The sequence below is a fragment of the Streptomyces sp. NPDC030021 genome (assembly GCF_055574035.1).
Genome location: NZ_JBVIAH010000014.1, coordinates 164,292 through 219,353, shown reverse-complemented (window position 1 = coordinate 219,353; position 55,062 = coordinate 164,292). Strand labels below are relative to the sequence as shown.

General features: G+C 71.1%; 58 protein-coding genes (2 of these 58 running past the window's edge). 19 read left to right on the top strand and 39 right to left on the bottom strand.

Annotated elements, in window-relative coordinates; all coding sequences use genetic code 11:
- From ACZ4YL_RS26820 to ACZ4YL_RS26805, 4 genes are all read left to right on the top strand, one after another.
- Positions 1–45, top strand: partial view of a hypothetical protein gene (locus tag ACZ4YL_RS26820; RefSeq protein WP_468119964.1) — the end only. It extends 171 nt beyond the left edge of the window; only the last 45 of its 216 coding nucleotides appear in the window; its start codon lies off the left edge, out of view; it ends in the stop codon at positions 43–45.
- 172 nt (positions 46–217) lie between these two features.
- The gene (locus ACZ4YL_RS26815) at positions 218–856 is read left to right on the top strand and encodes a TetR/AcrR family transcriptional regulator (RefSeq protein WP_468119962.1); all 639 of its coding nucleotides are present in this window, start codon (positions 218–220) and stop codon (positions 854–856) included.
- Between the two features lie 144 nt (positions 857–1,000).
- A complete protein-coding gene (locus tag ACZ4YL_RS26810) occupies positions 1,001–1,228 on the top strand; it encodes a DUF3107 domain-containing protein (RefSeq protein ID WP_030011334.1) in 228 nt (75 codons plus the stop codon).
- Positions 1,229–1,337: 109 nt separating this feature from the next.
- Positions 1,338–1,640, top strand: a complete 303-nt coding sequence (locus ACZ4YL_RS26805; RefSeq protein WP_468119959.1) for a hypothetical protein — start codon at positions 1,338–1,340, stop codon at positions 1,638–1,640.
- Positions 1,641–1,744: 104 nt separating this feature from the next.
- Here the strand turns inward: ACZ4YL_RS26805 and ACZ4YL_RS26800 are convergent, their stop codons facing one another.
- Positions 1,745–2,503, bottom strand: coding sequence for a ferritin-like fold-containing protein (locus ACZ4YL_RS26800; RefSeq protein WP_301366632.1), 759 nt, complete (start codon positions 2,501–2,503; stop codon positions 1,745–1,747).
- A 471-nt stretch (positions 2,504–2,974) separates the two neighbouring features.
- Between ACZ4YL_RS26800 and ACZ4YL_RS26795 the strand changes: the two genes are divergently transcribed.
- The 3 genes from ACZ4YL_RS26795 (at position 2,975) to ACZ4YL_RS26785 (ending at position 6,127) form a co-directional block, all read left to right on the top strand.
- Positions 2,975–4,912 carry a DEAD/DEAH box helicase gene (locus ACZ4YL_RS26795; protein ID WP_468119957.1) on the top strand — a complete coding sequence of 646 codons (1,938 nt, stop codon included), beginning with the start codon at positions 2,975–2,977 and terminating at the stop codon, positions 4,910–4,912.
- Positions 4,913–5,019: 107 nt separating this feature from the next.
- On the top strand, positions 5,020–5,877 hold the full coding sequence (locus ACZ4YL_RS26790) for an alpha/beta fold hydrolase (protein ID WP_468119955.1): 858 nt from the start codon (positions 5,020–5,022) through the stop codon (positions 5,875–5,877).
- Between the two features lie 97 nt (positions 5,878–5,974).
- Positions 5,975–6,127, top strand: a complete 153-nt coding sequence (locus ACZ4YL_RS26785; RefSeq protein ID WP_167745535.1) for a hypothetical protein — start codon at positions 5,975–5,977, stop codon at positions 6,125–6,127.
- A 99-nt stretch (positions 6,128–6,226) separates the two neighbouring features.
- Here the strand turns inward: ACZ4YL_RS26785 and ACZ4YL_RS26780 are convergent, their stop codons facing one another.
- From ACZ4YL_RS26780 to ACZ4YL_RS26765, 4 genes are all read right to left on the bottom strand, one after another.
- Positions 6,227–6,832, bottom strand: a complete 606-nt coding sequence (locus ACZ4YL_RS26780) for a MarC family protein (protein ID WP_468119953.1) — start codon at positions 6,830–6,832, stop codon at positions 6,227–6,229.
- Between the two features lie 75 nt (positions 6,833–6,907).
- Positions 6,908–7,771, bottom strand: coding sequence for a PHP domain-containing protein (locus ACZ4YL_RS26775; RefSeq protein ID WP_468119951.1), 864 nt, complete (start codon positions 7,769–7,771; stop codon positions 6,908–6,910).
- A gap of 80 nt (positions 7,772–7,851) precedes the next feature.
- A complete protein-coding gene (locus ACZ4YL_RS26770) occupies positions 7,852–8,496 on the bottom strand; it encodes a DUF6758 family protein (RefSeq protein WP_468119949.1) in 645 nt (214 codons plus the stop codon).
- A 60-nt stretch (positions 8,497–8,556) separates the two neighbouring features.
- Positions 8,557–9,141: a suppressor of fused domain protein gene (locus tag ACZ4YL_RS26765; RefSeq protein WP_189732741.1), complete on the bottom strand. Its 585-nt coding sequence runs from the start codon at positions 9,139–9,141 to the stop codon at positions 8,557–8,559.
- 394 nt (positions 9,142–9,535) lie between these two features.
- On the opposite strand from ACZ4YL_RS26765, the gene ACZ4YL_RS26760 reads away from it, so the two are divergent.
- Positions 9,536–10,651 carry a magnesium and cobalt transport protein CorA gene (locus ACZ4YL_RS26760; RefSeq protein WP_468119947.1) on the top strand — a complete coding sequence of 372 codons (1,116 nt, stop codon included), beginning with the start codon at positions 9,536–9,538 and terminating at the stop codon, positions 10,649–10,651.
- A 91-nt stretch (positions 10,652–10,742) separates the two neighbouring features.
- Positions 10,743–11,258 carry a hypothetical protein gene (locus tag ACZ4YL_RS26755; RefSeq protein ID WP_468119945.1) on the top strand — a complete coding sequence of 172 codons (516 nt, stop codon included), beginning with the start codon at positions 10,743–10,745 and terminating at the stop codon, positions 11,256–11,258.
- A 74-nt stretch (positions 11,259–11,332) separates the two neighbouring features.
- Here ACZ4YL_RS26755 and ACZ4YL_RS26750 read toward each other — a convergent pair whose 3' ends face one another.
- Positions 11,333–12,124 carry a hypothetical protein gene (locus ACZ4YL_RS26750; protein WP_468119943.1) on the bottom strand — a complete coding sequence of 264 codons (792 nt, stop codon included), beginning with the start codon at positions 12,122–12,124 and terminating at the stop codon, positions 11,333–11,335.
- 187 nt (positions 12,125–12,311) lie between these two features.
- Here ACZ4YL_RS26750 and ACZ4YL_RS26745 point away from each other — a divergent pair, with 187 nt between their 5' ends.
- The 3 genes from ACZ4YL_RS26745 to ACZ4YL_RS26735 all read left to right on the top strand — a co-directional run bounded on the left by ACZ4YL_RS26745 (position 12,312) and on the right by ACZ4YL_RS26735 (position 15,468).
- A complete protein-coding gene (locus tag ACZ4YL_RS26745) occupies positions 12,312–13,583 on the top strand; it encodes a magnesium transporter MgtE N-terminal domain-containing protein (protein ID WP_468119941.1) in 1,272 nt (423 codons plus the stop codon).
- Positions 13,584–13,755: 172 nt separating this feature from the next.
- Positions 13,756–14,262: a DUF1003 domain-containing protein gene (locus ACZ4YL_RS26740; protein ID WP_468119992.1), complete on the top strand. Its 507-nt coding sequence runs from the start codon at positions 13,756–13,758 to the stop codon at positions 14,260–14,262.
- 90 nt (positions 14,263–14,352) lie between these two features.
- Positions 14,353–15,468 carry an Mrp/NBP35 family ATP-binding protein gene (locus tag ACZ4YL_RS26735; protein ID WP_468119990.1) on the top strand — a complete coding sequence of 372 codons (1,116 nt, stop codon included), beginning with the start codon at positions 14,353–14,355 and terminating at the stop codon, positions 15,466–15,468.
- Between the two features lie 84 nt (positions 15,469–15,552).
- On the opposite strand, the gene ACZ4YL_RS26730 is transcribed toward ACZ4YL_RS26735, so the two are convergent.
- From ACZ4YL_RS26730 to sigE, 5 genes are all read right to left on the bottom strand, one after another.
- Positions 15,553–16,284, bottom strand: a complete 732-nt coding sequence (locus tag ACZ4YL_RS26730) for a hypothetical protein (RefSeq protein ID WP_468119939.1) — start codon at positions 16,282–16,284, stop codon at positions 15,553–15,555.
- A gap of 139 nt (positions 16,285–16,423) precedes the next feature.
- Complete coding sequence (locus tag ACZ4YL_RS26725) at positions 16,424–16,870, bottom strand: sec-independent translocase (protein WP_468119937.1); 447 nt, start codon at positions 16,868–16,870, stop codon at positions 16,424–16,426.
- Between the two features lie 118 nt (positions 16,871–16,988).
- Positions 16,989–18,410 carry a S1C family serine protease gene (locus ACZ4YL_RS26720; protein ID WP_468119935.1) on the bottom strand — a complete coding sequence of 474 codons (1,422 nt, stop codon included), beginning with the start codon at positions 18,408–18,410 and terminating at the stop codon, positions 16,989–16,991.
- Positions 18,411–18,464: 54 nt separating this feature from the next.
- Positions 18,465–19,139, bottom strand: coding sequence for a zf-HC2 domain-containing protein (locus tag ACZ4YL_RS26715; RefSeq protein WP_468119933.1), 675 nt, complete (start codon positions 19,137–19,139; stop codon positions 18,465–18,467).
- On the bottom strand, positions 19,136–19,915 hold the full coding sequence (gene sigE, locus ACZ4YL_RS26710; protein WP_199810289.1) for an RNA polymerase sigma factor SigE: 780 nt from the start codon (positions 19,913–19,915) through the stop codon (positions 19,136–19,138). Before sigE ends, ACZ4YL_RS26715 begins: the two co-directional genes overlap by 4 nt.
- Positions 19,916–20,093: 178 nt before the next feature.
- Between sigE and ACZ4YL_RS26705 the strand changes: the two genes are divergently transcribed.
- Positions 20,094–20,756, top strand: a complete 663-nt coding sequence (locus ACZ4YL_RS26705; protein WP_030385883.1) for an O-methyltransferase — start codon at positions 20,094–20,096, stop codon at positions 20,754–20,756.
- A gap of 28 nt (positions 20,757–20,784) precedes the next feature.
- Here the strand turns inward: ACZ4YL_RS26705 and ACZ4YL_RS26700 are convergent, their stop codons facing one another.
- Complete coding sequence (locus tag ACZ4YL_RS26700) at positions 20,785–21,402, bottom strand: hypothetical protein (protein WP_468119931.1); 618 nt, start codon at positions 21,400–21,402, stop codon at positions 20,785–20,787.
- Between the two features lie 131 nt (positions 21,403–21,533).
- Positions 21,534–21,701: a DUF3117 domain-containing protein gene (locus ACZ4YL_RS26695; protein WP_003966491.1), complete on the bottom strand. Its 168-nt coding sequence runs from the start codon at positions 21,699–21,701 to the stop codon at positions 21,534–21,536.
- A 333-nt stretch (positions 21,702–22,034) separates the two neighbouring features.
- On the opposite strand from ACZ4YL_RS26695, the gene chcB reads away from it, so the two are divergent.
- Positions 22,035–22,838, top strand: coding sequence for a 2-cyclohexenylcarbonyl CoA isomerase (gene chcB, locus ACZ4YL_RS26690; RefSeq protein WP_373040932.1), 804 nt, complete (start codon positions 22,035–22,037; stop codon positions 22,836–22,838).
- Positions 22,839–22,863: 25 nt separating this feature from the next.
- Here chcB and ACZ4YL_RS26685 read toward each other — a convergent pair whose 3' ends face one another.
- A complete protein-coding gene (locus ACZ4YL_RS26685) occupies positions 22,864–23,442 on the bottom strand; it encodes a DNA-3-methyladenine glycosylase I (protein ID WP_468119928.1) in 579 nt (192 codons plus the stop codon).
- The gene (locus tag ACZ4YL_RS26680; protein ID WP_109781240.1) at positions 23,439–23,792 is read right to left on the bottom strand and encodes a DivIVA domain-containing protein; all 354 of its coding nucleotides are present in this window, start codon (positions 23,790–23,792) and stop codon (positions 23,439–23,441) included. The genes ACZ4YL_RS26685 and ACZ4YL_RS26680 overlap by 4 nt, the downstream gene beginning before the upstream one ends.
- Before the next feature lie 76 nt (positions 23,793–23,868).
- On the opposite strand from ACZ4YL_RS26680, the gene folP reads away from it, so the two are divergent.
- Entirely contained in the window at positions 23,869–24,729 is an 861-nt protein-coding gene (gene folP / locus ACZ4YL_RS26675) for a dihydropteroate synthase (protein WP_468119926.1), read from the top strand.
- A 227-nt stretch (positions 24,730–24,956) separates the two neighbouring features.
- On the opposite strand, the gene ACZ4YL_RS26670 is transcribed toward folP, so the two are convergent.
- Both ACZ4YL_RS26670 and dapE read right to left on the bottom strand, forming a co-directional pair.
- Entirely contained in the window at positions 24,957–25,724 is a 768-nt protein-coding gene (locus tag ACZ4YL_RS26670; protein WP_389795568.1) for an LOG family protein, read from the bottom strand.
- A 64-nt stretch (positions 25,725–25,788) separates the two neighbouring features.
- Positions 25,789–26,868 carry a succinyl-diaminopimelate desuccinylase gene (gene dapE / locus ACZ4YL_RS26665; protein ID WP_389115740.1) on the bottom strand — a complete coding sequence of 360 codons (1,080 nt, stop codon included), beginning with the start codon at positions 26,866–26,868 and terminating at the stop codon, positions 25,789–25,791.
- 126 nt (positions 26,869–26,994) lie between these two features.
- Between dapE and ACZ4YL_RS26660 the strand changes: the two genes are divergently transcribed.
- Entirely contained in the window at positions 26,995–27,933 is a 939-nt protein-coding gene (locus ACZ4YL_RS26660; RefSeq protein WP_468119988.1) for a hypothetical protein, read from the top strand.
- A gap of 253 nt (positions 27,934–28,186) precedes the next feature.
- Positions 28,187–28,543, top strand: coding sequence for an ATP-binding protein (locus ACZ4YL_RS26655; RefSeq protein ID WP_468119924.1), 357 nt, complete (start codon positions 28,187–28,189; stop codon positions 28,541–28,543).
- Positions 28,544–28,620: 77 nt separating this feature from the next.
- Here the strand turns inward: ACZ4YL_RS26655 and dapC are convergent, their stop codons facing one another.
- Both dapC and fdxA read right to left on the bottom strand, forming a co-directional pair.
- Positions 28,621–29,715, bottom strand: a complete 1,095-nt coding sequence (gene dapC, locus ACZ4YL_RS26650; RefSeq protein ID WP_468119922.1) for a succinyldiaminopimelate transaminase — start codon at positions 29,713–29,715, stop codon at positions 28,621–28,623.
- A gap of 107 nt (positions 29,716–29,822) precedes the next feature.
- Complete coding sequence (gene fdxA / locus ACZ4YL_RS26645; RefSeq protein ID WP_030011906.1) at positions 29,823–30,152, bottom strand: ferredoxin; 330 nt, start codon at positions 30,150–30,152, stop codon at positions 29,823–29,825.
- Positions 30,153–30,269: 117 nt separating this feature from the next.
- On the opposite strand from fdxA, the gene ACZ4YL_RS26640 reads away from it, so the two are divergent.
- Both ACZ4YL_RS26640 and ACZ4YL_RS26635 read left to right on the top strand, forming a co-directional pair.
- The gene (locus ACZ4YL_RS26640) at positions 30,270–31,256 is read left to right on the top strand and encodes a GNAT family N-acetyltransferase (protein ID WP_468119919.1); all 987 of its coding nucleotides are present in this window, start codon (positions 30,270–30,272) and stop codon (positions 31,254–31,256) included.
- Entirely contained in the window at positions 31,253–32,047 is a 795-nt protein-coding gene (locus ACZ4YL_RS26635) for a transglutaminase family protein (protein WP_468119917.1), read from the top strand. Before ACZ4YL_RS26640 ends, ACZ4YL_RS26635 begins: the two co-directional genes overlap by 4 nt.
- Positions 32,048–32,359: 312 nt before the next feature.
- Here the strand turns inward: ACZ4YL_RS26635 and ACZ4YL_RS26630 are convergent, their stop codons facing one another.
- From ACZ4YL_RS26630 to typA, 20 genes are all read right to left on the bottom strand, one after another.
- Positions 32,360–32,977 carry a response regulator transcription factor gene (locus ACZ4YL_RS26630; RefSeq protein WP_468119915.1) on the bottom strand — a complete coding sequence of 206 codons (618 nt, stop codon included), beginning with the start codon at positions 32,975–32,977 and terminating at the stop codon, positions 32,360–32,362.
- Complete coding sequence (locus tag ACZ4YL_RS26625) at positions 32,974–34,068, bottom strand: sensor histidine kinase (protein WP_468119986.1); 1,095 nt, start codon at positions 34,066–34,068, stop codon at positions 32,974–32,976. The genes ACZ4YL_RS26630 and ACZ4YL_RS26625 overlap by 4 nt, the downstream gene beginning before the upstream one ends.
- A gap of 79 nt (positions 34,069–34,147) precedes the next feature.
- Positions 34,148–34,888: an ABC transporter permease gene (locus ACZ4YL_RS26620; protein ID WP_382547355.1), complete on the bottom strand. Its 741-nt coding sequence runs from the start codon at positions 34,886–34,888 to the stop codon at positions 34,148–34,150.
- Positions 34,885–35,829: an ABC transporter ATP-binding protein gene (locus ACZ4YL_RS26615; protein ID WP_468119913.1), complete on the bottom strand. Its 945-nt coding sequence runs from the start codon at positions 35,827–35,829 to the stop codon at positions 34,885–34,887. Before ACZ4YL_RS26615 ends, ACZ4YL_RS26620 begins: the two co-directional genes overlap by 4 nt.
- A 160-nt stretch (positions 35,830–35,989) precedes the next feature.
- Positions 35,990–38,002: a peptidoglycan binding domain-containing protein gene (locus ACZ4YL_RS26610; protein ID WP_468119911.1), complete on the bottom strand. Its 2,013-nt coding sequence runs from the start codon at positions 38,000–38,002 to the stop codon at positions 35,990–35,992.
- 205 nt (positions 38,003–38,207) lie between these two features.
- Positions 38,208–38,591: a DUF6113 family protein gene (locus tag ACZ4YL_RS26605; RefSeq protein WP_468119909.1), complete on the bottom strand. Its 384-nt coding sequence runs from the start codon at positions 38,589–38,591 to the stop codon at positions 38,208–38,210.
- Positions 38,588–39,484: an N-acetyl-1-D-myo-inositol-2-amino-2-deoxy-alpha-D-glucopyranoside deacetylase gene (gene mshB, locus ACZ4YL_RS26600; RefSeq protein WP_468119907.1), complete on the bottom strand. Its 897-nt coding sequence runs from the start codon at positions 39,482–39,484 to the stop codon at positions 38,588–38,590. Before mshB ends, ACZ4YL_RS26605 begins: the two co-directional genes overlap by 4 nt.
- A gap of 221 nt (positions 39,485–39,705) precedes the next feature.
- A complete protein-coding gene (locus ACZ4YL_RS26595) occupies positions 39,706–39,900 on the bottom strand; it encodes a hypothetical protein (protein ID WP_030012369.1) in 195 nt (64 codons plus the stop codon).
- A 351-nt stretch (positions 39,901–40,251) separates the two neighbouring features.
- Positions 40,252–41,334, bottom strand: coding sequence for an ABC transporter ATP-binding protein (locus ACZ4YL_RS26590; protein ID WP_468119905.1), 1,083 nt, complete (start codon positions 41,332–41,334; stop codon positions 40,252–40,254).
- Complete coding sequence (locus tag ACZ4YL_RS26585; RefSeq protein ID WP_351155632.1) at positions 41,327–42,310, bottom strand: ABC transporter ATP-binding protein; 984 nt, start codon at positions 42,308–42,310, stop codon at positions 41,327–41,329. The genes ACZ4YL_RS26590 and ACZ4YL_RS26585 overlap by 8 nt, the downstream gene beginning before the upstream one ends.
- A 12-nt stretch (positions 42,311–42,322) precedes the next feature.
- Positions 42,323–43,363: an ABC transporter permease gene (locus ACZ4YL_RS26580; RefSeq protein WP_468119903.1), complete on the bottom strand. Its 1,041-nt coding sequence runs from the start codon at positions 43,361–43,363 to the stop codon at positions 42,323–42,325.
- The gene (locus ACZ4YL_RS26575; protein WP_468119901.1) at positions 43,356–44,279 is read right to left on the bottom strand and encodes an ABC transporter permease; all 924 of its coding nucleotides are present in this window, start codon (positions 44,277–44,279) and stop codon (positions 43,356–43,358) included. The genes ACZ4YL_RS26580 and ACZ4YL_RS26575 overlap by 8 nt, the downstream gene beginning before the upstream one ends.
- Before the next feature lie 31 nt (positions 44,280–44,310).
- Positions 44,311–45,939 (bottom strand): peptide ABC transporter substrate-binding protein, encoded by a 1,629-nt coding sequence (locus ACZ4YL_RS26570; protein WP_468119899.1) that lies wholly within the window; start codon positions 45,937–45,939, stop codon positions 44,311–44,313.
- Between the two features lie 107 nt (positions 45,940–46,046).
- Positions 46,047–46,973, bottom strand: coding sequence for a GNAT family N-acetyltransferase (locus ACZ4YL_RS26565; RefSeq protein WP_468119897.1), 927 nt, complete (start codon positions 46,971–46,973; stop codon positions 46,047–46,049).
- 151 nt (positions 46,974–47,124) lie between these two features.
- The gene (locus tag ACZ4YL_RS26560; RefSeq protein WP_468119895.1) at positions 47,125–48,177 is read right to left on the bottom strand and encodes an ABC transporter ATP-binding protein; all 1,053 of its coding nucleotides are present in this window, start codon (positions 48,175–48,177) and stop codon (positions 47,125–47,127) included.
- Complete coding sequence (locus ACZ4YL_RS26555; protein ID WP_468119893.1) at positions 48,170–49,261, bottom strand: ABC transporter ATP-binding protein; 1,092 nt, start codon at positions 49,259–49,261, stop codon at positions 48,170–48,172. Before ACZ4YL_RS26555 ends, ACZ4YL_RS26560 begins: the two co-directional genes overlap by 8 nt.
- A 9-nt stretch (positions 49,262–49,270) precedes the next feature.
- On the bottom strand, positions 49,271–50,194 hold the full coding sequence (locus ACZ4YL_RS26550; protein ID WP_468119891.1) for an ABC transporter permease: 924 nt from the start codon (positions 50,192–50,194) through the stop codon (positions 49,271–49,273).
- A 23-nt stretch (positions 50,195–50,217) separates the two neighbouring features.
- Positions 50,218–51,111, bottom strand: coding sequence for an ABC transporter permease (locus tag ACZ4YL_RS26545; protein WP_468119889.1), 894 nt, complete (start codon positions 51,109–51,111; stop codon positions 50,218–50,220).
- Between the two features lie 230 nt (positions 51,112–51,341).
- The gene (locus ACZ4YL_RS26540; RefSeq protein WP_468119887.1) at positions 51,342–52,994 is read right to left on the bottom strand and encodes a peptide ABC transporter substrate-binding protein; all 1,653 of its coding nucleotides are present in this window, start codon (positions 52,992–52,994) and stop codon (positions 51,342–51,344) included.
- Between the two features lie 471 nt (positions 52,995–53,465).
- Positions 53,466–55,062: the 3' portion of a translational GTPase TypA gene (gene typA / locus ACZ4YL_RS26535; RefSeq protein ID WP_266380445.1), read on the bottom strand. Its footprint extends 308 nt past the window's final position; 1,597 of the gene's 1,905 nt are visible here — the last part of the coding sequence; the start codon falls outside the window, past its right edge — the gene reads right to left on this strand; the stop codon is at positions 53,466–53,468.

The following is a 55,062-nucleotide window of genomic DNA, read 5'->3' as shown; positions in this document are numbered from 1 at the left end:
GAGCAGGCGCGGGTGGTGCCGCTGGACGAGGACGACTACCGCTGACCCGCAGCCGACCGAGCACCGACCAAACCGCTGATCAAACCGCTGACCAGCGCCTCCGGGCCGTCCGTACCGCGAGAAAACTCGGCTTGAACCCTCCAGATTCGGTTACCGAAAAGTACGATGGCGGCGCGGCGCAGAGCGCACTGTGTTCTTAGAGAAAGTGGGAGGCGGCGTGACAGCCATCGAGCAGACCGAGGCAGCGCGTCCGCGGGGCACGCGACTGCCGCGCCGAGCCCGGCGCAACCAGCTGCTGGGCGCGGCCCAGGAGGTTTTCGTCGCGCAGGGGTATCACGCGGCGGCCATGGACGACATCGCCGAGCGGGCCGGCGTGAGCAAGCCGGTGCTGTACCAGCACTTCCCCGGCAAGCTCGACCTCTACCTGGCGCTGCTGGACCAGCACTGCGAGGCGCTGCTGCTGGCCGTGCGCACCGCCCTCGCGTCCACGACGGACAACAAGCTGCGCGTCGAGGCCACGATGGACGCCTACTTCGCGTACGTGGAGGAGGAGGGCGGCGCCTTCCGGCTGGTCTTCGAGTCCGACCTGACGAACGAGCCGGCGGTGCGCGAGCGCGTCGACCGCGTCTCGCTGCAGTGCGCCGAGGCCATCTCCGACGTCATCGCCGAGGACACCGGCCTGTCCAAGGACGAGTCGATGCTGCTGGCCGTGGGCCTGGGCGGGGTCTCGCAGGTCGTGGCCCGCTACTGGCTCTCCAGCGAGAGCCCGGTCGCCCGCGAGACGGCGGTCGGCCTGCTCACCTCGCTCGCCTGGCGCGGTATCGCCGGCTTCCCGCTGCACGGCACGGAGTCCTGAGGGACCGGCTTCCGCGGGCTCCCGTCGGCCGCTGTTCGCTGCGAGCGTGTCCGCTCTGCGCGGTCCGTGTCCCCTCACCGGGCTAATGTGGACCGCGTACGGCGCGGCTGATCGCGCGAACCGGATCGTCGGAGGGACAAAGCCGTGGAGGTCAAGATCGGCGTGCAGCACGCACCCCGGGAGATCGTGCTGGAGAGCGACCTGAGCGCCGAGGAGCTGGAGAGCATCGTCACCGCCGCTCTGTCCGGCACCGCGCCGCTGCTGAGCCTCACCGACAACAAGGGCCGCAAGGTCCTGGTGCCGTCCGACCGCCTGTCGTATGTCGACCTGGGCGAGCCGAGCGTGCGCAAGGTCGGTTTCGGCGCGCTCTGAGAACTGTTGGAAACGGCCCGGTGGTTGATCCCACCGGGCCGTTTCTGTTTCTTCCGCTTCGGGTAGGACCGCAGTGACCCGGTTTGCCCTGACGTATGGGAGAGACCTCATGCTGCTGATGGAAGTGCTCGGCTCCGCACTCCTGGGCCTCGCCCTGTCCGCGACAGCCGCCCGGGTGCTCACGCGCCGGTTGCCTTCCCGCACAGTGGTACTGGTCAGCGGGGTGCTGGGAGCGCTGTTCGGGGCGTATCTCACCCACTTCGCGCTGGGGCCCGGGCACAACACCCTGACCGCGACGCTCATCGGATCGGTGCTGGTGTCGGCCGTGGTCCTGTCCCTGCTGCTCCGTCCGGCCGCAGGGCCCCGCAGGCCGTCCCACAGGACTCCGTTTTCACTCCCGTCGCGGGGCTGACCCCGACCCCTGACCGCTGAACCACGTACGTCGGCCCCGGCGCGCGGTGTGCGCGCCGGGGCCGACGTGTGGAGCGGGTACGGAGCCTCGCGGCCGCCGTGCGGTCAGGCGGCGAGGCCGAGGGCCGCCATCCGCTTGGTGTGCGCCTTGGTGATGCGGGTGAACATCTCGCCGACGGCCGCCAGGTCGAAGCCGGCCGCCATTCCGTCGACGCCGCCGACGAGCATGGTCGAGAGAGCGTCGCGCTCGGCGACCACGCGCTGGGCCTGCGAGAGGGCCTCGCCCATCAGCCGGCGGGCCCACAGCGCGAGCCGGCCGCCGCAGCGCGGGTCCGCCTCGATCGCCGCGCGGACCTTCTCGACGGCGAAGTTGCCGTGGCCGGTGTCGTCGAGCACGCCGAGCACGAGGGCGCGGGTGTCGGTGTCCAGGTGGGAGGCGACCTCACGGTAGAAGTCACTGGCGATGGAGTCTCCGACGTAGGCCTTGACGAGGCCCTCCAGCCAGTCCGACGGCGCGGTCTGGCGGTGGAAGTCGTCGACGCCCTTCGCGAAGGGCTCCATGGCGGCGGTGGGCTCGACCTCGATCGCCGCGAGGCGGTCCCGCAGCCGCTCGAAGTGGTGGAACTCGGCGGAGGCCATCGCGGCGAGCTCGGCCTTGTCGTCCAGGGTGGGCGCGAGCTTCGCGTCCTCCGCCAGGCGCTCGAAGGCCGCGAGCTCTCCGTAGGCGAGCGCGCCGAGCAGGTCCACGACGGCGGCCCGGTACTGCGGCGAGGCAGAGGCGGCGGCCCAGTCCTGGGAGGCGATACCCACGGCTTCGGTGGGGGCGCTGTCGTCGGCGGGCGAGGCGTTTTCTACGGTCGACATGCTCCGCACAATAGCCCGCCGAATGGCCCTCCAAGTCACCACGGCGGTTCCTTGCCTGTCCAGCTAAACGCGCCTACCCGGTGAATTCACCCGACACACCTGCGCGATTCCGGGGTACAGTGGTAATGCGCCTGCCGAATACTCGGCGGGCCATCCGAATGAGGATGCCCGGTCGGTGGCCCGATCGGCTCCAACCGACCGCCCTCGGTGCGGTGCGTACGTTCATGCGTACCGCCTCCCACGAGGGGCCCCCTCAGCGGCAGATGCGCTTGAGCGAAGGCTAGTGGTCCCGCGCAGCTTCGTACGTAGCAGTACTGCAAGCACGGCACGGTACGACCCCCCTCGCCGCCTCGCGCCGCGTCTCACAGAAGAGGCAGCACCCTGACTACGTTCCGAGACCTCGGGGTCTTTCCCGAGACGGCCGAAGCCCTTGAGGCCGTCGGCATTGTGTCCCCCTTCCCGATCCAGGAGATGACCCTCCCCGTCGCCCTTTCCGGCACGGACGTCATCGGCCAGGCCAAGACCGGTACCGGCAAGACGCTCGGTTTCGGCCTTCCCCTGCTGGAGCGGGTCGTCGTCCCCGCGGACGTCGAGGCCGGCCGCGCTACCCCCGCGCAGCTGACCGACGCCCCGCAGGCCCTCGTGGTGGTTCCGACCCGCGAGCTGTGCACCCAGGTCACCAACGACCTCCTGACCGCGGGCAAGGTCCGCAACGTCCGCGTCCTCGCCATATACGGCGGCCGCGCGTACGAGCCCCAGGTCGAGGCGCTCAAGAAGGGCGTCGACATCATCGTCGGCACCCCGGGCCGCCTGCTCGACCTGGCCGGGCAGAAGAAGCTCGACCTCTCCCACGTCAAGGCCCTCGTCCTGGACGAGGCCGACGAAATGCTCGACCTGGGCTTCCTGCCCGACGTCGAGAAGATCATGGCGTACCTGCCCGCGAAGCGTCAGACGATGCTGTTCTCGGCGACCATGCCGGGTGCGGTCATCGGCCTGGCCCGCCGGTACATGACGCAGCCGACCCACATCCGCGCCGTCTCCGAGGACGGCGAGGGCGCGACCGTCGCCAACACCACGCAGCACGTCTTCCGTGCGCACAACATGGACAAGCCGGAGCTCGTCTCCCGCATCCTGCAGGCCGAGGGCCGTGGCCTGGCCATGATCTTCTGCCGTACCAAGCGCACGGCGGCCGACATCGCCGAGCAGCTGGAGAAGCGCGGCTTCGCCTCCGGCGCCGTCCACGGCGACCTGGGCCAGGGTGCGCGCGAGCAGGCGCTGCGCGCGTTCCGCAACGGCAAGGTCGACGTGCTGGTGTGCACCGACGTCGCCGCGCGCGGCATCGATGTCGAGGGTGTGACCCACGTCATCAACTACCAGACGCCGGAGGACGAGAAGACCTTCCTGCACCGTGTGGGCCGCACCGGCCGCGCGGGCAACAAGGGCATCGCCGTCACCCTGGTCGACTGGGACGACATCCCGCGCTGGCAGCTGATCAACAAGGCGCTGGAGCTGGACTTCCACGAGCCGGTCGAGACGTACTCCACGTCCCCGCACCTGTTCGAGGAGCTGAACATCCCGGCCGGCACCAAGGGCATCCTGCCGCGCGCCGAGCGCACGCGGGCCGGCCTGAAGGCCGAGAACCTGGAGGACCTGGGCGAGACCGGCGGCCGCGGTGGCCGTGGCGGCCGCTCCGGTCCGGCGGCCGCCGCCGTGGTGACCGAGGAGCGTCCGGCCCGTACCCGTACGCCGCGCCAGCGCCGCCGTACCCGGGGCGGGTCGGAGCTCGCCGAGGGCGTCGAGGCCACCGCCGCGGTGACCCCGGCCCAGGCGCCCGAGGCCCCCGCGGCCCCGGCCGCCGACGAGCCGCGCCGTCCGCGCCGCCGCCGCACCCGTGTGGCCGCCGTGCCGGTCCAGGCCCCCGTGGCCGCGCCGGTCGTCGAGGCCGCGCCGGTCGCCCCGGCTCCGGTCGTCGAGGCCGCCCCGGTGACCCCGGTGACCCCGGTCGCCGAGGAGGCTCCGGCCAGGCCGAAGCGCGTCCGTACCCGCAAGGTCGTCGCGGCCGAGCCGGAGCCGGACTTCCAGATGCCGCCGCTGGTCGAGCCCGTCCGGGCCCGGCGCACCCGCAAGGCTGCCCCGGCCGCCGCGGTGACCCCGGTCGCCGAGGTTCCCGCCGAGGAGGCCCCGGTCAAGCCGAAGCGGACCCGCACCCGCAAGGTCGCGGAGGCCGCTCCGGTCGCCGCCGAGGCCGTCGCGGTGGCGGAGGAGGCCCCGGTCAAGCCGAAGCGCACCCGCACCCGCAAGGTCGCGGAGGCCGCTCCGGTCGCCGAGACCGCCGCCGTGGCCGAGGAGGCCCCGGTCAAGCCGAAGCGCACCCGCACCCGCAAGGCTGTGGCCGCGCCGGAGGCGTAAGCCTTACGCAGCACCCCGCCGATGGCCCCGATCCCCTTCCGAGGGGGCCGGGGCCATCGGCCTGCCCGGGCCGTGCCGGGCACCGTACGGGCCGGTAACCTCGGGCCATGAGCAAGCCTCCGCGTCTCACGCCGCCCTCCGCCGCCCGCGCGTACCTCCTCACCACCGAGCGCGGCTCCTTCGCCGTGCACGAGGCCGGTGAGCCCGTACGCGGCACCGCCCTGCTGGTCCCCGGCTTCACGGGCAGCAAGGAGGACTTCATCGGCCTCCTGGAGCCGCTGGCGGCCGCCGGGTACCGGGTCGTCGCCGTGGACGGCCGCGGCCAGCACGAGACCCCGGGCCCGCGCGAGGAGGCTCCGTACGCCCTGGAGGAGCTGGCGCGGGACGTCCTCGCGCAGGTCCGCGCGCTGGGCGAGGACCGCGTGCACCTGGTCGGCCACTCGCTCGGCGGGCTGATCTCCCGCGCCGCCGTGCTGCGCGACCCCTCGCCCTTCGCCTCCCTCACCCTGATGAGCAGCGGGCCGGCCGCGATCTCCGAGGACCAGCAGGCCCGGACGAAGCTGCTGGTCGCCGCGCTGGAGGCGATGGGCGACGACATGCCCGGGATCTGGGCGGCGATGCGTGCCCACGATCCCGAGGACGCGGCCGCGGACTCCCCCGAGCTCGCGCACTTCCTGCGCGAGCGGTGGCTGGCCACCGTCCCCGAGCAGCTGATCGTCACCGGCCGGACGCTGATCTGCGAGCCGGACCGGGTGGCGGAGCTGAGCCGCGTCGACCTGCCGAAGCTGGTCCTGTCCGGGGCCGTGGACCAGGCCTGGCCGGTGCCGCTGCTGGACGAGACGGCCCGGCGCCTGGGTGCGCGGCGGGTGATCGTGCCGGGGACGGATCACTCCCCGAACGCCGAGGACCCGGCCACGACGGCGCGCGAGCTGGTCTCGTTCTGGGACTCCTGCACCGGCGTGTAGTTAGCCAGTGAAAAAATTTCCTTAGCGTAGGGAATGATTGCGGCCTACACTTCGTTGGACCAGTGCAAGGAGAAACACTGACGAAGGGAGAAGCCCCATGCGCTTCGAGATTCTGCGCCTGGACGACGTCGACGGATCCGCCGTGGACAGCACCGTCGTCGACGCGGCCTCCGTCAACCGGATCGTGCAGCAGGCCGCAGCCGTCGGCCAGCGCATCCTGATCCGACCGGCCGAGAGTGCGTCCTGCTGACGCATCGCACGAAAAACGTTCACGCCCCCGCACCGATCCCGGTGCGGGGGCGTTCGCATGAGCGGCCGCGGGCGGCGGCTGCGAGGCGGGGCCTCGGCCTCAGACTCCGTCGATCACCTGGAGCACGCCGTTGATGATCTGCTGGACGGCGATCGCCGAGAGCATCATGCCGGCGAGCCGGGTGACGAGGACGACGCCGCCGTCCTTGATCACCCGGATGATCACCAGCGAGTAGCGCATGGTGATCCACAGCACGACGTGCATGGCCACGATCGCGGCCCAGACCGACACCTCTGCCGCGGCGCCGTCGGCCTTCTGGACGGCCAGGATCACGGACACGATCGCGCCGGGCCCCGCCAGCAGTGGCATGCCCAGCGGGACCAGGGCCACGTTCACGTCCTTGGTCTGCTTCGGCTCGTCGTTCTTGCCGGTGAGCAGGTCCAGCGCGATGAGCAGGAGCAGCAGACCACCGGCGATCATCAGCGCCGGGACGGAGACGTGCAGGTAGTCCAGGATCTGCTGGCCGCAGATACCGAAGACCGCGATGACACCGAAGGCCACGCAGACCGCCTGCCAGGCCATGCGGCGCTGCACCTTGACGGGGCGGCCGGAGGTCAGGGCGAGGAAGATCGGCGTGATCCCCGGGGGGTCCATAATCACAAAAAGGGTGAGAAAAAGGGATCCGAAGACGGCGAAATCAAACACAGTGATGCCTTGCAGAAGAGAGGGGTGTCGCGAAGAAGAAGTGTGGGACGGGTGGAGCGGGCCGGATCCGGCCGGTCAGCGCCCGCGTCCGCCGGCGCCCGGCACAGGGAAGGCCCCCGTCGCGCGGCGCGTGATCTCGCCGTAGATCTCGGGGTCGGTCGTGAACTCCCCGAGGCGGCAGGTCTTGCGGCTGCCGTGGTAGTCGCTGGACCCGGTGGTCAGCAGGCCGAGGTCGGCCGCCAGGCCGCGCATCCGCGTGCGGGTGTCGGCGTCGTGGTCCATGTGGTCCACCTCGATGCCGTCCAGGCCCGCGGTCGCCAGTTCGGCTATCGCGGACTCGGAGACGCACCGGCCGCGCTTGACGGCGGCGGGGTGCGCGAGGACGGTGACCCCGCCGGCCGCCTTGACCAGGCGCACGGCCTCGAACGGGTCGAGCTCGTGCTTCTCGGCGTACGCGCGGCCGCCGTCGGCGAGCCAGTCGGGCGTGAAGGCGTCCGAGACGGTGGGTACGACGCCCAGCTCGACGAGGGCGGTGGCGATGTGCGGCCGCCCGACCGAGCCGTCACCGGCGATCCGGGCCACCTGCTCCCAGGTGACGTCGACGCCGAGGTCCTGGAGCTTGCCGATCATGGTCCGGGCGCGCGGGGTGCGGTCGTCACGGACGAGCTCCCGCTCCCGGGCCAGCTCGGGCTCCTCGGGGTCGAAGAGGTACGCGAGCATGTGCACGCCGACCCCGTCGAGCCGGCAGGACAGTTCGGCCCCGGTCACCAGCGTGAGTCCTGCGGGCAGGGCCGCGAGGGCCTCGCCGTATCCGCGCACGGTGTCGTGGTCGGTCAGCGCGACCACGTCCAGCCCGGCGCCGGCGGCGGCCAGCATCAGCTCGGCGGGGGTGTCCGTACCGTCGGAGGCCGTGGAGTGGGCGTGCAGGTCGATGCGCACAGCCTGGCTCCATGGGTCGTACGTACGGGGGACACTCCAGGATAACCGGGCCGCGGACCCCCTCAGGCCCCACCGGGCCGTCAGGCAGGGCCCAGGATGCGGGGGCTCAGGGCCCCGCACGGAAGGAGCTCGACCTCGGCTCCCGCGTCGCGCAGGTCGGTGAGGACGAGCTCGTCGTACATCAGCAGGCCGGACTGCTCCGGCCAGACGATCGCCCAGAGCCACAGGCCGCGCGCCTCGCCGGCGAAGACGGCCCGGTCGTCGGGGCCGCCGGCCACGTGCCACAGCGGTGTCGGGCGGCCCGCCGCGACCACCTTGGCGTGGGGCGGCGCCGATACGTTGATGGACGAGCCGGGATCGACGCCGTCGATGCCCGCGTACCGCGCGCCGAGGCCCACGCCCAGCTCCTCCGCGATCAGCAGCAGCTCGCCGATCCCGCCCAGCGGGCCGGGGCCGGAACAGGCCACCGCCGTCGCCCGGCCACCGCTGCGGTCGTCACCGGCGGACGCGACCCCCGTGAACAGCCACCCCACCGGCAGGGGCCACGGCATCCACACCGGCACCCGCGCCCGGTGCGCCACGACGCTCAGACCTTCGACGCTCGGCGGGATGACGGGTTGCAGGGGGTGGACAGCGCCGTGCACCGCACACTGCCAGGAGTCGGAGAAGAGTCCGGGAGCCCTGACCCGGCCGCCGCACTTCGGGCAACTTGGTTCACCCCTCATAAGAAGCCACGCTCCTCCCCGCCCGGCCCCCAGTCAAGGCACGCTCACCCGTCCGGGCCCTCAGTCCAGTGCGACAGCGCTGCGCACAGGGTCCCGCAGGTCCGTTCCGCGCGCGAGCCAGCGTTCCTGGAGGGCGGCCGCTCCGTGCACGCGCTTCCAGGCTGCCTCGTTCGCCGTCATCGGCAGCAGGGGCAGGAAGTGCACCGGGTCCATGGGCTCGTCGAGCTCCAGGTCCTCGACCAGACCGCCCGGTTCCGCCACGAGGACGGAGCTGAAGGGGGCCCCGTCCCAGAGCGGTTCACCCACGTCCAGCGAGGCCCCCGGGGCCACGATCAGCCCCTCGACCTGGGGGGACGCGGCCAGCACCGCGAGCGGCCGCAGGAGTTTGTCGGTGGCCGCCAGTCCTGCCCGTACGGTCAGCACGAGCTCGGCGCGCGGGCCCCGTACGGGGTCGGCGACCACAGCGGTCGGATCGGTCATCGGGTGCGCGGACATCCCGAGGGTCGCGTACCGCACGAGGTCGCCCTCGGCGAAACGGAGTACCTCGATGCGGTCGGTGCCCAGGAAGGTGACGGCGGCGCGTGCGTCGGGTTCACCGAACGCCGTGCGCAGCCGGGCCTCCACGAGGGCCAGAATTTCTGCCATGAAGCGAGCATAGAACTCGTATCAGGCGGGTAAAGGGCGGGTCTTGACCATCCGTCGGCTGATAGTGTTGACAGCTGTTCGGGGCCGCACGCAGAAGCGGTGTTTCAGTGCCCCGGCAACAGGACGTCCCTCACGGGGGACCGGCCGGAGGAGGTGGGGCTGCGGTGGACCGAAGTCGATCGTGCAGTACCAATCGCTCTTCCACTTCTGTGACGGGCGCATCCCGCCCCCTTTGATCTGCTCGATCCGTCTGATCCGCTGATCAGTAGAAGAGCGACGGCAGAACGTTGTCCTCCCGTCCTGTTCCCTCCCCCTGCCCGGGCCTGCCCGCCCGCATGCGGTGGAGGGTCTCCCACCCGTACGGTCCGCAGCCGTGCGCGAGAAGGAGCCTGCCATGTCGATGCTGCCCTACCTGCGTGCCGCCGTTCGCCCGGCCCTGCGCAGGGCCACCCCCGTACAGCCCGGCTACGACACCACCCGCGACCCGTCGGCGAGCAGCGCGGTGGTCGACTGCGCCGTGTACCGCGACGGGCGGCGGATGCTGGGTCCGGTGTGTCTGACGCCCCGTGAGGCGATCCGCCGGGTCCGCGAGGACGGCGGTTTCGCCTGGATCGGCCTGCACGAGCCGACGGAGGCCGAGTTCGCGGGGATCGCCGCGACCTTCGGGCTGCACCCTCTGGCCGTGGAGGACGCGGTGCACGCGCACCAGCGGCCGAAGCTGGAGCGCTACGACGACACCCTCTTCACCGTCTTCAAGACGATCCACTACGTCGACCACGCCGAACTGACCGCCACCAGCGAGGTGGTGGAGACCGGCGAGGTGATGTGCTTCACCGGCCCCGACTTCGTCATCACCGTCCGGCACGGCGGACAGGGGTCCCTCAAGGGGCTGCGCCACCGCCTCCAGGACGACCCGGACCTGCTCGCCAAGGGTCCCTCGTCGGTCCTGCACTCCATCGCCGACCACGTGGTCGACGGCTACATCGCGGTCGCGGCGGCGGTGCAGGACGACATCGACGAGGTGGAGAGCGAGGTCTTCGCCGCCCCTGCCAAGGGCAGTGCGCGCGGCGCCGACGCGGGTCGCATCTACCAGCTCAAGCGCGAGGTGCTGGAGTTCAAGCGGGCGGTCTCGCCGCTGCTGCGTCCGATGGAGCTGCTGAGCGAACGGCCGATGCGGCTGGTGGACCCGGACATCCAGAAGTACTTCCGCGATGTCGCCGACCACCTGGCGCGGGTGCACGAGCAGGTGGTGGGCTTCGACGAGCTGCTGAACTCGATCCTCCAGGCCAACCTCGCGCAGGCGACGGTCGCCCAGAACGAGGACATGCGCAAGATCACCTCCTGGGCGGCGATCGTCGCCGTGCCGACGATGATCTGCGGCGTGTACGGCATGAACTTCGACCACATGCCGGAGCTCCACTGGCGCTACGGCTATCCGATGGTGATGGCCGCCATCGCCGCCTCCTGCTTCACCATCCACCGCGCGCTGCGCCGCAACGGCTGGCTCTGAGGCGGGCCCGCCCGCGCCGGGTCTTGCGGGCCGGGTCTTGCGGGCCGGGACGCCCGCTCGCGCGCGGGGAGCGACCCCCTACCCTGTCGGCATGACTCTCAGCACGCTCGACCTGGCCCTCGTCGAGGAGGCCACCAAGAAGTCCGGCCTGATCTGGGTGCGCGGCGACGGGGCCGACCGCGCCCTGTGGCACGCCTGGGTGGACGGCGCGGCCCACGTGCTGGGCGACGGGCCCGGCGAGCAGCCGTTCCCGGGGCTGGCGGACGGTGCGAGCGCCGAGGTGACCGTGCGGAGCAAGGACAAGGGCGGCCGGCTGGTGGCCTGGACGGCGACGGTACGGGAACTCCCGCCCCGCGGCGAGGAATGGGCGGCGGCGGTGGCCGAGCTCAAGGGCAAGCGGCTGAACGCGCCCGACTCGGAGGACATGACCGAGCGGTGGGCGCGGGAGTGCCGACTGCTGCGGCTGGAGCCGGAATCGGTGCGGTCCGAACTGCCGGACGGCTCGCTGGCCGCGGCCCCGCTGGGCTCCCCGGCGACGACCCGCAGGCCGGTCCCCGCGGCCCTGCCGAAGCTCCTGCTGAAGCGCAAGAAGGCCGCCCGGGGCTGACGCCCGGCACGCGCACGGCCCCGGCACGACCAGATCCGCCTGCGGCGCCGCCGACCCGCCCGACCCGCGGAGCGTTACGGCTTGGTGGGGTTCGCGCCCTGGCCGGAGCCCTTGGAGGGGGCCGGGGCGGGCCCGCCGCTCTGGTCCTTCGTCGTCGGCAGCTGGGTGCCGTAGTCGACCGTCTGGTCCTGCGCGGGCGGGTCCAGCTGGAACGATTTGCCCCACTCCGCGAGTTCCACCCGGCCGGCGCCGCCGGCGCGCTCCATGAGCAGCGGGTAGGGGGTCCCCTCCAACGACACCGAGAGCTTGCCGCCCTTGCCCGCGTCCGCCGTGACCTGGACCGCGCGGGTGTGCCCGACCTTGGTGTACGAGCCCTTGGCGAGCTTGCCCTCCAGCCCGAGCAGCCCGTCCAGCAGCACGTCCATGTCGGTGAAGCCGCGGAACTGCTTGTACGAGGGGTCGCCCTCGGGCACCTTCACGAACTTGTCGCCGAGCTTGCCGGCCGAGTCGGACTGGCCCCAGAACGCCGCGCTCGCCTTCAGGTACAGCTGCTCCCCCACGCGCAGCAGTTGGAAGGTGTCCTCGTTGGACTTCACCTCGCCGGAGCCGCCGTCCGCCTTGAGCCGCATGTCGAGGGTGAAGGACTTGCCGCCGCTCACCAGCGTGCCGGACAGGTGGACCGAGTCGGCCTCCGTCGCGGCCGCCTTCGCCTTCGCCTCGATCTTGTCGGCGGACAGCTTGCCGACCCCGTTCGTGCCCTCGTCGGGGTCCTCCCCGCAGCCCGTACCGGTGACGGCGAGGCCTGCGCACAGCACGCCGATGAAGGCGGCCCGGCGCAGCCGCGCGGCAGGGAAGTAGGCGGTCACGGGCGGGTGCCTCTCGTCGGTCGTCTGCGAGCAGCAGGCAGCGTACCCGCCCGTACCTCGCGCCCCGCGACCGCGCCCCGGTGTTCGCCCGCCCCCGGGCGGACCGCCCCACCAGGACGCTTTCGGGCGGCACGGGCTAGCCTGAGGGGCGGCACGACTCTTGATCGACGCACTAGGAGGCGCTCGGATGGTTGCAGGCGCCCCGCGGATCTTCGTCTCGCATCTGTCGGGTGTGCCCGTCTTCGATCCCAACGGCGACCAGGTCGGCCGGGTCCGCGACCTCGTCGCGATGCTCCGGGTCGGCGGCCGCCCGCCGCGGCTGCTGGGCCTGGTGGTCGAGGTCGTCAGCCGGCGCCGGATCTTCCTGCCGATGACCCGGGTCACCGGTGTGGAGTCCGGGCAGGTCATCACCACCGGTGTGATCAACATGCGGCGGTTCGAGCAGCGCCCGACCGAGCGCCTGGTCCTGGGCGAGCTGCTGGACCGGCGGGTGACGCTGGTCGCGAGCGGCGAGGAGGTCACCGTCCTGGACGTGGCCATCCAGCAGCTGCCGGCCCGCCGGGACTGGGAGATCGACCGGATCTTCGTACGGAAGGGCAAGTCGGGGGCGCTGCGCCGGCGCGGCGAGGCCCTGACGGTGGAGTGGTCGGCGGTGACGGGCTTCTCGCTGGAGGAGCACGGGCAGGGCGCCGAGAACCTGGTCGCCACCTTCGAGCAGATGCGCCCGGCCGACGTGGCGAACGTGCTGCACCACCTGACGCCCAAGCGGCGCGCCGAGGTGGCCAACGCCCTCGACGACGACCGGCTCGCGGACGTGCTGGAGGAGATGCCCGAGGACGAGCAGGTGGAGATCCTCGGCAAGCTGAAGGAGGAGCGCGCCGCCGACGTCCTGGAGGCGATGGACCCGGACGACGCGGCCGACCTGCTCTCCGAGCTGCCGGAGGACGACAAGGAGCGGCTGCTGACGCTGATGCAGCCGGACGACGCGGCCGATGTGCGCCGCCTGCTGTCCTACGAGGAGAACACCGCGGGCGGTCTGATGACCACCGAGCCGATCGTGCTGCGGCCGGACGCGACGGTCGCGGACGCGCTGGCCCGCGTACGGCAGGCGGACCTGTCTCCGGCGCTGGCGGCGCAGGTGTACGTGTGCCGGCCGCCGGACGAGACGCCGACGGGCAAGTACCTGGGCACGGTGCACTTCCAGCGGCTGCTGCGGGACCCTCCGTTCACGCTGGTCAGCTCGATCGTGGACACGGACCTGCCGCCGCTGCGCCCGAACGCCTCGCTGCCCGCGGTGACCACGCACCTCGCCGCCTACAACATGGTGGCGGTGCCGGTGGTGGACGAGAGCGGCTCGCTGCTGGGCGCGGTGACCGTGGACGACGTGCTGGACCACCTGCTGCCGGACGACTGGCGGGAGACGGACTTCCATTCCGAGGAGGCAGTCGGTGGCCGCTGAGCGAGGACGCTTCGACCGGGGTCGGGGCGAGCAGGCGCGCGAGCGGCGCCGCGAGCAGATCCGGGAGCGGCGCGAGCAGGCGCGGGTGCAGGCGCGCGAGCACGGGCTGGCGGCGGAGGCGGCGGAACGTTCCGGCGAGCGCTCGGCGAAGTCGTCGAGCGGGTCGAGCGCGCTGACGCGCGGGCGGGTGCGCCTGGACCTGCCGCGCGCGCCGCGCCGATCGCTGCTGCCCGAGTACGACCCGGAGGCCTTCGGACGGCTGTCGGAGCGGGTGGCGCGGTTCCTGGGCACCGGCCGGTTCATCGTCTGGATGACCCTGGTCATCATCGTCTGGGTGCTGTGGAACATCTACGCGCCGGACGACCTGCGGTTCGACCCCTACCCGTTCATCTTCCTGACGCTGATGCTGTCGCTCCAGGCCTCCTACGCGGCTCCGCTGATCCTGCTCGCGCAGAACCGGCAGGACGACCGCGACCGGGTCACCCACGAGCAGGACCGCAAGCAGAACGAGCGGTCCATCGCCGACACCGAGTACCTGACCCGGGAAATCGCCGCCCTGCGGATGGGTCTGGGCGAGGTCGCCACCCGCGACTGGATCAGGTCCGAGTTCCAGGACCTGATCAAGGAGATGGACGAGCGGCGTCTATTCCCCGCCGAACGTGATGAAGGCGACCGCTGACGGGCTTTCCTGCGGCCTGCTACCGAGCCGTACCATCGGGGCATGGCTACCGACACAAGCTCCGCCGCCGCCGTGCCTGAGCAGGACGCGATCCTGGACGCGCTGGCGACGGTGAACGACCCCGAGATCCACCGGCCGATCACCGAGCTCGGCATGGTCAAATCGGTGGAGATCGGTGAGGGCGGCGAGGTCGCCGTCACGGTCTACCTCACGGTGTCCGGCTGTCCCATGCGCGAGACCATCACCAAGAACGTCACCGAGGCCGTCGAGAAGGTCGCGGGCGTCACCTCCGTCGCCGTCTCCCTCGACGTGATGAGCGACGAGCAGCGCAAGGACCTGGCGGCCACGCTGCGCGGCGGCACCGCCGAGCGCGAGGTGCCCTTCGCCAAGCCGGGCTCGCTGACCCGTGTGTACGCGGTCGCGTCCGGCAAGGGCGGTGTCGGCAAGTCCTCCGTCACGGTGAACCTGGCCGCGGCGATGGCGGCGGACGGCCTGAAGGTCGGCGTGGTCGACGCGGACATCTACGGCCACAGCGTGCCGCGCATGCTGGGTGTGGACGGCCGTCCGACCCAGGTCGAGAACATGATCATGCCGCCGTCGGCGCACGGCGTGAAGGTCATCTCCATCGGCATGTTCACCCCGGGCAACGCCCCGGTGGTGTGGCGCGGTCCCATGCTGCACCGCGCGCTCCAGCAGTTCCTGGCCGACGTGTACTGGGGCGACCTGGACGTGCTGCTGCTGGACCTGCCGCCGGGTACGGGTGACATCGCGATCTCCGTGGCCCAGCTGGTGCCGAACGCGGAGATCCTCGTCGTCACCACCCCGCAGCAGGCCGCGGCAGAGGTCGCGGAGCGGGCCGGCTCCATCGCCGTGCAGACCCACCAGAAGATCGTCGGCGTGGTCGAGAACATGTCGGGCCTGCCGTGCCCGCACTGCGACGAGATGGTCGACGTCTTCGGCTCGGGCGGCGGCCAGAAGGTCGCCGACGGCCTGACCAAGACGGTCGGCGCGACGGTGCCGGTGCTGGGCTCGATCCCGATCGACGTCCGGCTGCGCGAGGGCGGCGACGAGGGCAAGCCCGTCGTCCTGTCCGACCCGGACTCCCCGGCCGGCGCGGCCCTGCGCGCGATCGCGGGCAAGCTGGGCGGCCGGGCGCGCGGCCTGTCGGGCATGTCGCTGGGCATCACCCCGCGCAACAAGTTCTGACCGTCCGTACCACGGGGAAGGGCGCCGCTCGCCGAGCGGCGCCCTTCCCCGTACCGGTCCCCGTCACCCGATACCCGTGACCCGCTACTGGTACGAGCCGAGGTCCGCGATCGCGGAGAAGCCGAGGCCGTACGCGCTCATCCCGCGGCCGTACGCGCCCAGGTGGACCCCGCTCCCGGTGGAGCCGGCCAGCACCCACCCGAACTCCGACTCGCGGTAGTGGAACGGCGTCGGCTCCCCGTCCACCGGCAGCGACAGCGTGGACCAGTCCTCACCGGCCAGGTCGTCCGCCAGCTCCCACGCGGCCTCGGTCTGCTGGTCCAGCCAGTCGTCGCGCAGCGAGTGGTCCATCTGTCCGGGCCAGCTGTACGCCAGCAGTCCGGAGCCGGCCAGCCAGGCCGCCGAGGCGACCGAGGTGGCCTCCAGGACGCCGGTGCCGTCGCTGCTGCGGCGCAGCGGGTTGCTCGCCACGGTGATGACCACCGCGAAGCGCTCCTTCTCACCGGTGGCGATCTCGCCCCGGGCGGAGGGCTCGTCGCCGTGGCCGGTGGAGCCGTGCTCCACCGTGCCGTCGGCGGCGGTGCCGACCTGCATGAGCCAGCGGGGGCCGGTGAAGGCCCCGTCCAGCCCGTACCAGGGGAAGTCGGCCGCCAGGAACCCCTCGGCCGTCCGGCGGGCCGCCGGTACGGGCGCAGGGGCCTCCTGTGGCTGCGTATCGCTCTGTGGGCCGGTATCCGGCTCCTGGGCGGGTGCGTCTGCGGGGGCGGGGGCCTCCGCGGTCTGCGCCCCTACCCGGCTGCTGCTCGTCGTCTCCATCTGGGCGGCCTCTCGTTCCGTGGGGTCCGGAACGGCCCTCCCCCTCGCTGTGCTGGGGGGACCCCCTCCCTCGGGCGTCCTGCGATCCGGACAGATGGAGGATAGCCATCCGACCGCGGATCGCCGGGCAGGCCGCGCGTCAGGTGGCGTCGGCGTCGAAGCGCGAGCGCTCGTCCGGGGCGGGGGCGGCGGGCTTCTTCAGCAGGTCCGGGCCGGTCACGGCGGGCGTGGCGGCCGCGGCCGGGGAGGCCGGGGCGGCGCCGTCCTCCGAGCTCTTGACGGCATCGGAGACGTCGCTGAGCTCCTTGCGGAGATCGAAGCTGGTGCGGATCTCCTTGAGGTCCTCGTTCTCGGTCAGCTGCTTGCGGATGAAGGTCTTCGGGTTCAGGTCCTCGAACTCGAAGTCCTTGAATTCCGGGCCGAGTTCGGAGCGGATGTCGTTCTTCGCGCTGTCCGAGAACGCCCGGACCTTCCGGATGAAGCCCGTGACGTCCTGAATGACCTTGGGCAGCTTGTCCGGTCCGAAGACGAGGATGCCGAGCACCACGATCGTGACAAGTTCGAGTGCGCCTATGTCGTTGAACACCTTGCCGCTCCTCGGCTCTCTCTCACTTCGGGCCCCGACACACGGTACCCGGCGTTGTCCACGGGCCCATACCTGTGTACCGCCTCCGCGGCGGTTTCACCCGGCTGTCATCCCGCGCTCATGAGCCGTTCGCCGATCCGAGGACCAATTTCAGTGTGCTTTCGCGGCCGTCGCGGAGCACGGTGAGGGTCAGCGGGTCGCCCGGGCGGTGGGCGCGGATCTTGATGATCAGCTCGTCGCCGCCGCGGACCCGCTGGCCGTCCACCTTGGTGATCACGTCCCCGGCCCGGATCCCGGCGCGCGCGCCCGGTCCGTCGGCGACGACGGACGGCTTGCCGTCCTCGCCCTTGTCCCCGACCCGGGCCCCGTCGCCCGAGTAGTCCATGTCGAGGGTGACCCCGATGACCGGGTGCGTGGCGCGGCCGGTGCGGATGATCTCCTCGGCGACGCGCTTGCCCTGGTTGACGGGGATGGCGAAGCCGAGCCCGATGGAGCCGCCCTGCCGGGTGGGATCTTCCTTGTCGGCTCCGCGGATCGCGCTGTTGATGCCGACCACGTGGGCCTTCGCGTCGAGGAGCGGGCCGCCGGAGTTCCCCGGGTTGATGGGGGCGTCGGTCTGCAGCGCGTCGACGTAGCTGATGTCGCTGCCGTCGCCCTTGTCGCCGCCCGCGGTGACGGGCCGGCCGGTGGCGCTGATGATGCCGGCGGTGACGGTGTTCGACAGGTCGAAGGGCGCGCCGATGGCCACCACCGGGTCGCCGACCTCCACGTTGTCGGAGTTCCCCAGGCTCAGCGGCCGGAGCCCGCGCACCCCGCCGACCTTGACCACGGCCAGGTCGTAGCCGGAGTCGCGGCCGACCAGTTCGGCGGTGACGCTCTCGCCGGTGCTGAAGGTGACCGTTATCTCCTGGGAGTCGGCCACCACGTGGTTGTTGGTCAGGATGTGTCCCTGCTGGTCGAGCACGAAGCCGGTACCCGTACCGCTGCCCTTCGTGCCCCGCACGTGCAGGGTCACCACGCCGGGCAGTGCGGTGGCCGCGATCCCGGCCACGCTCTCGGGGGCGCGGCCCCGGTCGGCGGCACCGGCCGCCTGGGGGAGCTCCAGCCGGGTGCCGCTCTGCCGCTCGGCGAGCACGCCGAGGTAGCCGCCGGTCCCGCCGGCGAGCAGCGCAGTTCCGAGGCTGACGGCCACCACCTGCCACAGCCGGATCCCGCGCGGCGTCCGGCCCCGGTCCACGACCTGCAACGGCTCGGCGGCCCAGGGGTCGTACCGCACCGCGGGGACCGCGGCCGGCTCGTCCGGGGTCGGGACCGGCTCGTCCGGGGTCGGGACCGGCTCGTCCGGGGCAGACCCTTCCGAGGCCGGCGCGTCCGGGGCGGACACGTCGGGGGCCGGGGCCGGGGCCGCGTCCTGTACGTGGTCCTCGCCCCCGGTTCCGGGCCGCGGCGCGGGAACCGCTTCGCGGCGGCCCTCCTCGGTCGTCCCCTCGGGCCGGCTCCACCACTGCGGAGCCGGGTCGGTCTGCTGCCTGTCGGCCATGGGCGCTCCCCGCGTACCTATGCGCATGTGCCGCAGATTCAACCAGGTCCCGCGTCAGCGCAGCAGGGAGACCGGGCGTGCCGGGTGCTGCGGGGAGGGCTGGAGCGGCGGCAGCGGGGTCGCCACGGCCGACAGGAGGGTCGGGACGGCCTCGGGGCTGGGAAGCCGGTCACGGGCCCCTTGATCGGCCACGGGGAGGGCAGGGCCGGGCCTGGAGGCCGGGGCCGGGGAATCACCTCGCAGGTTCGGGTCCACCTCCAACGGCAGGGCGCCGCCGAGCGCGAGAGCGGCCAGCGAGACGGCCCCGGCGGCGACGAAGGCGAACCTCCGGCGCGGACGGCCCACCTCGTGGATGCGGAAGCCCTCCTGCGGCCGCGGCCGGGCGGCGACCGGCAGTCCGTAGGCGAACGCGTCGAACGGGTCGGCCCCCGCACCGCGTGCCGGGTCGGTGGGACGGCCGGGGCCGGCGGGACCCGACGGATCGTCGAGGCCGCCGCCCGGCAGCCCCTGCAACCGCGCCAGCAGCCCCGCGGACAGCGGCGGCGGCGCGCTCTCCACGAACATGGTCTTCAGACGCCGCTGGGCATCGGCCTCGGCCTTGCACCTGGCGCAGGTCGCCAGGTGGGCCAGGACCCGATCCCGGACGTCGTGTTTCAGCTCGCCGTCCACCAGGGCGGCAAGCCGGTCGCCCAGGTGCTGTTCGGCGGGTGACGGACTGACGTCGCTCACTCGGCTCCGCCCTCTCCCCCGGCGCCGGGGGCGCCCATCGCCACTCCCGCCAGCGCGCGCTGCTCGGCACGGGCCTGCGGGGACCGGTGCTTGAGCGCCTTGCGCAGGTGCGAACGGCCCCTGTGGATACGGCTGCGCACGGTACCGAGCTTCACGCCGAGCGTCGCGGCGATCTCCTCGTACGACAGGCCCTCGATGTCGCACAGCACCACGGCCGCGCGGAACTCGGGGGCGAGGGTGTCCAGCGCCTGCTGCACATCCGCGTCGAAGTGGGTGTCGTGCAGGACCTGCTGCGGGGACGGCTCACGGCTCGGCAGCCGGTCGGCGGCGTCGTCGCCGAGCGCGTCGAAGCGGATCCGCTGCTTGCGGCGCACCATGTCCAGGAACAGGTTCGTCGTGATGCGGTGCAGCCAGCCCTCGAAGGTGCCGGGGGTGTACGTGGACAGCGAGCGGAAGACGCGGACGAAGACTTCCTGCGTCAGGTCCTCGGCGTCGTGCTGGTTACCCGTCAGACGGTAGGCAAGGCGGTAGACCCGCGCGCTGTGCGTGCTGACGATCTCCTCCCATGAAGGAGGGGTCCACGCCTGGGAGCCCGCATCGGCGGCAAAGGTCGCGGTGGTTGCGGCGTCGGCGGTGTGGAAGCGGTCAGCAATGTAGGTCACGGATTTCGGCTCACCCGCCGACCAGAAGAGGCGTCTCAGTACGCCCCCACGATCCACAGGCGCAGCCGCACCTCCCCTGTCGGCTCTGGTGGTGTCCAGTGGAGTCCCTACCATAGCCACCCCCTCTGTCAGCTCCGGATAAGTGTTTTTGCAGTATCTTTACGCGGGACTTAAGCCCTGGAGCGGTCCCGGCCGTCGATCTGCCCGGCACCGTCCCTTCTTATCCCGCCTCCACCCTTCACAACGCCCGGTCCCATCTGCGGGTTCCCGACGTCAACGGATACAGTCACCGTTGCGCCAACTATGGGGACAGGAGAGGGTCATTACCGGCAACCGGCAGACGAGCTGGGCGTTCGCCGACGCGTTTGTCGCCGAGGACGACGCTCTGCGATGGGCCCGCGACCGGTCCAGGGAAGCGGGCCTGAGGTCCGTCTCCCCCGGCACCGGGGCCGCGCTGCGCCTGCTGGCCGCCACCGCGGACGCCAAGGCGGTCGCCGAGATCGGCACCGGAACCGGCGTCTCCGGCATCCACCTGCTGCACGGAATGCGCCCCGACGGGGTGCTGACCACGGTGGATCCCGAAGCCGACCGGCAGGCTTTCGCCCGCCAGGCCTTCCGCGCCGCGGGCTTCGCGGGCAACCGCGCCCGCTTCATCCCCGGCCGCGCCCTCGACGTCCTCCCGCGACTCGCGGACGGCGGATACGACCTCGTCTTCTGCGACGGGGACCCCTCCGAGTCCCTCGACTACCTCGCCGAATCGTTGCGGCTGCTGCGTCCCGGCGGACTGGTGTGCTTCGAGGGGGTCTTCTCCGACGGCCGCACGGTCGACTCCGCGGCCCAGCCGGTGGAGGTGCTGCGCGTCCGCGAGCTGCTGCGCAGCGTCCGCGAGAGCCCCGCGCTGGAGGCCGCGCTGCTCCCGGTGGGCGACGGGCTGCTGTGCGCCGTGCGCCGCTGAGCCCCCCGGGGTCGCCGGCGGGCCGGGATCAGTTCAGGAGCGCGAAGGTGAGGGCCGCCGTACCGCCCAGCGCGGTGCCGGCGAGGAGCTGGGCCGGGGTGTGCGCCTTCAGCACCAGCCGGGACCAGCCCGCGGCGGCGGCGATCAGCACCGCGGGGAGCACCGGGAGCCCGAGGACGAGCAGCAGGATCATCACGGTGCCGCCGGCCACCGACATGTGGATCGATATCTGCCAGACCACCGTGACCAGCAGCGAGGACACCAGGCCCACCAGCATCGCGACGACGAGCGCGAACACCTCCCGGGGGGCGCCCAGGACGTGCAGGAGCGTGACCCCGGCGACGACGGAGACCAGGCTCAGGGCCATCGGGACGACCCGCTGACGCCGTACCCGGATGTGCTGGTCGGTCAGCGCGCCCCGGCGGACGCCGAGGGCGATGATCCCGATCGGGACCAACCCGCAGAACAGGGCGGCGAACAGGCCCCAGCCGAGCCCGGCCCACGACATGGTGCTCCGCCATCCGACGAGCAGCAGCAGTGCGACCACCAGAGGGGCCGGTGCCAGCACGTCGGAGAGGATCCGGGCGGCCTTCTGCCGGGCCGTGCAGTCGGCGAAGGCGGGCGGCGCGGGCGGGGTGAAGGACACGGCACGGCTCCGGAAGGCTCGGGTCCGGGGATGACGACACAACGCTGCCCCGGCCGCGGGTTCGCGGTCGGGGCAGCGCAGAGAATGCGGAAAAGCAGAAGGTGGAAGTGCTGTCGGTGTCCCCCGTGGGGTCAGCCGACGACCTTCTTCAGGGCGTCACCCAGGGCGTCCGCCTCATCAGGGGTCAGCTCGACGACAAGCCGACCGCCGCCCTCGAGCGGTACGCGCATGACGATGCCCCGCCCCTCCTTGGTGACCTCGAGCGGGCCGTCGCCCGTCCGCGGCTTCATGGCCGCCATGCTCGTTCCCCTTCCTGAAACCAGCTCATCGTCAGCCGACGGCCCCATTCAGGCGCCTAATACCCGGCATCGAACACATTGCTTCCCAGCCATTATCCCGCATGTCAGGACCCGATGACCAACATCGCATGGGAACGCTTGGGCAACGCGCTCGACCAAAACCACTCATTTCGGGGATCCGCCTGCGATACTTCGCCGCCGCACCCGGGAAGCGGCACCGGGTTTCTTTGACGCACATCACATGTGCGCGCCACGTCCGGTCCGCCATGCTGACCTCTGTACCGGACAGTACCGACCGGTAGCCAAGCCCGCGACGAAGGGGGACCCCCTGCCATGGCCGACAGCGTGCTCTACGAAGTGACCGACGGACTCGCCACCATCACGATCAACCGCCCGGACGCGATGAACGCGATGAACACCGAGGCCAAGGTCGCCCTGCGCGACGCGGTCCAGGCGGCGGCCGCCGACACCGCCGTACGGGCCGTACTGCTCACCGCGGCCGGGAACCGGGCCTTCTGCGTGGGCCAGGACCTCAAGGAGCACATCGGGAACCTCGCCTCGGACCGCGAGACCGGCTCCTCGCTGACCATGACCACGGTGGCTGACCACTACAACCCCATCGTGCGGGCGCTCACCGAGATGCCGAAGCCCGTGGTGGCCGGCGTGAACGGCGTCGCGGCCGGGGCGGGCTTCGGCTTCGCGCTGGCGGCGGACTTCCGGGTCGTCGCCGACACCGCCTCCTTCAACACCTCGTTCGCCGGGGTGGCGCTGACCGCCGACTCCGGGGTCTCCTGGACCCTCCCCCGCCTGATCGGCGCCTCCCGCGCCTCGGACCTGCTGCTGTTCCCCCGCTCGATCAAGGCCCAGGAGGCGTACGAGCTCGGCATCGTCAACCGCCTCGTGCCCGCGGACTCCCTGCACGCCGAGGCGGAGGCCGTGGCCCGCACGCTGGCCGCCGGCCCGACCGTCGCCTACGCCGCGCTGAAGGAGTCCCTGGCCTACGGGGCCTCCCACACGCTCTCCGAGGCCCTGGCCCACGAGGACACCCTCCAGACCCGTGCGGGGGCCTCCGAGGACCACTCCATCGCCGTCCAGGCCTTCCTCGCGAAGCAGCCGCCGAAGTACCTCGGCCGCTGACGCGCATGCCGCGACCCGGCCGGGCTCAGGCCGGGTCGCGGGAGACGCAGTCGGCCAGGTGGTCGTTGACCAGCCCGCAGGCCTGCATCAGGGCGTAGGCCGTCGTGGGGCCGACGAAGCGGATGCCGGCCTTCTTCAGGGCCTTGGCGAGGGCGGTGGACCCGGGCGTGACCGCCGGGACCTCGGTGACCGTCAGCGGGGCCGGTCCCGGTTCCTCGGGGGCGTGGGACCAGATCAGGGTGTCCAGCTCGCCCGGCTCCCACCCGGCGAGGACCTTCGCGTTGGCCAGGGTCGCCTCGATCTTGGCCCGGTTGCGGATGATCCCCTCGTCGGCCAGCAGCCGCTCCGCGTCGCGGTCGTCGAACTCCGCGACCGCCGCGATCGAGAAGTCCGCGAAGGCCTTGCGGAACCCCTCGCGGCGCCGCAGGATCGTGATCCAGGACAGCCCCGACTGGAACGCCTCCAGGCACAGCCGCTCGTAGAGGGCGTCGTCCCCGTGCACCGGACGGCCCCACTCGGTGTCGTGGTAGACGACGTAGTCCGGCGTGGACAGCCCCCACGGACAGCGCAGCAGCCCGTCCGCACCCGCCACCGAACCGCTCACCGCTCACCGCCCTTGCTGAGGTCGACGTGCCCGGGCGCGTCCGACGGGGCGGCGGCGGGCGCCGCCGCGGCCGTCAGCTGCGCGATCCGCGCGTCCCGCTCGGCCAGTTCGGCCGCGAGCCGCTCCAGTACGTCGTCCACCTCGGCCATCCGGTACCCGCGCGGGGCGACCGGCAGCCGCAGCGCGTCGATGTCGGCCCGTACGACGGGCCGGGTCTCCGGCAGCCCGTCGGCGACCCGGTCCGGCTCCGCTTCCGGCAGGACGGCCTCCGAGCCGCCGCCGATCACCGCCAGGGTGACCGCTGCCACGACCACGACCAGCGCGATCATCAAGAAGAAGAACACGATCAACTCCCCTGAGAGACTCCGGCCACCAGGTTAAGGTCGCAGGCGAGGCGCAAGGGCCGCCGAAGGAGGAAAGAGCAGGATGCTGCGACTGGGCAGGCGCGAGTTCGACACCCACGAGCCGGTGATCATGGCCATCGTGAACCGGACGCCGGACTCCTTCTACGACCAGGGCGCGACGTTCCGCGACGAGCCGGCGCTGGACCGGGTCGAGCACGCGATCGCCGAGGGCGCCGCGATCATCGACATCGGCGGGGTCAAGGCGGGCCCGGGCGAGCACGTGGACGCGGCCGAGGAGGCACGGCGCACGGTCGGCTTCGTGGCCGAGGTCCGGCGCCGCCACCCGGACGTGGTGATCAGCGTGGACACCTGGCGGCACGAGGTCGGCGAGGCCGTGTGCGAGGCCGGGGCCGACGTCCTCAACGACGCCTGGGGCGGGGTGGACCCCAAGCTCGCGGAGGTCGCCGCGCGGTACGGCGTGGGCCTGGTCTGCACTCACGCGGGAGGGGTGGAACCGCGCACCCGGCCGCACCGGATCGCGTACGAGGACGTCATGGACGACGTGCTGCGCGTGACGGTCGGGCTGGCGGAGCGGGCGGCGGCGCTGGGCGTCCGCCGGGACGCGATCATGATCGACCCCGGACACGACTTCGGGAAGAACACCCGGCACTCGCTGGAGGCCACGCGCCGGCTGGACGAGATGACGGCGACGGGCTGGCCGGTCCTGGTCTCCCTGTCCAACAAGGACTTCGTCGGCGAGACCCTCGACAAGCCGGTCAAGGAACGCCTGCTGGGCACCTTGGCGACGACGGCCGTCTCGGCCTGGCTGGGCGCGCAGGTCTACCGCGTCCACGAGGTCGCGGAGACCCGCCAGATCCTGGACATGGTCCGCTCCATCCAGGGCCACCGCCCCCCGGCGGTAGCCCGCCGCGGCCTGGCCTGAGGCCCCGACGGCCGGAGGCCGGCGCAGCCGCCCGAAGCCGGTGAGGCGCGCCAGCGCCGAGCCGCGCGAGAGCGGCGTCGAAAAGGAGCATGGTCCGCTCCATCCAGGGCCACCGCCCCCCGGCGGTAGCCCGCCGCGGCCTGGCCTGAGGCCCCGACGGCCGGAGGCCGGCGCGGCCTGGCCTGAGGACTTCTGGGCCCGGGCCTGATCCGGCCCGGGCCCTTCGCCTACTTGCCGACTTCCTTCGTCACCAGCGCGATCGCCTCGTCCACCTCGTCGGTGACGTGGAACAGGTAGAGGTCCTTCTCCGAGGCCTTGCCCTGCGCGATCACGGTGCCCCGCAGCCAGTCGATCAGGCCGCTCCAGTACTCCGTGCCGAACAGCACGATCGGGAAGCGGGTGATCTTCTGGGTCTGGACCAGGGTCAGCGCCTCGAACAGCTCGTCCAGCGTGCCCAGGCCGCCCGGCAGGACGACGAAGCCCTGGCTGTACTTCACGAACATCGTCTTGCGGACGAAGAAGTACCGGAAGTTCAGGCCGAGATCGACGTGCTGGTTGAGCCCCTGCTCGAAGGGCAGCTCGATGCCGAGGCCGACCGAGACGCCGTTCGCCTCGCGGGCGCCCTTGTTGGCCGCCTCCATCGCACCCGGACCGCCGCCGGTGATCACCGCGAAGCCGGCGTCGACCAGCGCGCTGCCGATCCGCACACCCGCGTCGTACTCGGGAGAGCCCTCCGGCGTACGGGCCGATCCGAACACACTGATCGCGGGCGGCAGCTCGGCGAGCGTGCCGAAGCCCTCGATGAACTCCGACTGGATGCGCAGGACCCGCCAGGGATCGGTGTGCACCCACTCGGAGGGCCCCGCCGAATCCAGCAGCCGCTGGTCCGTCGTACTGCCCGCCTGCACCTGGCTCCGCCTCCTCAGCACCGGCCCGAGCTGCTGCTCCTCGGGCCGACGACGAGCGGAACCCTCGGGACTGCCGTGGTTGCCCATGCTGTGCTCCCTCCTGCTGATCGTTGGATCAGGGTAGGCGCACAAAGGTGACGAGAAGCGGAATTCAGGAGGTCAGCCAGGCGCGGAGTCGTTCCTCGCAGTGCAGGATCGCCTTCGTCTCGACGCGTTCGTCGACCTTGTGCGCCAGCAGGGCGTCGCCCGGGCCGTAGTTCACCGCCGGGACTCCGAGGGCGCTGAAGCGGGAGACGTCCGTCCAGCCGAACTTGGGCATGGCGCGGCCGCCGACCGCCTCCATGAAGGCCTTGGCGGCCGGGTGGGAGAGGCCGGGGAGGGCGCCGGGCGAGGAGTCGTCGACCACGAACTCGGCGATGTCGCAGTCCGCGAACACCTCCCGTACGTGGGCCAGCGCCTCGGCCTCGGTGCGGTCCGGGGCGTAGCGGAAGTTGACGGTCACCGTGCACGCGTCGGGGATGACGTTGTTGGCGACGCCGCCCTCGATGCGGACCGCGTTGAGGCCCTCGTGGTACTCCAGGCCGTCGATGACCGGCCTGCGGGGCTCGTAGGCCGCGAGGCGGGCGAGGATCGGGCTCGCCGAGTGGATCGCGTTGGAGCCCATCCAGCTGCGGGCGGAGTGGGCGCGCTCACCGGCGGTGCGCAGCAGCACGCGCAGGGTGCCCTGGCAGCCGCCCTCGACCTCGGCGTCCGAGGGTTCCAGCAGGACCGCGAAGTCGCCCGTCAGCCAGTCGGGGTGGGCTCCTGCGACCTTGCCGAGGCCGTTGAGGTCGGCGGCGACCTCCTCCTGGTCGTAGAAGACGAAGGTGAGGTCCCGGTTCGGCTCGGGCACGGTCGCGGCGATGCGCAGCTGCACGGCGACACCGGACTTCATGTCGGTGGTGCCGCAGCCCCACAGCACGTCGTTCTCGTCGAGGCGGGAGGGGACGTTGTCGGCGATCGGCACGGTGTCGAGGTGGCCGGCCAGTACGACGCGCTCGGCGCGGCCGAGGTCCGTGCGGGCGACGACGTTGTTGCCGAAGCGGTCCACGGTGAGGTGCGCCAGGCCGCGCAACGCGTGTTCCACGAGGTCGGCGAGGACCTTTTCGTCGCCGCTCACGGACGGAATGTCGACGAGCCGGGCGGTCAGCTCGGCGGCGTCCAGGGTGAGGTCCAGCTCGGATTCGGACATGGAACTGACCCTAACGCCCCGGGATGCGACGAAGCCTCGTACGTCCGGCCGGTGGACGCGTCATATGCCTCAAGTACGGTGGGCCGCGTGTCCGAGACCCGTGATCCCCGTCCTCGTCGCCGCCGGATGCTCCGGGCGGTCGTCGGCCTGCTCGTTCTCCTCGCGGTGATCGGGTACTTCGCCGTGCAGCACGATTCGAACGGTGGCGGCGGTGCCCCGTTCTGCATGGCCAGTGCGGATCCGGTCGGGGAGGACGAAACCTCTGAAACGTACGAAATGTCGCCCGAGCAGGCGGCGAACGCGGCGACGATAGCCGCCGTCGGCGTCGCCAAGGGCCTTCCCGACCGGGCGGTGACCATCGCGCTGGCGACCGCCATGCAGGAGTCCGCGCTGCGCAATCTCGATCACGGCGACCGGGACTCGCTGGGCCTCTTCCAGCAGCGGCCGTCGATGGGCTGGGGCACTCCGGAGCAGATCAGGGACCCGGTCTACTCGGCCGGGATCTTCTACGACCACCTCGCCGACGTGCCGGGGTACTCGCGCCTGCCGCTGACGGTGGCCGCGCAGAAGGTGCAGCGCAGCGGGTTCCCGCAGGCGTACGCGAAGCACGAGCCCGACGCGACCGTGCTGACGGCGGCCTTCGCCGGCGGCGGCACCCTGAACTGCGGCGGGCCCGCGCCCACCGGGCCGGGCGACCCCGAGAAGGTACGGGCCGACCTGGTCCGGATCTTCGGCAAGGACGGGATGCACACCATGTCCCCGCAGGGCGGCCAGGCCGGCCGGAACGCCGGCGGGGGCCGGACGGCCCCGGAGGCCGAGGTCACCCTGACGGAGAAGAAGGCCGGCGACGAGGCCGCGGTCCGCCGCAGCCGGGCCATGGCCCACTGGGCGGTGGCCAACGCGAAGGCGATGGGCATCTCCCGGGTGTCCTACGACCGGCACGGCTGGATCGCGGGCAAGGACCGGGGACGGTGGCAGGACAAGGGCGGCTCGGGGACCAAGGACGGCGCCAAGGACCTCCACTACGCGGGCCCGGGCGAGGTACGGATCTTCATGGCCCGCTGATCCGCTCCGCGGCGGGGCACACGCCGGGGGCGCCCGGGTGCACGTGCGAGTGATCACTCCTGCGGGGGGATCCATGTAGCGGGTCGCGGATCCCCGAAACGGACGGAGGCCCTGGTCGGCGCGCATCCAATGCGCTTTTCGCGGAAGCCGATTAAACGATGCGTTACCGATCCTTTACCCACCGGCACCGCAACTCCACCCGCCCCGGGAGCGGTTAGCACGGCGTACTCAGCCGCTACCGCTTAGGAGCAACATGTCTCTCCCCCTGACCCGCCGGATCGCCCGTGCCGCGCTGCTGATCGCAGCCGGGGCAGCGCCCGTGGTCGGTGCGGCCGGTGCGGCCAGCGCCGCCGGTCTGGAGTCCGTGCCGCAGCTGGGCCAGCTCACCGCCCCCGACACCGCCACGACGGCGGACGCGGCCACGGGCGTCGTCGACACCGCCGGCAGCGCCACCAAGTCCCTGCCGGCCCCCGCCTCCGACGTGGCCGGCACCGCGCAGGGCCTGCTCGGCGGGCTCCCCACGGCGCAGGAGCTGCCGGTGTCCTCGCTGCCGACGTCCTCGCTGCCGACGTCCGGTGTCCTGCCGGGTGGCCTGCCGCTGGGCGGCTGACGCCGCAGGAACCGCCGAGGGGGCCGGGAGTGCGAACTCCCGGCCCCCTCGGGCGTTTCCGTCGTGGAACCCGGCGGTCAGCCGAGGCGCTTGACCGCCGCCTCGACCCGCTCGTCGGTGGCGGTGAAGGCGACGCGCACGAACCGCGCGCCCGCCTCGCCGTAGAAGTCGCCCGGCGCGACCAGGATGCCCAGGCCGGCGAGGTGGGCGACGGTGTCCCAGCAGGGCTCGTCGCGGGTCACCCACAGGTACAGGCTCGCCTCGCTGTGCTCGACCCGGAAGCCGTGCGCCTCCAGGGCCGTACGCAGCGCCGCGCGGCGGGCCGCGTAGCGCTCGCGCTGCTCCTCGACGTGGGTGTCGTCGCCGAGGGCCGCGACGGTGGCCGCCTGCACCGGGGCGGGGGTCATCATGCCGCCGTGCTTGCGGATCTCCAGCAGCTCGCCGAGCACGTCCGCGTCACCGGCGACGAAGGCCGCCCGGTAGCCGGCCAGGTTGGAGCGCTTGGAGAGGGAGTGGACGGCCACGATGCCCTCGTACGAGCCGCCGCAGACGTCGTCGTGGAGGACGGAGACGGGCTCGGCCTCCCAGCCCAGCTCCAGGTAGCACTCGTCGCTGAAGAGCAGGATCCCGTGCTCGCGCGCCCAGGCCACGATCCGGACGAGGTCCTCCTTGGCGAGGACCTTGCCGGTGGGGTTGGACGGGGAGTTGAGCCACAGCAGCTTCACACCGGCCGGGTCGAGCTCGGTCGGGTCGTCGTAGACGACGGCCTCGGCACCGCACAGCCGCGCGCCGACCTCGTACGTGGGGTAGGCGAGCCGGGGGTAGGCGACCTTGTCCCCGGCGCCCAGGCCCAGCTGGGTCGGCAGCCAGGCCACCAGCTCCTTGGAGCCGACGACCGGCAGGACGTTGCGGTGTCCCGCGGCGCTCGCGCCGAGGCGGCCGCGCACCCAGCCGGTGATCGCGTCGCGCAGGGCGACGGTGCCCCACACGGTCGGGTAGCCCGGGGAGTCGGCGGCCTCGATCAGGGCGCGCTGGATCAGCTCCGGGACCGGGTCCACGGGCGTGCCGACCGACAGGTCGACGATGCCGTCCGCGTGGGCCGCCGCCGTGGCCTTGTAGGGCTCCAGCTTGTCCCAGGGGAAGGCGGGCAGACGGTCGGATACTGCGGCCACGGTGGTCTCTGCTCTCTCTGAGTGCCGGTGTCTGCGGGTCGGAAAACACGTCGGTCCCGTGCGGCGGGAAGGCCGTACGGGACCGAGGGGCGCGTCTGCCTGAAAGGTCAGTGCTCGCCGTTGATACCGGCGGGCAGCGCCGCGACGAAGGGGTGGTCGCGCTCGATCAGGCCCAGCTTGGAGGCACCACCGGGCGAACCGAGCTCGTCGAAGAACTCGACGTTCGCCTTGTAGTAGTCCTTCCACTCCTCCGGAGTGTCGTCCTCGTAGAAGATGGCCTCGACCGGGCAGACCGGCTCACACGCACCACAGTCGACGCACTCGTCCGGGTGGATGTACAAGGACCGCTGGCCCTCGTAGATGCAGTCGACGGGGCACTCTTCGATGCATGCCTTGTCCTTGACGTCGACACAAGGCTCCGCGATGACGTAGGTCACGCTCTCGTTCCTCCTCGGTAGGGCTTTCCATATCGCGCGGGAGCGCGGCGTCGTCGATGCCCGCACCTAGTATCTCCGTTCCCGGGCACGATCCGAACAGGAGGGGCGGACAGAGCTGTGGAAATCACTGCCGGTGGACTGCTGGAAGTCCGTATTACCCCGGCTGACGTGGGTAAACGAGTCTCTGTACGACGGGTGGAGGCCGTAGTGAGCGGATCACCCGAGTTCACGGACACGGTCGGGGTTCTCACATCCTGGGACCAGGGTGTGCTGCTGATCACAAAGAAGGACGGACAATCCGTCCGCATCTCGGAATCCTCGCTGGTGGCGGGCAAGATCGTGCCTCCGGCACCGGCCCGGCGACGGGGTCCCGCGGCCTCCTTCGAGGAGCTCTCGCGGGTCGCCGCGCGGGCCTGGCAGCCGCTGGAGAGCGAGCGGCTGGGCGGGTGGACGCTGCGGGCGGCCGCCGGATTCACCCGGCGGGCCAATTCCGTGCTGCCGCTCGGCGATCCGGGGATACCGCTGGACGAAGCACTCGCGCGAGTGACCTCCTGGTACGCGGAGCGGTCGCTTCCGGCCTATGTGCAGGTCGCGACGGGGGCCGCCGGCACCCAGGAGATGCTCGGCGCGGAGCTGGAGCGGCGCGGCTGGGTGAACGAGGTGTCGGCGGAGGTACGGATCGGGGCGCTGGCGCCGGTGGGCGACGTGGACGCGCCCGCGGCCGAGGCCGTACGCCTGACCCGGGTCCCGGACGAGGAGTGGCTCGGGCGCTACGGGAAGGTGAGCGACCCGGACCTGGCCCGGCGGATGCTGGTGGAAGGGCCGTCGGTGTGGTTCGCGGCGCTGCCGGGGGGCCGGGCCATCGGGCGCTGCGTGGTGGACGGGCGGTGGGCCGGCTTCGCGGCGGTGACCGTGGATCCCGCGCACCGGCGGGAGGGCCTGGCGACGGCGGTGATGGCCGCGCTGGCCCGGCGGGCGCTGGAGGAGGGCGCGTCGGCGGCGTGGCTGCAGGTCGAGACGGACAATCCGGGGGCGCTGGCGCTGTACGACGGGCTGGGCTTCGCCACGCACCACACGTACCACCACTACCGGGCGGCCTCGTGAGTGCGGCGGCCTGGCGGGAGCAGTTCGCGGCCGAGGCCCGGGCGGAGCGGCCCGACCTGGCGCTGCTGTGCCTGCTGCTGGCTACCGAGGGGGACCCGGAGCTGGACGAACGCGCCATGGACCGGGCGCAGATCGAGCTGGACCGGCTGGCCGGGATGCTGCCGTACGGGCTGCGCGGCGGGCGGGCGTGGGCGTCCGCGGTGACGGAACTGCTGGGCGGGCGCCTCGGGTTCCACGGCACACCGGCGGACTACGACCGGCTGTCGTCCTCGCTGCTGCACGAGGTACTGAGGCGGCGGCGCGGGCTGCCGATCCTGCTGTCGGTGGTGTGGCTGGAGGTCGCCCGGCGGGCCGGGGCGCCGGTCTACGGGCTGGGGCTGCCGGGGCACTTCGTGGTGGGCTTCGGTGACCCGGGGGAGGGCGTGGTGGTGGACCCGTTCGCGGGCGGCGCGTCGCTGGGCACCGGGCCGGCGGAGCTGGCGTCGGGGCCGCGCGAGCCTGCCCGGACGCTGGACATCGTGCAGCGGATCCTGGCGAACATCCGGGCCTGGGCCGCGGCCCGCCCGGAGCAGTCGGGGGTGGCCCTGTGGGCGGTGGAACTGTCGCTGCTGCTGCCGTCGCATCCGGCGGCGCTGCGGTACGAGCGGGCGCGGCTGCTGGTGGAGCGGGGCTCCTTCCAGGAGGGGGCGGCCGAGCTCGACGCGTACGCCGGGGTGGTCTCCGCGGTGGACGCCGACGCGGCGGCCCGCATCCACGCGGAAGCCGTCTCGGCCCGCGCCCTCCTGAACTGACCGGGGCCGATCCGGCCCCGCCGGCCCAACCCAGCCTCGCCGGCACCCTCAGGCCCGCCTGGGCCACCTTCAGCCTCGCCGGCACCTTCAGGCCCGCCTGGGGCGCCTTCAGCCCCGCCGGCGTTCGGGCAGGGGGCACCTCCCAGCGGTAGCTGGGGGAGGGTCCGGGCGGAGCCCGGTGCCCGGCGGAGCCGGGTTTCCCGGGGCTCCGCCCCAGACCCCGCGCCTCAAACGCCGGCGAGGCTGACTGTGGCCCCGGCGAAGCTGGAGTGCGGCCGGCGAGGCGGGTGCGGCCGGCGAGGCTGAAGGTGGCTAGAGCCAGCCCTTTTCGCGGGCTACGCGCACGGCCTCGGCGCGGTTGCGGGCCGCCAGTTTCTGGATCGCCGTCGAGAGGTAGTTGCGGACCGTGCCCTGGGACAGGTGGAGCCGCGCCGCGAGTTCCGCGTTGGTCGCGCCGCCCTCCGCCTCCCGCAGGACCTCCCGTTCGCGGTCCGTCAGCGGGTTCGCGCCCTCCGCGAGGGCGGCCGCGGCCAGGGTGGGGTCGATGACGCGCTCGCCCTGGAGGACCTTGCGCACGGCGGCCGCCAGCTGCGCGGCCGGGGCGTCCTTGACCAGGAAGGCGGAGGCGCCCGCCTCCATCGCGCCGCGGAGGTAGCCGGGGCGGCCGAAGGTGGTCAGGATGACGATCCGCAGGGCGGGGAGTTCGGCGTGCAGGGCGGCCGCCGCCTCGATGCCCGTCATGCCCGGCATCTCGATGTCCAGCAGGGCCACGTTCACGTCGTGCGCGCGGGCCGCCGCCAGCACCTCGTCACCGCGGGCCACCTGGACCCGTACCTCGATGTCGGGTTCCAGGCCGAGCAGCGCGGCGAGGGCCTCGCGGACCATCGACTGGTCCTCCGCCAGGAGGATGCGGATGGGACGTGAGGTCATGATCTCGATCCTAGGGGGACTCGGGCGGTGAGGGCGAAGCCGGTCCGGCCGGTGGGGCCCGCCGACAGGGTGCCGCCGAGGTCCTCCAGACGTTCCGTCAGGCCGGTCAGACCGTTGCCCGGGCTGCTCTGGCCGCCGCTCGCGCCGTCGTCCGTGACGGTCAGTTCCAGTACCGGCCCGTCGAGGGTCTGGCCGGTCTCCAGCGTGACCCGGCAGCGCTTGGCGCCGCTGTGCCGCACCACGTTCGTCACCGCTTCGCGCAGGGACCAGGCCAGGGCCGATTCCGCCGCCTCGGGAAGGTCGTCGGCCGGGGGCGCCGGGAGCTCGGCCAGTACGCCCGCCGCGGCCAGGGCCGTGCGCGCGCCCGCGAGTTCGCCGGGGAGGGTGGGCCGCCGGTAGCCGCTCACCGCTTCGCGTACGTCGACCAGCGCCTGCCGGCTGACCTGCTCGATGTCGGCGACCTGCTGGGCGGCCGCCTCCGGCTGCCCGGGCAGCATCCGGCCCGCCAGCTCGCTCTTGAGCGTGATCAGCGACAGCGAGTGCCCCAGCAGGTCGTGCAGGTCCCGGGCCATCCGCAGCCGTTCCTCGTTGGCCGCGAGCTGGGCCACCGTGGCCCGGGCCTCGCGCAGCTCTATCGTGGTGCGGATCATCGCCCGGACCCCGACCATCGCGAACCCGCCCATGAGGGCCGGGATCAGCAGGCCCGCCAGGTAGGCGGTGCCGTCCGGGACCGCGTTCGCCGTGACCGCCAGCAGGGCGGTGGTGCCGAGGACGGTCCAGCGGGCGTACTCGCCCGGCAGCGCGGCGCCGGAGGAGATGGCCACGTAGACGAAGAGCACGAGCCATTCGCGGCCCAGGGTCAGCGACAGGACCATGGCCTCGGCGGAGAGCACCGCCAGCGAGAACAGCACCGTGCGGACCGGCATCGGGCGGGCGGTGCGGAAGACCAGCACCAGGTACCAGGCGACGAAGGCCGCGAGGCCCAGGCCGCCGAGCACCCTGGCCCCGGGGCTGTGTCCGCCGTCTGCCAGGTCGGCGACGGGGGCGCTCAGGTAGAAGAGCCAGATGCTGATCCAGAGCACCTTCACCATCTTCTGGTGGCGGTTCTCCGGCTCCTTGGCGATCTCGGGGAAGTCCCGGTCCTCGCCTTCCTTCGTCAGCGCCACGGGTTCATGCCTTCAGTGAGTCCTTGCGGTACAGCCAGGCGGCCGCACCGGTGAACAGTACGAAGTACACCGCGAGGAGCGCGACGTCTCCGGCCCGGGGCGCGCCACCGAGCTCGATGGCCTGGCCCAGGCCCGCGTAGGCGTGGGTGGGGAGCCACTCGCAGATGTTCTGGAGCCACTGCGGGAAGTTCGCGGTGGGCATCCACAGGCCGCCGAGGATCGACAGGGCGAAGTAGACGAGCATCGTGATGGGGCGGACGTTGTCCCCGCTGGCCAGGTAGCCGAGGGCGACGCCGAGGGCCGCGAAGACCAGGCTGCCGGCCCAGATCGAACCGGTGAGGGCGAGCCACTGCCAGGCGTCGAACCGTACGCCCTTCACGGCGGCCGCCACCGCGAACACGACCAGGATGGCGGGGAGCGAGAGGACTCCGGCGCCCGCCGTCTTGGCGAGGACGTAGCCGCGGCCGGGGAGGGCGGTGAGGCGCAGCTGGCGGACCCAGCCCTTCTCCCGTTCCTTGGCGATGCGTTCGCTGTTGCCCACCAGAACGGCGGTCAGTGCGCCGAAGGAGGCCATGGCGACCATGTAGAAGGCGGGCATGGTCAGTTCGGTGCCCATGACCTTGGTGGTGCCGTCGAGGGTTCCGCCGAGCATCAGGAACAGCGCGGCCGGGTACATGATCGTGAAGAAGAGGTACTTCTTGTTCCGCAGGGCGCGGACGATCTCCAGCTTGATGAGGGCGTTCACGGGGTGGCCTCCTCGGCCTCGGTGAGGGCGATGAAGGCCTGTTCCAGGCCGAGGCCCGCGACCTCCAGATTGCGGGGGTACAGCCCGAGCGCGTACACGGCGTGGACGGTGGCGTCGGCGTCGCGGGACTGGATGCGGACGGTGTCGCCGTGGTGCTCGAAGGCCGTCAGGAAGGGCAGCGCGCGCAGTCGCCCGATCGCGCCGTCGGCGGGGTCGCTCAGGTCGAAGGAGATCTTCCGGGCCCCGGCCTTGGCCTTGATCTCGGCGGCGGTGCCGTCCGCGAGCAGCCGGCCCTTGCTGAGCACCAGGACGCGGTCGGCGATCGCGTCGGCCTCTTCCAGGTAGTGGGTGGCGAAGAGGACCGTGCGGCCCTGGTCGGCCTGTTCCCGCATGGTGGCCCAGAAGGACTGGCGGGCGGTGACGTCCATGCCGGTGGTCGGCTCGTCGAGCACGATCAGGTCGTTGTCGCCGGCCGTGGCGAGCGCGAAGCGCACGCGCTGCTCCTGGCCGCCGGAGAGCTTGTCGACCCGCCGGTCGGCGATCTTGTCGATGCCGGCCCGGAAGAGCACCTGGTCGACCGGGTGCGGCCGCGGGTGCAGGGCGCAGCCGAGGGCGACGATCTCCCGTACGGTCACCTCCTCCATCAGGCCGCCGCTCTGCAGCATCGCGCCGACCCGGCCGGCGGCGACGGCCTCGCGCGGGGTGGTGCCGAAGAGCCGGACGGAGCCGGAGTCGGCGGGGCGCAGTCCGAGGAGAAGGTCCAGGGTGGAGGACTTGCCGGCGCCGTTGGGGCCGAGGAGCGCGACGGTCTCGCCCGGGTGGAGCGTGAGGGAGAGGCCGTCGACCGCCCGGACCGTGCCGTAGCTCTTGGTCACGTTCTCGAAGCTGACCACGTTGTCGGTGGCGGGCTTCGCGGTGCGTGTCGCGGTCGTCGTCGTCATGGATAGAGATTGGCCCGTACGGGGTTCCGCGCGGCAGTGTCGGGCGTCGTGTGTGCCGGATGACAGATGTCATGCGGCGGACATGACAGTGCCCCCGCCCGGGTACGGGCGGGGGCACCGGTCGGCCGATCCGGAAGGGACGGGGTCGGGCCGGGCCGTCCTAGTTCGGGTTGGTGTCGACGACCACGGTGCGCTCGGCGGTGGTCTTGCCGCGCAGCGCCTTGCCGAGGGCGCCGGCGATGTCCTGCGGGGTGACGGCCGTCTTCTCGCCGGTGCCGCGGGTGATCAGGATCCCGTCGAAGGTGTTCCCGTAGGTCGCCTTGAGCGCCTCCAGGTCGAACTTCTCGACCAGGCGGCCGTCGACGGGCTGCATGCTCAGGATCTTGGGCAGGGACCGGGCGCCGAAGGCGATGGACTTGGTGCCCACCTTGACCGTGGCGTTCGCGGACATCGCGGGCTCGGCGAACTCCTTCATGGCCCGGTCCAGTTCGGCCTGGCCGATGGCCGGCGCCTTGGTGGTGGTCGGCAGTTCGGACACGGCCGCCTTGCCGGTGGCGACCTGGTCCTTGAAGGTCTTGGCCACCAGCTGGACGGAGGCGTCGACGTCGAGGGTGGTGCCGGGGGTGCCGGGGACGGCGACGGCCTTGCCCGTGTCGAACTTGATCGTGCCCTCGGTGGCCGTACCGGAGGTGCCCGCGAGCTCCTGCAGCGCGACCTGGAGCTTCTCCTCGTCGGTCGGCATCACGGGGTCGGCGACCCGCTCGTTGCCGAGGAGCGAGCCGATGACGGTGATCGGGTTGTAGTCGCTGCCGGCCGCGTTGCGGACGGTGGTCTGGGCGTCCAGGGTCAGGCCGGCCTTCTCGGGCTTCAGCTCGACCGGCTTGCCGCCGACGCTGAGCTGGATCGGGGCGGCGGCACGGGTGCCGAAGGCCGTCTGGAGCTTGGAGACGGCCTCGTCGCGGCTGCCGCTGATGTCGACGCCGAGGACGGTGGTGCCCTTGGGGACGTCGGAGTGGTTCAGGAGCAGCCCGGCGCCGTAGGCCACGCCGAGGAGGGCGATGAGGCCGCCGCCGAGCAGGACCAGCTTGGAGCGGCCCTTCTTGGCGGGCTTGCCGGTGGCCTTGGGCTGCGCGGCCGCGGGGCGGGGGGCGGCCGGGGCGGGGGCCGGTACCGGGGTCGGCAGCGGGCCGTCCAGGTCGGGGCCGGGCCACTGCGGAGCCTCGTCGAAGGCGGCCGCGCCGGCCGGGCCGGTGCCGAAGCCGGGGCCGCCGGTGGGTCCGGCAGGGCCGCCGCCGTAGGCCGGGAACGCCTCGGTGACCGGGCCGCCGTCGCCCTGGTCGCCCCCGTACGCGGGGAAGCCCTGGGTCGTACCGACGCCCGGGCCGCCGGGCATCGGGGCCGTGGGGGCGGGTGCGGAGGCCTGGGCGTAGCCCTGGCTGTAGTCCGAAACGGGCGGCGGCGGGGTGCGCGGCGGCGCGAACGCGGCGTCCGGTCCGGGCACCTGCGGGGCCTGGGTGCGCTGCGGCGGGGGGAAGCCCGCGCCGGGCCCGGCCGGCGGCGGCGTGGGCGTCGGAGTCGGCGTCGGCGTCGGGGACGGCGTCCGGGTGGGCAGCGGCCGCTGTGCGAGCGGCGGGGCGGCTGCGGCCGGCGGCATCTGGGCCGCGGCGGGGGCCGGTGCGGGTGCCGGGGCCTGGGCGGCCGACTTGCGCGGGGCGAACCAGTTGCTGGCCGCCTCCTCGGGTTCTGCGGCCGGGGCGGGCGGCGGCGCCTGGGCGCCGGCCGGCTCCGGGGCGGCCTCGATGCGGGTCGGCTGCGGCCCGCGCCGCTGCGCGAGCGGCGGGGCGGCCTGCTCGGGCGCCGGCTCCGGCGCGCTCCGCTCCGCGGTACCGGCCGAGCCGGAGTTGGTGCCCATCGCCTTGCGCACGACCACCGGCGGGATCGGTCGCGAACCGGGGATGTTGATCCGGATCCGGGTCGTCAGGGTGGTCTCGGTCTTGGGCCCGTCGGAATCGGGCGTGGACGGCTTCGAGGTCACAGCGTTCTCCTCCGGAGCGGTCGCCGCAGCGTCCGTGGACGGGTACTGGCCGGTTCCGTACGGCGGTGTACCCGAGGGGTAAGCGGCTCCACCGTGCCCCTTGGGCCCGGAGGACGAACTGTCGGTTTCACGACTCAAGGCAGGTTCTCCCGGTTGGCTCCGCCGCCCGTCATACCGTGCGCGGGCAGCTCGGCGGCCCGTCCACCATACTGGCCGCCGCCCGCACGCAACTGACTGGCGGGACTCAGGGGTTCCTGATAGGGCCCGTCAAACCCCCCTGAAGCGCCCGGCGGGCTCCCGCGCGCGCCTCTCGGCGAACCTCCCTACGCGGTCCGACACCACGTCACTTGGCAGGCCGGGAGACCGAAACCGGCCGATCCAGCGGACCGCGCATCGTGGCACACATCACAGCGAGAACGGTTCCACCCAAAAGGTAGACGTACACGCCGATTCCGGACGAACCGAGGAGGAAGTCCCCCTCGGGGCGCGGAACGCTGAGCATCACGTACGAGAGGAACCAGCCGACGGCGGCGCCGCCCACGCCGAAGCCGGTCCCGAGGAGGATCCGGCCGCCGAGGAACAGCCCGAAGACGGCCAGCAGGGCGAGCAGCAGACCAGCGGGGAACCAGAGGCCGACCACCAGCCAGCCGGCCGCACCGGTCAGCGCACCCGCGACCAGCATGCCCAGGCAGCCGGCGATCCGCCCGGCCGTGGCCGTGCCGCTCATGCCTCCACCCCCGCGAAGAGGTCGTGTTCGCGCTCGCCCGCCGGGGCGCCCGGCCGGCCCTCGACCAGTTCGTAGTACTCGCGGGTGAACAGCGGCTGCGCCAGGTCGTTGGAGAGGGCGAAGAAGGGCCCGTCCACGGCGATCTGGGTGGCGTGGGCCCGCATGGCGGCCGACTTCGCCGCCACGAAGGCGTCCTTGGCGTCGATCTCGGTGGTGATCCGCTCGTCGGCGACGACCCCCGGCACGTCCCCGGGCGAGCCCACCGCGGGGAAGGGCATCTCGCCCCCGGCGGCGCGCAGCCGGGCGAAGCCCTCCTCGACCACCGAGCGCGGGACGCGGTTCCAGTAGATCTTCCCGACCGTGTGGGGCGCGCCGAGGTCGCGCCGGTACGCGGTCTCCGCGGCCAGTTCGGCGGCGCGCATGGCGACCCGGTGGGCCTGGATGTGGTCGGGGTGCCCGTATCCGCCGTCCGGGTCGTAGGTGACGAGCACCTGCGGCCGCAGCTCCCGGATGATCTCCACGAGGTACGCGGCGGCCTCGTCCACGTCGGCGGACCAGAAGGCCTGCGGCCGGTGGTTCTGCGGGGCGCCCATCATCCCGGAGTCCCGGAAGCGGCCGGGGCCGCCGAGGAACCGGTGGTCGTGGACGCCCAGTTCCGCCATGGCCGCGGCGAGCTCGCCGACGCGGTGGGCGCCGAGGGTGTCGTCGCGGTCGGCCGCCAGGTGGGCGAGCCCGGGCGGGATGACCTCACCCTCCTCGCCCAGGGTGCAGGTCACCAACGCGACGTGGGCGCCCTCGGCCGCGTACTTGGCCATGGTGACGCCGTTGTTGATCGACTCGTCGTCGGGGTGCGCGTGCACGAGGAGCAGACGACGGGCGGGAAGACCGTTCATGGGGCCTAGCCTACGAGGCGGGGCCTAGGTCCTGTCGTCAAAGTAGCGTCGGTCAGGCCCGCGGCGTCCGGTGCCATGGGGTCTCCCCAGGCCCGCAGGGCCTAGGGGAAGCATCGCAAGGCGGAGGGGCGCCCGTGTACTGGACGTACTCGGGCGCTCCGACAACGCAGCGAGGTGCGGTGCCGGGCGTCGCGGGCCCGACGCTACTTTGACGACAGGGCCTAGAACTTGAGGCCACTGATCATGCTCGCCACGTTCGAGGTGAGCTGGCTGAGGGTCGGTGCGATGGTGGAACTCGCCAGGTAGAAGCCGAGCAGTACGCAGACCACCGCATGTCCCGCCTTCAGGCCCGCCCTTCGGACCAGCAGGAAGACGATGATCGCCAGCAGCACCACGGCGGAGATCGAGAGTGCCACGGCGTTTCACCTCCACGTCGAGCGGACATCGGTACGCGTATTCGTGCTCGGCAGGAGTCATACCCACCGTGCGCTACGGATCATAACTATCCGTACCAGCGCATCGATCGAAATCCGGCAGCACGAGGGGCGCATGCCGCGCATGAGTGGGGTCACGGGGAGGCCGGCCGGCGAGGCTGTACGCCTCCCCGGCCGGCTGTCGGCACCCGCACGGCCGCACGGCATCCAGGTTGCATGCCCCAGATCTCGGGGCAGAAACGGTCAAGTTGCCCCCACGTAAACGGAGTTGCCGGAGGCGTCTGCCGTTCCCCGCCCGACCCGCAGCGGTGGCCGGAAATGATCGGTCGGCGGCTACTCCTTCGTCAGCGGATCCGCCGGAGGCGGGGGCGGCGGGGGCGGCGGGGGCGGCTGGTCCGACGGCGGGACCACCTGCTTCTCCGCCGCGAAGTGGCAGGCCGACGGGTGCGCCGCCGGGCCCGAGGGGAAGACCTGCGGGACCGCGAGCAGCGGGACCTCCGCCGTGCAGCGGGGCTCGGCCTTCCAGCAGCGGGTGCGGAAGGGGCAGCCCGAGGGAGGGTTGGCCGGGGACGGGACGTCACCGCTGAGGATGATCCGCTCGCGGTGGGCGCGGGCCTCCGGGTCCGGGACCGGGACGGCCGAGAGCAGCGCCTGGGTGTACGGGTGGGTCGGATGGTCGTAGATCTGGCTGTCGGTGCCGATCTCGACGATCCGGCCCAGGTACATGACACCGACCCGGTCGGAGATGTGCCGGACGATCGAGAGGTCGTGCGCGATGAAGACGTAGGACAGGTCGAAGTCGCTCTGCAGCCGGTCCAGCAGGTTGATCACCTGGGCCTGGACGGAGACGTCCAGCGCCGAGACGGGCTCGTCGGCGACGATGATCTCGGGCTGCAGGGCCAGGCCCCGGGCGATGCCGATGCGCTGGCGCTGGCCGCCGGAGAACTGGTGCGGGTACCGGTTGATGTACTCGGGGTTCAGTCCCACGACATCGAGCAGCTCCTGGACCTTCTGCCGGCGCGAGCCCTTGGGAGCCACCTCGGGGTGGATCTCGTACGGCTCCCCGATGATGTCGCCGACCGTCATGCGCGGGTTCAGCGACGTGTACGGGTCCTGGAAGACCATCTGGATGTTGCGGCGCACGGCCTTCAGCGCGCGCCCCGACAGCTTGGTGATGTCCTCGCCCTTGTACGAGATCGCGCCCGCCGTCGGCTGCTCCAGATGGACCAGCATCTTGGCCACGGTGGACTTCCCGCAGCCGGACTCGCCCACGATGCCGAGCGTCTCACCGGCGCGCAGGTCGAAGGAGACGCCGTCGACCGCCTTGACCGCGCCGACCTGCTTGCGGAAGACGATGCCCCGGGTCAGCGGGTAGTGCTTGACCAGGTCCTTCACTTCCAGCAGGGACTCAGCCATGGAGGCACTCCTTCCAGAAGTGGCAGGCGCTGGTGCGCTCCACTGGGGACTCGGTCACCCGGTACAGCGGCGGGACGTCGGTGCGGCACACCGCCTGCGCCATCGGGCAGCGCGGGTTGAAGGCGCAGCCGGGCGGGATGGCCACCAGGTTCGGCGGCAGGCCCTTGATGGCGTACAGCTCCTGGCCCTTCTGGTCCAGGCGCGGGATCGAGTCCAGCAGGCCGCGCGTGTACGGGTGCGCGGGCGCCTTGTAGATCTCGTGGACCGGAGCCGCCTCGACGATCCGGCCCGCGTACATGACCGCGATCTTGTCGGCCACGTCCGCGACCACGCCCAGGTCGTGGGTGATCAGGATGAGGCCCATGTTCAGCTCGCGCTGGAGCTCGGCGAGCAGATCCATCACCTGGGCCTGGACGGTGACGTCCAGGGCCGTCGTCGGCTCGTCCGCGATGATCAGCGAGGGCTCCAGGGCCAGCGCCATCGCGATCATGATGCGCTGGCGCATACCGCCCGAGAACTGGTGCGGGTAGTCCCCCACCCGCTCCTTCGCCGCCGGGATCTTGACCCGGTCCATCAGCTCGACGGCCTTGCCCTTGGCGTCCTTGCGGGACATCCCGCGGTGCACCTCGTACATCTCGGCGAGCTGCGCGCCCACGCTCAGGACCGGGTTGAGGGAGGAGAGCGCGTCCTGGAAGATCATCGCCATCTCGGCGCCGCGGATCTTGCGCCGCTCCTCCTCCTTCATCTTGAGGAGGTCCTTGCCCTTGAAGAGGATCTCGCCGCCCGCGATCCGGCCCGGCGGCACGTCGAGGATTCCCATCACTGCCTGGGCGGTGACCGACTTGCCGGAGCCCGACTCGCCGAGCACGGCGAGCGTCTCGCCCTCGGCCACCGAGTAGTTGACGCCGTTGACGGCCTTGGCGACTCCGTCGCGCGTCTTGAATTCCACGTGCAGGTCGCGGACTTCGAGCAGCATGTGCGGGGCTCCTCAGCGCAGCTTGGGATCGAGGGCGTCGCGCACCGCGTCGCCGAGCATGATGAAGGCGAGCACGGTCATGCTCAGCGCGCCGGCCGGCCAGAGCAGCATGTGCGGGGCGTTGCGGATCTGCGGGGCCGCGTTGGAGATGTCGATGCCCCAGGAGACGGTGGGCGGGCGCAGGCCGACGCCGAGGAAGGACAGGGTGGCCTCCAGGGCGATGTAGGTGCCGAGCGCGATGGTGGCGACGACGATGACCGGGGCGATGGCGTTGGGCGCCACGTGCCGGAGCATCATCCGGCCGTTGCCGGCGCCGAGGGCCCGGGCCGCCTGGACGTAGTCGTTCTGTTTGGCGGTGATGACGGAGCCGCGGCCGATGCGGGCGATCTGCGGCCAGCCGAGGAGCACGATGAAGCCGACCACCGGCCAGACGGTGGTGCTGGTGACCACGGACAGGAAGACCAGGCCGCCGAGGACGACGGGGATGCCGAAGAAGATGTCGGCGACCCGGGAGAGCAGCGCGTCGCCCCAGCCGCCGAAGAACCCGGCGAGCCCGCCGAGCAGCGAGCCGAGCAGGGCGGCGCCGAAGGTGGCGCAGACGCCCACGGTGATGGAGGCGCGGGCCCCGTAGACGGTACGGGTGTACACGTCGCAGCCCTGGGTGTCGTAGCCGAAGGGGTGGCCCGGGGAGGAGCCCTGCTGCGACTTGGACAGATCGCACTGCAGCGGGTCGCCACTCGCGATGAGCTGCGGCCAGATCGCGATGATCACGAGGAAGATGATCATCAGCGAGGAGATCACGAAGACGGGGTTGCGGCGCAGCTGGTGCCAGGCGTCGGACCACAGGGAGCGGGGCTTCTCCCGCGACCCGGGCCCGGTCCCGGTGGGGGCGTCGCCGAGGGCACGTCCGCCGGAGGCGGCTGATGCACTCAGTTCCAGGCTCTCGGCCTCGTCCAGCGCGAGATCCATGGGCCCGCCTTGGCCGGTGGGTGCGATGGCCTCCCCCTCTCCTGGTTCCAGCGGGTCATAGGCGGGCTCGTTGTACTCAGGCATAACGGATCCTCGGGTCCAGGACCGCGTAGAGAAGGTCGACGAGCAGGTTCGCCAGCAGGAAGACGATGACGAGGATGGTCACGAAGCCGACCACCGTCGGGGAGTTGTTGCGCAGGATGCCCTGGTAGAGCTGGTAGCCGACGCCGTGGATGTTGAAGATCCGCTCGGTGACGATGGCGCCGCCCATCAGGGCGCCGATGTCGGTGCCGATGAAGGTCACGACGGGGATCAGCGAGTTGCGCAGCAGATGGCGGGTGACGACCCGGCGGCGCGGCAGGCCCTTGGCGACGGCGGTGCGCACGTAGTCGGCCTTGACGTTCTCGGCGATGGAGGTGCGCGAGAGCCGGGTGACGTAGGCGAGGGAGACGAGCGCGAGCACGAGTCCGGGCAGGATCAGCTCGTTGAAGGGGGCGTCCGGGGAGACGGTGGGCCGCACCCAGCCCCACTGGACGCCGAAGACGTACTGGAGCACGTAGCCCGTCACGAACGTCGGTACGGAGATGACGACGAGGGTGAGCACCAGCACGGAGGTGTCGACGGACTTGCCGCGGCGCAGCCCGCTGATCACGCCCAGGGGGACCCCGATGATGATCTCGAAGAAGATCGCGACGATGGTCAGGCGCAGGGTGACGGGGAAGGCCGAGGCCATCAGCTCGGTGACCGGCTGGCCGTTGAAGGCGGTGCCGAAGTTCCCCTGGAAGATCTGGCCCATGTAGTGGAGGTACTGCTTCCACAGGGGCTGGTCGAGGAAGAGGTCCTTGCGGATGCGCGCGGCGGTGGCGGGGTCGGGCGCCTTGTCGCCGAAGAGGGCCGCGACCGGGTCACCGAGCGCGTACACCATGAAGAAGATCAGGAACGTGCTGCCGATGAACACCGGGATCATCTGGAGCAGCCGCCGGATCACATAACGTCCCATGGACTGCTCCAGGATCGATCCGAAACGCGGGTCAGCTGACCTTGATCTGGTCGTACACGGGGACGCTGAACTGGTTGAGCGCCACGTCCGAGAGCCGCTCGGCGTAGCCCGCGCTGCCGTTCTGGTACCAGAGCGGGATGGCCGGCATCTGCGCGGCGAGGATCTTCTCGGAGTCCTGGAACTTCGCGACGGCCTTGGCCTGGTCGCTCTCCTGGTTGGCCTCGTCGACGAGCTTGTCGAAGTCCGCGTTGCTGAACTTCCCGTAGTTGGAGGAGGCCCCGGTGTAGTAGAGGGGCTGGAGGAAGTTCTGGATCAGGGGGTAGTCGGCCTGCCAGCCGGAGCGGAAGGGGCCGGTCAGCTTGAAGCTGCTCTGCTGGTTGCGGAAGTCCGCGAAGGTGCCGATCGGGTTGACCGTGCAGACCGGGCCCTCGCCCAGCGCGTTGTTGATGCTGTTGCAGACGGCGTCCATCCAGTCGCGGTGCGAGCCGGTGTCCACGTTGGAGGTCAGCGTGACCTTGCCGCCGGGGAGCCCGCCGGCGTCCGTGATGAGCTTCTTGGCCGCGGCCGGGTCGTAGACGCAGGCGTCGCCGCAGACCGTGGAGGAGAAGCCGCCCTTCTCGCCGAGGGCCGGGGAGGTCCAGTCCTTGGCCGGGGTGCGGGTCTCGCGGAAGATCTGCTTGGTGATCTCGTCGCGGTTGATGGCCCGGGAGATACCGATCCGGACGTTCTCCATCCCTTCCTTGCTCCACTGCGGGTCGTACAGCGGGAAGGTCAGGGTCTGGATGATGAGGGCCGGCTGGTTGATGTACCGGTCACCGAGGTCGTTCTTGACGTTCTTCAGCTGCTGCGCCGGGATGTCGTCGACGAGGTCGAGGTTGCCGGAGATCAGGTCCGTGTATGCGGTGTTGTTGTCGGTATAGACCTTCAGGTCCACGCCGCCGTTCTGCGCCTTGTCCGGGCCGGGGTAGGTGTCCCACTTGCGCAGCTTCATGCCGGTGCCCTTGGTGTACGAGTCCACTGTGTAAGGGCCGTTGCCGATCGGCTTGTTCAGCCAGCCGGCGTGGTCGGTGAAGAAGGCCTTGGGCAGGGGGGAGAAGGCCTGGTAGCCGAGGGTCTCGGGCCAGGTGGAGAACTTGTTCTTCAGGGCGACCGTGAAGGTCTTGCCGTCCTTGACGACCAGTCCGGACATCGTCTTGGCCTTGGGCTCACCGGAGGCGGGGTGGACGTCCGCGTAACCGACGATGTCGGAGAAGAACGGCGAGTTGTTCTGCTTGTTGCGCACGTCCGCGCCGTAGTTCCAGGCGTCGACGAAGGACTGCGCGGTGACCGGCTCGTCGTTGCTGAACTTCCAGCCGTCCTTCAGCGTGATGGTGAAGTTCTGACTGTCCGTCGTCTCGATCTTCTCGGCGACCATGTCGAGGGCCTCGCCCGTCTTCGGGTCGTAGCGCTTGAGACCCCGGAAGAGCATGTCGAGCACCTTGCCGCCCTGCACCTCGTTGGTGTTGGCCGGCTCCAGCGGGTTCTGCGGGTCACCCCACGAGGAGCTGACGATGCCCGCCTCGCCGCCTCCGCCGCTGTCGCTACCGCCGCCGCAGGCCGTCGCCGCGAGGGCGACGGCCACCGCACATGCGGCCCACGTGGCGTGGGTGGCTCCGCGCATGGAGTGCCTCCTAGGGATCCCAAGACTCGCTTAGGGGCCAATGTCACCCTATGTGGGGTCCTGCACACTCCTCGTTGGACCGATTGCACCCGCGCGTCACGCCCCTGTCACCCCTGGGGGTGCAATGAAAGCTCCCATGAGTCGACCGCGTAGTGCAGGCCCATGCCGTGCGCCTCGTACAGCGCGAGCGCGCCGGTCTCGTTGTGGGTGTCCACGCCGAGGCCTACGCAGTCCCGGCCGCGCTCCGCGTAGACGGCGAAGCAGTGACGGAGCAGGAAACCGCCGAGGCCGAGGCCCCGTACCCCCTTCGTCACGCCGAGGTGGCTGACCCAGGCCATGCTCGTCCGGTCGTCCCGGGTGAGCAGCACGGCCACGTCGCCGTGGCCGGGCAGGCTCGCGATCCACACCAGTGACCAGTCGAGCTTGCGACCCTCCATGTGATCGAGCCAGGTCTCGTACGGGCGGTCCACATGGCCGAAGTGTGCGGCGAAGGTCTGCTCGATCAGGGCGTGGGCCCGGTGGCGGTCGGCCTCGTCGTCGCCGCAGTGGCGCAGGGTGAGCCCGGCCGGCGGGGTCGGCGCCGGGTCGGCGGCCGGGGACAGGGAGCGGGTCATGACCTGGTAGCGGCGGATGGTGCGGTAGCCGCGGCCGGTCAGGAGGGACAGGTCGAGGGTGGGCTTCACGTTGAGCTGCATTCTCAGCACGCCCTGACCGCCGGTCAGCTCCCGGGCGCGGGCCTCCATGCGCTCCAGCAGCAGGACGGCGGCCTCGTCGTGGCCGGGCAGTACGTAGTGGTCCCCGTCGACGCGGCCCGGGCCGGAGTCCGCCCAGACGAGGGCGTAGGCCACGAGCCGGCCGTCCTGGTGCGCGAGCCAGGAATCGGTGGCCAGGTCCACGTCCGGGGCGTTCAGGTCGGACTCGACGGTGCCGAGATCGGTCTCCGGCCGGCCGATCTCGATCATGTCGACGGCATTGAGCAGGGCGCAGATGTCGGCCGCGTCCCCGGGCCCGGCGGGCCGTACGGTGAGGGTCATGGCGTCACTCTCCGACCCCGGCTCCCGGGGGCGCAACCGGATTCCCCGGGCTCCCGTCCACGGGGGCGGCGACCCCGGCACCGGAGACGAAAACGGCTGGTCCCCGGCGCCGTGAGGCACCGGGGACCAGCCGTCGGAAAGAACGCGTCGGTCAGACGGCCAGGATGGCCTTCTCCTCGGCGAAGTGGCACGCGGACTCGTGCGCGGCCAGGGTGTTCACGCCCTTGAAGCGCTCCGGGATCGCCAGCAGCGGCTCCTCGGTGGAGCACTTGTCCTGGGCCTTCCAGCAGCGGGTGCGGAAGCGGCAGCCCGACGGCGGGTTGGCCGGGGACGGGACGTCACCGGTGAGGATGATCCGCTCGCGGCCCTCGCGCGCCGACGGGTCCGGGACCGGGACGGCGGAGAGCAGCGCCTGGGTGTACGGGTGGGTCGGGTGCTCGTAGATCTCGGCGTCGGTGCCGATCTCGGCCATCTTGCCCAGGTACATGACGCCCACGCGGTCCGAGATGTGCCGGACGATCGAGAGGTCGTGCGCGATGAAGAGGTAGGAGAGGTTGAACTCGTTCTGCAGCTTCTCCATCAGGTTGATGACCTGGGCCTGCACCGACACGTCGAGCGCGGAGACCGGCTCGTCGCAGATGATGATCTCGGGCTGCAGGGCGAGGCCGCGGGCGATGCCGATGCGCTGGCGCTGGCCGCCGGAGAACTGGTGCGGGTACCGGTTGATGTACTCCGGGTTCAGACCGACGACGTCCAGGAGCTCCTGGACCTTCTGCCGGCGCGAGCCCTTGGGAGCCACCTCGGGGTGGATCTCGTAGGGCTCCCCGATGATGTCGCCGACCGTCATGCGCGGGTTCAGCGACGTGTACGGGTCCTGGAAGACCATCTGGATGTTGCGGCGCACGGCCTTCAGCGCGCGGCCGGACAGCTTGCTGATGTCCTGGCCCTTGTAGAAGACCTCGCCGGCGGTCGCGCGCTCCAGGTTCATCAGGAGCTTGGCGACCGTGGACTTGCCACAGCCGGACTCGCCGACGATGCCGAGGGTCTCGCCCTGGTAGAGGTCGAAGGAGACCCCGTCGACGGCCTTGACCGCGCCGACCTGCTTCTTGAACAGGATGCCCTGGGTCAGCGGGAAGTGCTTGACCAGGTTACGGACCTGGAGGATCGGCTCGCGCTCGGTGGCGTTCTTGGTGAGCTCAGCCATGGATCTGGTCCTTCCAGAAGTGGCACGCGCTGCCGCGGCCGGGCAGTTCGGTGCCGTCCTGCTCGGTGACCGGGTGCAGCACCGGGATCTCGGTGCGGCAGATGTCCTGCGCCTTGGGGCAGCGGGGGCTGAAGGCGCAACCCGTGGGGATGCGGAGCAGGTTGGGCGGCAGGCCCTTGATCGCGTAGAGCTCCTGGCCCTTCTGGTCCAGGCGCGGGATCGAGTCGAGCAGGCCACGGGTGTACGGGTGGGACGGGCGCTTGTAGATCTCGTGGACCGGAGCGGTCTCGACGATCCGGCCCGCGTACATGACCGCGATCTTGTCCGCGACGTCGGCGACGACGCCGAGGTCGTGGGTGATCAGGATCAGGCCCATGTTCATCTCGCGCTGGAGCTCCGCGAGCAGGTCCATGACCTGCGCCTGGACCGTCACGTCGAGGGCCGTGGTCGGCTCGTCGGCGATGATCAGGTCGGGCTCCAGGGCCAGCGCCATGGCGATCATGATGCGCTGGCGCATACCGCCGGAGAACTGGTGCGGGTAGTCACCCACGCGTGCCTTGGCGGCGGGGATCTTCACGCGGTCCATGAGCTCGATGGCCTTGAGCTTCGAGTCCTTCTTGGACATGCCCCGGTGGACCCGGAACATCTCGCCGAGCTGGTCGCCCACCGAGTAGACCGGGTTCAGGGAGGACAGCGCGTCCTGGAAGATCATCGCCATCTTGTCGCCACGGAGCTTGCGGCGCTCCTCGTCGGACATCTTGAGGATGTCCTTGCCGTGGAAGCGCACCTCGCCGCCGGACACCCGTCCGGGCGGGCTGTCGAGGATGCCCATGATCGCCTGAGCGGTGACGGACTTGCCGGAGCCGGACTCGCCGAGCACGGCGAGGGTCTCGCCGGCACTGACGCTGTAGCTCACGCCGTTGACGGCCTTGGCGACCCCGTCCCGGGTCTTGAACTCGACCTGGAGGTTTTCCACCTCCAGCAGCGGCACGGCGGATCCGCCGCCCGTCTCCGCAACGCTGAGAATCTCCGACGTGGTCACGCCGCCACCTTCGTCCTGCTTGCTGATGTTGTCTCGGGGCATCGGGCTGCCCTACCGGAGCTTCGGGTCGAGTGCGTCACGCAGGCCGTCGCCGACGAAGGCGAAGCCGAGCACGGTGACGACGACGAAGAGGCTGGGGAAGTACCACAGGTAGTCGCTGACCCCGATGAAGCCCTGACCGGCCGCGAGCATGTTGCCCCACTCGGGGACGTCGACGGGGACACCGGCGCCGAGGAAGGACAGCGCCGCCACACCGATGATCGTGGTGCCGACGTTGAAGGTCGCGTAGACCAGCACGGCGGTCAGCGAGTTGGGCAGGACGTGCGTGCGCACGATGCGCCAGCCGCTCGCGCCGAGCGCCTTGGCGGCGTGGACGTAGTCCATCTCACGCACGGACAGGATCGAGCTGCGCAGGAGCCTGGCCACGGTGGCCCACGAGAAGATCGCGAGCGAGATGATCACCGGCGTGATGCCACGGCCGGTGACCAGGATGATGACGATGGCACCGATCATCAGCGGGAACGCGAGGAACACGTCCGCGACGCGCATGACCAGCGTGTCGGCGAAGCCGGGGAAGTAGCCGGCGATGGCGCCGAGGATGACACCGATCAGCACGGCGAAGAAGATCGAGGCGAGGCCGACGAACATGGCCACGCGGGTACCGGCTATGAGACGCGAGAACATGTCGCGACCCAGGGCGTCGGTACCCATCCAGTGGGTGGCGTTGGGCGACGCGAGGGTGTTCTCAAGGTCCTGCGCGCCGGGGTCGAACGGGGCGAGCATGTCCCCGAAGATGGCGGTCAGGAACAGCAGAACGATGATCACGAGGCCGACGACGGCCAGCTTGTTCTGAACGAAGCGGTGGCGGATCTCGCCCCACTGGCTCAGTTGTTTGGGGGCGGGTTCGGCCTTGACCGAAACGGACGACGCGGGGTTCTCGTCCCCGATCGCCGGGCTCGTTGCGAGCTCAGACATGAGGAAATCCTCCTTGGGGGCGGTCAGCTGAGGCGGATACGCGGGTCGAGGGCCGCGTACAGCAGGTCCACGATGAGGCTGAGGACGACGAAGATGGCGACGCTGTAGGTCACCACGCCGATCACAATCGGGTTGTTCTGCTGCTGAATCGCCTGAACCAGCGCCAGACCGACGCCGTCCCAGTTGAAGATCGCCTCGGTGATGAGCGCACCGCCGAGGAGTCCGCCGAACGAGATACCCAGGTAGGTGACCACGGGGATGGACGAGTTGCGGAGCACGTGCTTGAACAGCACACGCCGGCGCGGAAGTCCCTTGGCCACGGCCGTCTTCACGTAGTCCGCGCGCAGCACCTCAAGCATCGTGCCGCGGGTGAGGCGGGCCACGAAGGCGATGTCGGTGATGGCGAGGGTGACCGCGGGAAGGATCATGCCGTTGAGCTGATCACCACCGATCGGTGGGAACCAGCCGAGTTCCACGGCAAAGTACTTCTTGAGCAGCATGCCGATGACGAAGGTTGGGAAACCGACCGCCATCGTCGTAAAAAATGTCGTGGTCATGTCCAGCATGCTGTATCTGTAGAGCGCGGAGATGATGCCCACGCCCATACCGAACGCCGTGACGAGAACGATGGCCAGCAGGGCCAGCTTCGCGGTGTTCTGCAGCTTCGGGCCGAGGATCTCGGAGACCTCGCGCCGCTGGATGAAGTCCTCACCGAGGTCTCCGGTCGCGACCTTCGCGACATAGTTCACGTACTGCTCGGGCAGCGACTTGTCGAGCCCGTAACGCGCCTTCAGTTCCGCGACCACTGCGGGGTCGCGTGCCTTGTCGCTGCCCGCGATCGAACCCACGGGGTCACCGGGGAGAACGAACAGACACGCGAACAGAACCATGGTCGCGCCGATGAGGACTATGACCATCTGCCCGAGGCGACGGGCGACGTACCTTCCCATGTTTTGCCTCTCTACCTGGCCGCTTCTGGGAGCAGCGGCCTCCGACCCAAGGAACGGGCCGGCTCTCGGCCAGCGGGGATTGCCCGCGGATGTGAGGGGTGCCGAAGTAAAAACGGCCTGCCGAGCGGGGCCGCGGCCCACCGGTCACCCGGGGGCCGCGGCACGTTCGCTCCTGACGGATATACCGTCCGAACCGATTACTTCTTGAGCGAGATCTTCTCGAGGATCGGGTCCTCGTTGAAGTTGATGTCGTCCAGACCGTTGAACTTGTCCGTCGCCATCAGGCGGAACTGGGAACGGTTGAAGGTCGGGATGAGCGCCATGTCGTCCATGGCCATCTTCTCGGCCTGCTTGTACATCGCGATGCGAGCGGCCTCGTCCTTGGTGGCGCGGGCCGTGTCGATCAGCTTGTCGAACTCGGGGTTGTTGTAACGGACGCGGTTGTCACCGGTCACGTTGCCCTCGGCGTCCTTGTTCATCGAGGCCGAGTGCAGCAGCGGGAACAGGAAGTTCTCCGGGGTCGGGTAGTCCGCGCCCCACGCGAAGCGGTAGATGCCGGTGGCGCCGCCGCCCTGCTGCTCCTTGAGCATGCCCGGGAAGTCCTTGCCGTCCAGCTTGACCTTGACGCCGAGGACGTCCTCAAGCTGCTTCGCGATGGCCTGGACCCACTCTTCGTGGCCCGCACCGGTGTTGAAGCTGAACTTGATCTCGGTACCCGGCTTCAGGCCGCCCTTCTCGGCGTACTCCTTGGCCTTGGCGACGTCCTGCTTGACGCAGGAGACGCACAGGTCCTTCTGGTACGCCTTCGGGAACGCCGGCGGCACGATGGTCGTCGACGGGGTCTGGTAGCCCTGGAAGACACCCTTGGCGATGGCCTGACGGTCGATCGCGTAGGAGATCGCCAGACGGGCGTCCTTGTTGTTGGTCGGACCGTTGTCACCGATCGGCAGAACGAAGTTCATGCCGTTGGTGTCCTTGGCGAACCACTTGTTCTGCGGCTTGTACTTCGCCTCGGCCGTCTTCAGCATCGGCGTCGGGATGTGCGCGTAGTCGAAGGTGCCGGCCTGGAAGCCGTCGTACTCGAGCTGCTGCGCGGTCTTGTCGTTGAGCAGCGTGACCTGGACCTTCCCGAGGGAGGCCTTCTGCAGCGAGTAGTCGTCGTTGCGGACGAGGTTGATCGCCTTGTTGTGCTCCCACGAACCGTCCATCTTGAACGGACCGTTACCGATGGGGGCCTCGCCGAACGCCTTGTCCTCTTCGCCGACCTTGGCGACCTTCGGGACCGGGCTGTAGGCGTTGTGCGCCGTCTTCAGGACGAACTCGCAGTCCGCCTTGGACAGGTCCACCTTGATGGTGGTCGGGTCCGGCGTGGTGACACCGGAGAAGGTCTTGGCGGAGCCGTCCTGCAGCTCGGCGTAACCCTTGATGCCGGCGAAGTGGTACGCCACGTCGGACGCGGCGGCCTTGTGCGCGGCACGGGCCCAACCACGGGCGAACGACTCGGCGTCGACGACCTCGCCGTTGGAGAACTTGGTGTCGGGCTTGATCTTGAAGGTCCAGGAGGTGCAACCCTCGTCCGACGTCGCCGACTCGGCGAGCGCGGGCTCGGCCAGGCCGTCCGGCGTGTTTCCGTACAGGCCGGTGAACAGGGCGTTGGCCAGCAGCACGCCGGTGGACTCGTGGGCACGCCCCGGGTCGATCGTGTCCGGCTCGGTGCTACCGAGCCGGAACACGCCACCGTTGGCGCTGCCCTTGTCCTTGCTGTCACCGTCACCGCCGCCACAGGCGGTAGCGGCCAGGGCGACGACAACCGCGCCCACGACCCACTTGGCGCTCTTGGCACCGCGCATGGGTTTCCTCCTCATGAGTCCACTGATCGACTTGAGGGGCAAAAAAACCTCGCCGACACCCCTGACGGCGAGCATTTCCGTGCCCATAGTGTGCTCGTGAGTCGGCGCGATCCCCACATCGCGTGACCCATTGACCCGAGCTCAATGGAGCCATCCTCAGGGACTGCCAGGCCGTAAACCACACTTAAGTGGTCTCGTTTTCACAACATCGATCCGCGTCAGAAACCCGAAATCCGGACAAACGGATAGGAGACAGACACGTGCGAAACGGACGGTTAGCTCATCTTCCGGAGTGTCACGGTCGGTATGCGGACACCTGAACGCAAAAATCCGCTTGACAAAAGCGAACAGCCCCTCCCTTCACGGACACCGTGAAGGGAGGGGCTGCTGCACTACCAGGGCCCTGCGGCCGGCTGCGCCCGCCGTGGCCGCGGCCCGAGCAAATCCGGGCGAACGGCCGTACGGCTGTTGCTACTTGGCGGACTTGGCGCGCGACGCGGTGCGCGAGCGGTCCTTCTGGTCCAGGACGACCTTGCGGATGCGGACGGCCTCCGGGGTCACCTCGACGCACTCGTCGTCGCGGCAGAACTCCAGGGACTGCTCCAGGGAGAGCTTGCGGGGCGGCACCACGTTCTCGGTGTTGTCCGCGGAAGCCGCACGCATGTTGGTGAGCTTCTTCTCCTTGGTGATGTTCACGTCCATGTCGTCGGAGCGCGAGTTCTCGCCGACGATCATGCCCTCGTACACCTCGGTGCCGGGGTCGGTGAACAGGACGCCGCGCTCCTGCAGGTTGATCATCGCGAACGGCGTCACCGAACCGGCGCGGTCGGCGACCAGCGAACCGTTGTTACGGGTGACCAGCGGGCCGAACCACGGCTCGTGGCCCTCGTGGATCGAGTGGGCGATGCCGGTGCCGCGCGTGCCCGTGAGGAACTCCGTACGGAAACCGATGAGACCGCGCGACGGGACGACGAACTCCATGCGGACCCAGCCGGAGCCGTGGTTCGACATGTTGTCCATGCGGCCCTTGCGGACGCCCATGAGCTGCGTGACCGCACCCATGTGCTCCTCGGGCACGTCGATCGTCATGCGCTCGACCGGCTCGTGCACCTTGCCGTCGACCTCCTGCGTGACCACCTGCGGCTTGCCGATGGTCAGCTCGAAGCCCTCGCGGCGCATCTGCTCGACCAGGATGGCGAGCGCGAGCTCACCACGGCCCTGGACCTCCCAGGCGTCCGGGCGCTCGGTCTCCAGCACGCGGAGCGAGACGTTACCGACGAGCTCGCGGTCCAGACGGTCCTTGACCTGGCGCGCGGTGACCTTGCGGTCCTTGACCGCGGACTTGGCGTCCGCGCCCTTGCCGCTGCCGCCACGGCCGACCATCGGGGAGGTGTTGGTGCCGATGGTCATGGAGATCGCCGGCTCGTCCACCGAGATCAGCGGAAGCGCGATCGGGTTCTCCGGGTCGGCCAGGGTCTCGCCGATCATGATCTCGGGGAAACCGGCGACCGCGCAGATGTCACCCGGGCCCGCCACCTCGGCCGGCTTGCGGGTGAGCGCCTCGGTCATCATCAGCTCGGTGATGCGGACGTTGGAGATCGAGCCGTCACGCTTGATCCACGCGACGGTCTGGCCCTTGCGCAGCTCGCCCTGCTCGACGCGAACCAGCGCGATACGGCCGAGGAAGTTGTCGGCGTCCAGGTTGGTGACGTGGGCCTGGAGGGGGGCCTCCTCGTCGTACACCGGGGCGGGGACGTGCTCCAGGATGGTGGAGAAGAACGGCTCCAGGTTGGTGCTGTCCGCCGGGACGGTGCCGTCCTCGGGCTTGGTCAGCGAGGCCACGCCGTCACGGCCACAGGCGTAGACGATCGGGAACTCGATCTGGTCCTCGTCCGCGTCCAGGTCCAGGAAGAGGTCGTACGTCTCGTTGACGACCTCGTCGATCCGGGAGTCCGGGCGGTCGGTCTTGTTGATGCAGAGGATGACCGGCATCTTCGCCTGCAGGGCCTTGCGCAGGACGAAGCGGGTCTGGGGCAGCGGACCCTCGGAGGCGTCCACCAGCAGAACG

Excerpts from the sequence above, each read along its gene's own strand:
- ACZ4YL_RS26805 (WP_468119959.1), top strand. The coding sequence starts at position 1,338 with ATGCTGCTGATGGAAGTGCTCGGCTCCGCACTCCTGGGCCTCGCCCTG.
- ACZ4YL_RS26800 (WP_301366632.1), bottom strand. The coding sequence starts at position 2,503 with ATGTCGACCGTAGAAAACGCCTCGCCCGCCGACGACAGCGCCCCCACC.
- ACZ4YL_RS26795 (WP_468119957.1), top strand. The coding sequence starts at position 2,975 with ATGACCCTCCCCGTCGCCCTTTCCGGCACGGACGTCATCGGCCAGGCC.
- ACZ4YL_RS26790 (WP_468119955.1), top strand. The coding sequence starts at position 5,020 with ATGAGCAAGCCTCCGCGTCTCACGCCGCCCTCCGCCGCCCGCGCGTAC.
- ACZ4YL_RS26785 (WP_167745535.1), top strand. The coding sequence starts at position 5,975 with ATGCGCTTCGAGATTCTGCGCCTGGACGACGTCGACGGATCCGCCGTG.
- ACZ4YL_RS26770 (WP_468119949.1), bottom strand. The coding sequence starts at position 8,496 with ATGAGGGGTGAACCAAGTTGCCCGAAGTGCGGCGGCCGGGTCAGGGCT.
- ACZ4YL_RS26765 (WP_189732741.1), bottom strand. The coding sequence starts at position 9,141 with ATGGCAGAAATTCTGGCCCTCGTGGAGGCCCGGCTGCGCACGGCGTTC.
- ACZ4YL_RS26760 (WP_468119947.1), top strand. The coding sequence starts at position 9,536 with ATGTCGATGCTGCCCTACCTGCGTGCCGCCGTTCGCCCGGCCCTGCGC.
- ACZ4YL_RS26755 (WP_468119945.1), top strand. The coding sequence starts at position 10,743 with ATGACTCTCAGCACGCTCGACCTGGCCCTCGTCGAGGAGGCCACCAAG.
- ACZ4YL_RS26745 (WP_468119941.1), top strand. The coding sequence starts at position 12,312 with ATGGTTGCAGGCGCCCCGCGGATCTTCGTCTCGCATCTGTCGGGTGTG.
- ACZ4YL_RS26730 (WP_468119939.1), bottom strand. The coding sequence starts at position 16,284 with ATGGAGACGACGAGCAGCAGCCGGGTAGGGGCGCAGACCGCGGAGGCC.
- ACZ4YL_RS26720 (WP_468119935.1), bottom strand. The coding sequence starts at position 18,410 with ATGGCCGACAGGCAGCAGACCGACCCGGCTCCGCAGTGGTGGAGCCGG.
- sigE (WP_199810289.1), bottom strand. The coding sequence starts at position 19,915 with ATGGTAGGGACTCCACTGGACACCACCAGAGCCGACAGGGGAGGTGCG.
- ACZ4YL_RS26695 (WP_003966491.1), bottom strand. The coding sequence starts at position 21,701 with ATGGCGGCCATGAAGCCGCGGACGGGCGACGGCCCGCTCGAGGTCACC.
- chcB (WP_373040932.1), top strand. The coding sequence starts at position 22,035 with ATGGCCGACAGCGTGCTCTACGAAGTGACCGACGGACTCGCCACCATC.
- folP (WP_468119926.1), top strand. The coding sequence starts at position 23,869 with ATGCTGCGACTGGGCAGGCGCGAGTTCGACACCCACGAGCCGGTGATC.
- ACZ4YL_RS26670 (WP_389795568.1), bottom strand. The coding sequence starts at position 25,724 with ATGGGCAACCACGGCAGTCCCGAGGGTTCCGCTCGTCGTCGGCCCGAG.
- dapE (WP_389115740.1), bottom strand. The coding sequence starts at position 26,868 with ATGTCCGAATCCGAGCTGGACCTCACCCTGGACGCCGCCGAGCTGACC.
- ACZ4YL_RS26660 (WP_468119988.1), top strand. The coding sequence starts at position 26,995 with ATGCTCCGGGCGGTCGTCGGCCTGCTCGTTCTCCTCGCGGTGATCGGG.
- ACZ4YL_RS26655 (WP_468119924.1), top strand. The coding sequence starts at position 28,187 with ATGTCTCTCCCCCTGACCCGCCGGATCGCCCGTGCCGCGCTGCTGATC.
- ACZ4YL_RS26630 (WP_468119915.1), bottom strand. The coding sequence starts at position 32,977 with ATGACCTCACGTCCCATCCGCATCCTCCTGGCGGAGGACCAGTCGATG.
- ACZ4YL_RS26625 (WP_468119986.1), bottom strand. The coding sequence starts at position 34,068 with ATGGTGAAGGTGCTCTGGATCAGCATCTGGCTCTTCTACCTGAGCGCC.
- ACZ4YL_RS26615 (WP_468119913.1), bottom strand. The coding sequence starts at position 35,829 with ATGACGACGACGACCGCGACACGCACCGCGAAGCCCGCCACCGACAAC.
- ACZ4YL_RS26605 (WP_468119909.1), bottom strand. The coding sequence starts at position 38,591 with ATGAGCGGCACGGCCACGGCCGGGCGGATCGCCGGCTGCCTGGGCATG.
- mshB (WP_468119907.1), bottom strand. The coding sequence starts at position 39,484 with ATGAACGGTCTTCCCGCCCGTCGTCTGCTCCTCGTGCACGCGCACCCC.
- ACZ4YL_RS26590 (WP_468119905.1), bottom strand. The coding sequence starts at position 41,334 with ATGGCTGAGTCCCTGCTGGAAGTGAAGGACCTGGTCAAGCACTACCCG.
- ACZ4YL_RS26585 (WP_351155632.1), bottom strand. The coding sequence starts at position 42,310 with ATGCTGCTCGAAGTCCGCGACCTGCACGTGGAATTCAAGACGCGCGAC.
- ACZ4YL_RS26580 (WP_468119903.1), bottom strand. The coding sequence starts at position 43,363 with ATGCCTGAGTACAACGAGCCCGCCTATGACCCGCTGGAACCAGGAGAG.
- ACZ4YL_RS26575 (WP_468119901.1), bottom strand. The coding sequence starts at position 44,279 with ATGGGACGTTATGTGATCCGGCGGCTGCTCCAGATGATCCCGGTGTTC.
- ACZ4YL_RS26570 (WP_468119899.1), bottom strand. The coding sequence starts at position 45,939 with ATGCGCGGAGCCACCCACGCCACGTGGGCCGCATGTGCGGTGGCCGTC.
- ACZ4YL_RS26565 (WP_468119897.1), bottom strand. The coding sequence starts at position 46,973 with ATGACCCTCACCGTACGGCCCGCCGGGCCCGGGGACGCGGCCGACATC.
- ACZ4YL_RS26560 (WP_468119895.1), bottom strand. The coding sequence starts at position 48,177 with ATGGCTGAGCTCACCAAGAACGCCACCGAGCGCGAGCCGATCCTCCAG.
- ACZ4YL_RS26555 (WP_468119893.1), bottom strand. The coding sequence starts at position 49,261 with ATGCCCCGAGACAACATCAGCAAGCAGGACGAAGGTGGCGGCGTGACC.
- ACZ4YL_RS26550 (WP_468119891.1), bottom strand. The coding sequence starts at position 50,194 with ATGTCTGAGCTCGCAACGAGCCCGGCGATCGGGGACGAGAACCCCGCG.
- ACZ4YL_RS26545 (WP_468119889.1), bottom strand. The coding sequence starts at position 51,111 with ATGGTCATAGTCCTCATCGGCGCGACCATGGTTCTGTTCGCGTGTCTG.
- ACZ4YL_RS26540 (WP_468119887.1), bottom strand. The coding sequence starts at position 52,994 with ATGCGCGGTGCCAAGAGCGCCAAGTGGGTCGTGGGCGCGGTTGTCGTC.